The organism is Candidatus Amarobacter glycogenicus, assembly GCF_016704105.1.
GTDB classification, from domain to species: domain Bacteria; phylum Chloroflexota; class Dehalococcoidia; order Tepidiformales; family Tepidiformaceae; genus Amarobacter; species Amarobacter glycogenicus.
Genome location: NZ_JADJAT010000001.1, coordinates 577,501 through 633,485, shown reverse-complemented (window position 1 = coordinate 633,485; position 55,985 = coordinate 577,501). Strand labels below are relative to the sequence as shown.

Here is a 55,985-nt window from a genome sequence, read left to right as displayed (position 1 = left end):
CAGGACGGAGTCTTCCCCGAGTGTCGCGCTCACTTCCTCGGCCTGGATGATCTTGAGAGGCACCGGCAAGGCACCGGCGTTGAGTTGTTTCGAGAGGTTGTTCGCCTCGCTGAAGCTTGCCTGACCGGTTATCTGGCCCGAATCAGAGATGATCCCACTCACCGATGCCTGGGACAGGACCACGTCGTCCAGCATCACGATCAGGTAGTTCCGAGGGTCGGAACTCGGGTAGGAGAGTGCACGCCTGGTGATCTGGTCCATCAGCTTCGAGCCGCGCGATGTCGTTTCGAACACCACCGCGAAGGTCGTGCCGATGTTCTGGGCGTAGGTGTTGTTCTTGATGTCGGCGCCGGTCATGGCGATCGTTTGTCCGTCGATGACACCGGACGCCTCGACGAGCTGCTGGTTGTCGTCGTAGACCATGAATTTCAGGGCCGCCGTCTTGCCGATGAGGTCCTGGGCTTCCTGCAAGGAGAGTCCCGGCACCTGCACGCTGATGCGGTTGCCGCTCGTCTTGTTGATTTCGGCTTCGCTGACGCCGAATTCGTTCACCCGTCGTTCCACGACATTCTTTGCGCTGTCGAGGGCGGTGCCCAGGTCACCCTGGTAATCGGCGGGTGGGTCGGCCTGCAGGATCAGGTAGGCGCCGCCCTGGAGGTCCAGGCCGAGACGCATCGTTTCCCGTTCCCAGTCGCCCAGCTTGATGCCTCGCCCGTGCGGCCAGAAGTCGCCCGGCAGGTACCGGTACGGAGAACTCGGCCACACGACGATGACGCTGAACGCGGTAAGCGCGACGACGAAGAGGAAAACGAAGACGGTTGAAGTACTACGCACTGGTGTGGGAAACCTCGCCGGCTGTGGGCTCGGCCGTTGATGTTGTGGGTTCGGCGGGCTCAAGCGTACTCAATCGCCGCAGTACAGAATCGGTCAACGCCCGGACGCGGACGCCGGGAGCAATTTCGAGGATGAGTTCGGTCGGGCCGTCGACCGGGACGATCACGTCCTTCACTTCTCCGATGATGCCGCCGGTGGTGACGATTTCGTCGCCGACCTGGAGCTGGCGGACGGCTTTCCGGCGGGCCTTCTGATCCTGGAGCACGGGCCGGAGCAGGAAGAAGTAGAAGGCAACCACCGCGAACCCGGTGTAGAAAATCACCTGCCACATTGCGGTCATGGGCGGGAAACTCCTGCTCGGCGGCCCTGGCCGGGTTACTCTGCGGCCTTCAGGGTTTCGAGGACCGAGCGTGCCAGCGCAAGCGCCTCGGGCTTCGTTGAAACGGCCCGTTCGAGTTCGGCTCGGCGAACCGATGTTAGGACAGCCCCCAACAAGCGTCCACCGGCCAGGTCAAGCTCTGCGATGAGGTCATCTCCCGTCAGCAGGGGTGGCTCCCCATCTTCGTTCGCAGCCCACGCGCGCGCCGTTACGTAATTCACGAACGTCACGTGGCGCCGGAAGTTCTCCCGAGTGTACCCCGGCCCCCGGGTCGCCATGCCATCGCTCAGGTTCACCAGCATCAGCGGCAGGACGTGTCCATCGAGGTCACTCACGAACTTACGGACCGCCTTGTCCGAGGCAGGTCCGTTCTTGATCAATTCCCCCGGCCGAAGGTGGTAGCGGATCATTCGGGCGACGAAATCCGTGGCGGCCGGCCCAAACCCGAGTGCTGGCAACCGCTCTCGCATGAGTTCGGCACCGCGCGGTCCGTGCCGGGGGAACCGCAGGCGGCCTTCCTCGAAGATCGCCGTGGCCGGTTTCGCCACATCGTGCAGGAGGGCCGAGAGCCGGATCAGGGCCAGGAGCGGCACGTCCTCGATGCCTCGTTCGAGGGTCTCGTCCAGGTCGATCCATGCCAGCGCTTCGCGCAGTTCACGGTTGCCGTCGCCCGGCCCCAGGGCAGCATCCAACGCGGCCACCGCCGCCATGTTGTGGCCCAGGACGTCGTAATAGTGGAGTTCAGGCTGGACGAAGCCGCGGCCGGCTTCCAGTTCGGGCACGAGCGAAGTGAGCTCGCCCGTCGCATCGAGGGCGCGCAGCGCAGTTGAGGCCTCGGTCGCGAGCAGCGCATCGAGGAGTCGGGCGGGCAGGTTCATCGGAGAAAGCGTACAGGCACGCCTTCCGGCGTGCCTGTCGATCCTACCGCGGGGCCCGAGCCAGCCTACGAGGCGCGCGGGTGGGCTTTGTCGTACTCCCTGCGCTTCTGGTCGCCGGTGAGGTGTGTGTAGATCTGGGTGGTCGAGATGCTCGCGTGGCCAAGGGCGTCCTGTACATTGCGAAGTGGCATGCCACCTGAGAGCATGTGGGTCGCATAGGTGTGCCGGAGCGTGTGGGGCGTAATCGCCTTGTCGAGCTTCGCTTCTTTCGCGTAGTTCTTCAGGATCAGCCAGAAGCCCTGGCGGGTCAGGCGTTCACCGCGGCGGTTCACGAAGAGCGCCGTCTCCCGCCGGTTGCGGACCAGGCGAGGCCGCACGTGGAAGATGTACTGGCGCAACTCATCGACCGGGCGCTGATGGAGCGGGAGGACGCGTTCACGTTCGCCCTTTCCGACGCAGCGAACGGTGACGGGGTCGCTCTCGAGTGCGATGTCCGCGACGTCGAGGGAGACCAGTTCGGTGACGCGAAGGCCCGTGGCATAGAGCAGTTCGAGCATCGCCTTGTCGCGTCGCGATTCGGGGGTATTCCGCCGTGAGGGCTGTTCGAGAAGTTCATCGACTTCCTGCACAGAGAGAGCCCGGGGGAGGGTCTTCCCAACCTGGGGGGACTTCAGTTGCTCCGTCGGATCACCGTCGACCATGCCTTCTGCGGCAAGGAAGCCGTAGAACGACTTCACCGCCGCAACCTTGCGGGCGACGGTCGCGTCTTTGTAGTGGGCGCCGTTTCGCAGATGCTCGACGTACCCAACGATGAGTTCGTGCTTGATTGCCTCGATCGCGCGCCCCGGCGCCTGCTCCGCGACGAATCCCAGGAACTGGGACAAGTCGTTTCGGTAGGCTGCGATGGTGTTGTTAGAGGCGTTCTTCTCGACCGCGAGAAAATTCAAAAACTGACCTGTGCGCTCGTCCATAACGTCGCTTTAACCTCGATACGTAACGGTCGTGGGTTCTAGGGGCGGGCGCCATGATAGGCGGCGCTTTCGGCGCGTGTCCACGGAATTCTGGGGATTCTTTGTGAAGATCCAGTGCGCGAAACCCGGCTGCAACAATATGACAGTGGAGCATTCACAGCAGCGGCACGGTGCCCGATTGAAGGTGTCATAACGAGAGTTTACGCCCTACGCAGTTCCCTTGCCAGTCCGGTCTCGCCGCGCCCTCAGCGGCGAACGTGCGTCAAAGAAGAGGCCTGCGACGAGGCCCAGCGAGCAGACGAGGAGTCCCGCCAGCGCTGCATCAAGGTCGATGCCGCTCGCAAGGATGAACACGGAAAGGATGCCGCCGACCGGGAGGAGTGGCAGCTTGCCTGCCGCCCACGGCGTGCGAAACGGCCGCGAAGTCGCGGGTTGGCGGAAGCGCAGGACGATCACGGCGCCGTTCACCGCGAAGAAGACCAGGTAGACCGAGAAGTCGGTCACCTGGGCGAGTAGTCCCAACTCCCCCACCACCACCATCCCAGCGGCTACCGCGGACACCACTACTAGGCTTCGCAATGGGACGCGCGTTGCCCGCGAGACGCCGCCGAGCCAGCGCGGAAACGCCCCCTGGTTGGCCATGCCGTACGTCATCCGGGAAGCCGCCGTCAGCGCAAGGAGCGTGGTATTGGTCGTCGAGACGAGTGCCGCGACCGCGATGATGTCTCCGCTCCGCTCTCCGGCAGCGGTTGCGACCACCGCGGCGAGCGGCCGCTCGGAGTTCGCCAGGGCGTCGGCGCCAATCGTGCTCACGGCGGCGACCGCCGTGAAGACGTAGAGGACAGTCGAAATCCCCAGGGCAACGAGGAGCGCCCTCGGAACCGTCCGCACCGGGTCCGGGGTCTCTTCGCTCAGGGTAATCACCTCGTCGAAGCCGATGAACGCGAAGAAAACCAGTGCCGCACCACCGATTACGCCGCCCGCGCTGCCGGATACCGTCAGCGAGTGGTCGCCGAGGGACGGCAGTCCGAGAGCGATGACGGCGAGGAGTCCCGCCACCTGGATGGTGCTGAGAACGAGGATGAGCAGCCCCGCCTGGCGGATACCGGTCGCGCTGAGCACCAGGAGCCCTGCCAGCAGTAGCAGAGCGCCGGGCTTCAGACCGATGTCCACGAACTCGCGCGCGTACTGTGCGAATCCCAGCGACACGGTCGCCGCCGCGGCGATCAGGCCCGCGATCATCACCCAGCCGACCAGGAAAGCCACCCACTCGGGAAACGCGCGCCGCGAGTAGTCATACTCCGATGCAACGGACGGGAACGCCGCCGAGAGTTCGGCGTAACTCAGTCCGGTGAGCACGCACAATGCCGCAGCCAGCAGGAACGAAGCCCAGACGAGGCTGCCCGCTTCGGCCGTGGCCTCGCCGATGAGGACGTAAATGCCGGCCCCAATGATGATACCGACACCGCCGGCCGTGACCTGGAGGGGGCTGAGCGACGGCGAGAGAGCCGGTGTCTTGTCTGGCATCGCTGCACAGTCTGGGGCATGGGAACGAAGGCGGTCATCACAGGCGGTTTCTCCCGAGTTGCCTACCGAGTGGTAAACTCGAAGGGATCCAGGAGCCGGAGTTCGCCACATGGTGTCGTTCGCACTTACCGATGAGGAACGCCTCGTCCAACAAACAGCCCACGACTTCGCCAAACGAGAGATCCGGCCCGTGGCCGCCTATTACGACGAACGCGAAGAAGTGCCCTACGACATCATCAAGAAGGCTGCGGTCGTCGGCTTCGGAATCTCCCGCGAAGGTTCGCTCCTCGACGGTGGAGGTTCCTCGCTGGTCCCCGTCATCCTCGCGGAGGAGCTCTCCTGGGGTTGCGCGGGGATTGCCCTGGCCATCAACAGTTCGGGCCTTGCCGGGGCAGCCATCATGGCGACCGGCAGCCCCGAGCAGCGGGAAAAGTGGATGGCCGCCATCGCCTCCGACGCCAATGAGGTCCATCTCGGCGCGATGTGCCTGACGGAGCCCGATGCTGGCTCCGACGTTGCCAACATCCAGACCACTGCCAGGCGCGACGGCGACGACTACATCCTCAACGGCGAGAAACAGTTCATTACCAACGGCAACATCGCTGATGTCCACGTGGTTTTCGCGACCGAAGACCGCTCGAAGGGCTGGGGCGGCATCGGCGCGTACGTGATCCCTCGCGGCACCCCTGGCCTCGAAGAAGGCACCACCTGGAAGAAGATGGGCATTCGCGCCAGCCATACGGCGAACGTCGTACTCAATGAGTGCCGGATCCCCGCGGAGAACAAGCTCGGCGCAGCCCCGAAGGGCGGCGGCTCTGCCGGGCCGGGGGCACTGGGAGCCTTGATGACCCTGGAGCGCACGCGGCCGGTTGTCGGAGCATACGCCCTTGGTATCGGCCGGGCGGCATACGAATACGCGCTGGACTATGCCAGGGACCGGGTCCAGTTCGGCAAGTCGATTATGAAGAACCAGGGCATCAGCTTCATGCTCGCCGACATGGCGATGGCGGTTGATTCGGCGCGCCTGATGGTCTGGCGGGCGGCCTGGATGGCCGGCGCCAATGCCCCTTACCTCCAGGCCGAAGGCTCGATGGCCAAGGCGTTCGCCAGCGATATGGCAATGAAAGTCACTGTTGACGCCGTCCAGGTTCTCGGCGGGCAGGGCTTCATGCGGGACCACCCCGTCGAAAAGTGGGTCCGGGACGCCAAGATTTTCCAGATCTTCGAGGGCACCAACCAGATCCAGCGGATGGTCATCGGCCGCGCGATCGAGGCGCTCCCGAAAAAGAACTAGGGCGAACCGTCCCCTCGCGGTCTCGTCAGCGGCACCCGGATGCTGTTCTTCGAGTTGCTCGCCGCCATGCAGACCGTCTCGAAGGCCCTAGCGTTCCTGTTCTAGTTGATGGCTTCGAGTTTGGCTTTGAGCGCGGCCAGGAATTCCCCCGCTTCGAGGCCGTCCAGGGCGCGGTGGTCAAAGCTCAGGCACACATTGACCATCGATCGGATGGCGATGGCATCGCCATCGATCACCACCGGACGCTTCACCACCCGTTCCATCGTGACGATGGCCACCTGCGGCACGTTCACGATCGGCTTGGAGGCGACGGATCCGAATGAGCCGGTGTTGTTTACCGTGAACGTCCCCAGCTCGACGTCCTCGACCCGAAGCTTTCTCGCGTGGGCGCGTTGAACAAGATCTGCGATGCGATGGGCAAGTCCAGCCACGCTCAGTTCCGCGGCGTTTTTGAGGACAGGCGTGACGAGGCCGTGTTCAGTCGCTACCGCGATGGCGATGTTCAGCGCCCGGTATCGCCGCAGTTCGTTTCCCTCCCAGCGCGAGTTCAGCATAGGGAACGCTCCCAGCGCCTCACAGACCGCGGCGGCGAAGTAGGGAAGCAACGTCAGGTCGACCCCCTCCTGCCGCACGAACTCCTCCTTTTCCCGGTTCCGCCTCGCGACGAGGCCGGATACATCGCATTCGACCATCGTCCATGCCTGCGGCGCCTCCACGTTCGACCGTGTCAGGTGCTCCGCTATGGTCCGGCGCGTTGCTGACAGGGTCACCACTTCATACGGTGCGCCTGCCTGCGGTGGGGCTGCTGGCCGGGTCGCGGCCCCATACCGGTCCTTCGGGCCCGCGATGGCGGCTTCGACATCCTTACGCGTTATGCGCCCGCCGATGCCGCTCCCCGGGATGGTCGAGAGGTCGATGCCGTGCTCGCCTGCCAGCCGCATGACCGCGGGTGAGTAGTACCGCGAGCGGTCATCCGGGTTGGAGCGGACAGGGCGCTGCGAATCGCCGGGCTGTGGCCGCGGAGGGGGGCGCGTCCGGCGCCGTGGCGTGAATTGGAGCGGTGGCCGCGGGCGTCTCCTCCGGCGGAATGGCCATCGGTCCGCCGGACCAACTGCCGCTGCTGGCCGCGCCGACGGCGCCCGCCACGCCGCTGCCGCCCGCCGCGATGACTTCGCAGAGCGGAGTGCCGATGTCCACGGTTTCACCCTGCGGCACCAGGATGCGTCCCATCGTCCCTTCAAATTCGGAGGGTAGTTCGGCGGTGACTTTCTCGGTTTCTATCTCGCAAAGCGGTTCGTCCAGTTTCACCGGGTCGCCCGGCTGCTTAAACCACTGAATGACCGTCCCTTCGGTGACGCTCTCTCCGAGCTGCGGCATCTTCACGATCGTCATCGCTACGCCCTGCCCGAATTGAAACTCGAAGTCCAGGTTTCGAACGCCATTAGTAGGCCGCCAGCTCTCGCGCCGCTGACGCGATCTTGTCCCGGTTCGGCATGAAGAAATCCTCCATCGCATGGTGGAACGGGATGGGTGGGATATCAGGCCCGGCCACGCGCCGGATTGGTGCGTCCAGGTATTCGAAGGCGTGCTCGGCAATGATCGCGGCGATCTCGCCGCCAAGCCCGCCGGTCAGCGTGTCCTCATGCACGATGAGCACTTTCCCTGTCGCCCGAGCCGAATCGAGGATTGTCTCGCGGTCCAGCGGGTTCAGGGTCAGCAGGTCGACGACGGTGCATTCGGTGCCCTCATCCGAAAGCGTCTGCGCCGCCGCCAGCGATTCGTGCAGCATCAACCCGTAGGCGAAAATCGTGAGGTCTCCACCTTGCCTCGTCACCCGGGCCTTTCCGATCCGCGTCTCGGCGGGTGCGCCGTCCATCTCCTGGCGGAACAGCCGGTAGGTTCGCTTGTGTTCGAGGAACAGCACCGGGTTGGGATCGGCAATGGCGGCGTGCAAGAGGCTGCGGTAATCCGCCGGAAATGATGGAGCGACCACTTTGATGCCGGGCATGTGGGCGTAGTACGCCTCGATGCTCTGGGAATGATGTTGCCCGCCATGGACGCCGCCGCCCCACGCGGTCCGCACCACCATCGGCAGGTGGGCGTCACCAAGCGTCCGGTAGCTCCAGCGAGATGCCTCACTGCAGAGTTGGTCGAAGCCAGCGTGGATGAAGTCCGCGAACTGGATCTCCGCCACCGGCCGCAACCCGTAGTGTGCGGCCCCGATGCACACGCCGATGATCGACGACTCCGCCAGCGGCGAATCGATGATGCGTTCGCCGTACCGGGCGCGCAGGCCCTCGGTAGCCCGGAAGACTCCCCCGGCCTCCACGTCTTCACCGAGGATGAACACCCGGTCGTCAGCCGCCAGTGCTTCGTCGAGCGCGGTGCGGACGGCCTCGATGGCTGTCAGTGCCGTCACATCACAACTCCTTGTAGACGAAGCCGAGTGCGTCTTCCGGCGCCGGGTCGGGTTGCATCAGTGCCCACTGGGCCGCCTCCCGGATCTCCTCCTCGACTCGGGCTTCAATCTCGTCGAGGTCCCCGCGCGGGAAGATTCCGTCCGATTCGACGCGTTCCCTGAAGAGCTTGATCGGGTCCTTGAGAGACCACTCTTCGAGTTCGTTCTTCGTGCGGTAGCGGGAGTCGTCGTCGTCGCTCGAGTGCGGCCACAGCCGGTAGCACTTCGCTTCGATCAGATGCGGGCCGCCTCCCTTCCGCGCCTCGTCCACCGCAGGCCGAACCGTCTGGTAGACCGCGATAGCGTCCATGCCGTCCACAACGGCGCCCTGCATGTTGTATGCCCGCTTCCGGTCCGCCACGTGTTCGACGGCCATCTCCTTCTCGTTTTTCTCGGTGATGGCATAGCCATTGTTCTGAACGAAAAAGATGACCGGCAGCCTGTGGATGGAGGCGAAGTTCAGGGCTTCATGGAAGTCTCCACGGCTCGTGCTGCCTTCCCCGCAGCAGGCCATGACGACGATCGGGTCTTTCCGCAGTTTCGCCGCCAGCCCGATCCCTGCCGCATGGAGGAACTGGGTTGTCACCACACTCGACTGGGTCACGACCTTCCGGGCAGTGTTCCCCCAGTGCGAGGGCATCTGGCGGCCGTGGCTGTTCGGGTCGTCACGTTTCGCCAACAGGTTCAACATCGCCTCGCGGGCGGTCATGCCGAAGACGAGGTTCATGCCGAGGTCGCGGTAGTAGGGCGCGAGGTAGTCGGTCCCTTTTCGGAGTGCCATCGCCGCCCCCACCTGGGCCGCTTCCTGGCCCGCGCCGGCGATCACAAACGGAGCGCGGCCCTGCCGGTTGAGCGCGAGCATGCGCTCGTTCAGCTTCCGCGCGAGGAGCATGTGGTAGTACATGTCCTCGAGTTGCTGTTCGCTCAGGAGGTACTCGTCGATGGTCTTTTGCGAGCGCGGAGGACGGGTTGCGCGAGTTGCTGCCATCGCCCTTCCTCACCGGGTGCCCCGCAAACGAAAACGGCAGAACGCGGAGCGACTCTGCCGTTCATGCTAGCACAGGCCGGGAGGGCGATTACGACTCGGTTCGGAGGCCTTCGTCACCGCAGCCCGGTTCAACCGCCGGGACTGAAGCCCTCGCCAGTGGGAGGTCGTTCGCGGTCGCTACGTCGGCCGCCGCGAAGCCGTCGAGCACCTGGGCAGAATCCTCGCGGGTTACCAGTTCGTCGCTTCCGCCCGGCCCGAAGGCCGCGGCGATGAGGACGACGATCACGGGCAGTGCCGCGAACGGGATGGGGAGAAGCAAAGCCCCAAGCATCTTCCGTTGCATCTCAGCAGGCCCCCCTGAAAAGGTTCCTGCACAGTGTACACGACCCGCGCCAACCTGCGCATGGTGCACATTTCGAACCGATGTTGCATGGGTCCCGGCGAACCATTGTCGCTGTGGCGATAAAATGCCCTTCGCAGCCGGAGGTTTCTACTGGTGGAACGTGCGCGCACTTTGGCCGTCATCGATGTCGGCTCGAACTCGGTCCGGCTCCTTGTCGCCCGTGCGCTTTCGTCATCCGCCTTCGAAGTCGTCGACGAAGAGCGGTTCGACGCCCGTATGGGCGAAGGCATGGATGCCGGTGTCCTCACCGAAGCGGCGATGGCGCGTGGGCTGCGGGCGCTCTCGGTCATGGCCCAGGTGGCCCGTTCCCACCAGCCCGCGGCGATTACGGTCGTCGGCACCGAAGCCCTCCGCCGTGCGTCCAATGCGTCTGAATTCGTCGAGCGGGCACACGGACGCACCGGGCTCCAGGTCCGCATACTCACCGGCTACGAGGAGGCATACTGCGGCTTTCTTGGGGTCGTCAACAGCACTGTCCTCCGTGATGGGCACCTCCTGGACATCGGTGGTGGCTCCCTGGAACTCATGCGCGTGGCCGGGCGCGCTCTCGAGAGCGTCCACTCCGGCCCGTTCGGCGCCATCTATGCAAGAGAGCGTTACCTCCGCTCCGACCCGCCGACCGCGCGTGAGCTTCGCAGCCTGCGAAAGGCGATCCGCGCCGAATTCGCGGTCACCGCGCCTCATCCCCTGCTCTTCGGGACCGGTGGCGCAGTCCGCAACCTGGCTCGCCTCGTCCGGATCCAGCGCGCCTATCCGCTGCGCCGCATCCACGGACTTCAGATCACGCGCAGTGAGATGGCACGACTCGCGGGGCGGCTCGCTCGTGCCTCGCACGAAGAGCGCCGCCGGATCCCGGGCATCGGCACCAACCGCGCCGATATCCTGCACGCTTCCGCGGTAGTGATCGACGAAGTCATGGACATGGCGGGGGCGGAAACGCTCACCGTTGCCGGCCAGGGCCTTCGAGAGGGCCTGCTCTGGCAGATGATTCGCGACGACCCGGCTATCCTGCCCGATGTGCGCAGCGCTTCGGTGATGGGCCTTGCCCGCGCCAACGGCGTTGATGAACTCTCGGCCGAGCCCGTCGTCCTCGCCGCGGCGGCGCTCTTCGAGGCGACGCGCGACGTCCATCGCCTGGGCCAGCCCGAACTCGACCTCTTGCTGCACGCGGCGCGGATGGCCGGCATCGGCATGCACATCGACTACTACAACCGCGACCGCCACGCGGAATACCTGGTGCACAGCGGCGACCTCCACGGCTTCTCCCACCGGGAAGTCGTCATCCTCGCCAGCCTGGTCCGTTGGGCTGACTCCGGAACCCCGGACCTGGCCCCGTACAGGTCGATCACTCTCCCGGACGACGTTCGCACGGCGGCGGTCCTGGCGACGCTCCTCGGCCTCGCAAGGGCGGTCCGCCGCCGCGTGCCGTCACCAGTGCTCGACTTCCAGGCAAAGGTCACGAAGGGCACCCTGAGAATTCATCTGACGAGTCGGGGGGAACTGGATGCCGAACTCTACGAAATCGAACGGCAGCAACGGCGGATCGAAGCGGTCCTGAAGCTTTCGCTGGACGTCCGGCCGGCGCGTTAGGCTTTCGCGGCCAGTTTGCGGAGCGCTCCAGGCTGGATGAGCCACTCGAGCGTGCCATTTCCCGGTGCCGGTGGGCCGTAGGTCGAGACGAGTGCCGCTGCGCCCTTGCGGAAGACTGAGCTCATCAACGTCGCGTCGCCAGTCAGGAGCACGGAGAGGAGTTCACTCATCCACGGTTCGTGCCCCACGAGCGCGAGCGCGTCCAGGGACGTGGCTGCGCAGCTCGTGAGCACTTCGTGGTGGCTGCCGTTCCCGAGCGAGTCCCAGGTCTGGACCCGGACCTTGTAGAGGTCTTCGAGGATCTCCGCGGTCTGCCTGGCACGCAGCACCGGCGAAGTGGCGATGGCGTCGAGTGAGACCACCCCCTTCAGGCCGAGCGCTGCTTCTCGCATGCGCTTCCGTCCTTCCGGGGTGAGGGGCCGCACGCGGTCATCCACGTAGCCCGCCGTTCCGCGTTCGACGGCGATGGCGTGGCGGATGAGGCAGAGCTGCAACGGTCTATCCGGCTGCCGGCGGCGCGGGTTCGGCAGAAACGAGGTTCACAGCCACGATCTTCCATTGGCCCATCAGCTGTTTCCAGGTCGCCCCTAGCGTTGCCGTGCCGGCACTCGACCGGAAGGTGACGTGGAAGAGTTCGCCGCCATCTTCCTGGGGGCCGAAGTCCTTCAGGTCGTACCCCTCGATGTTGGGCATCTGCGCCGGCGAAAGCCCGCCCGCCTGTGCGCCCATCGCCATCACCTGCGCCAGAACTTCCGGCGTGATGTCGGCCATCAATTGGGACAGGTTGCCCGACATGATCGCCTGGGCATTGCGGTCGGCGGCCTCGCGCGCGGAGGTGGGCTGCGTCACTTGGCTTAGAGTTCCTTCACGTCAACGATCTGAAACTTGCCGCCGGTCTCGCTCCACTTGCTCCAAATCTTGCGGGTGCTCGCACCGATGTAGCTGATTTCGGCTTCGTTGTTGCCGAGTTCCTTCACTTCGAACGACGTCGCGGTGATCGGGTTGGCCGCCAATCCCATGATCTTGGCCATTGCCTCGGGTGCGAAGTCGCCCATCAGGCCGGCGACATTGCCGTTCACGACATCCTGGGCGTGGCGGTTGAGGGTGTCCTTCAGTTCTGCCATGTGCGTGGTCCGTCCCTTCGTGGTCGGTAGATTCGCGACGAAGGATAGCGGTGCGCGGTCGCGCCCCGCAATCATCCGGACTCCGGGCGCGCAACTTGGGCGGAACGGGTGCCAGCACGGGTTCCAGGCCGCGGGGGACTCCGGAAACGAGGCGAGCGCCGATCAGGCGGGCGGCGGCAGGAGGACCTCGTTCCAATTGTCCACTCGCCACTTCGCGACCGCGCCACTCGTGACGAAGGGGTCGCCTCTTGCGAACTCCTCAGCCGCCTGTCTCGTGTGGAAGACGCCATAGGCGAGGCCCGAAGGCCGGCCTTCGGCGTCCACGATGGGGCCCGACGCAACGATCTCGCCGCGCGCAGCGAATTCGTCGATGCGTGCGCGGTGGGCCGGGTAAGTGGCGCGAAGCAACTCCGGGCTGACATCGCCTGTCTCGTAGACCATGAGGTATTTCATCGGACGGTCCTGACTTGGGGGTCGTAGCCCCGTTACGGCGGGGCGGTAGCCAACCGCCCCGGGCAGAACTCGGTAATGCAGACGCTCAGAACTCGGTAATGGTGGGCGATACTGGATTCGAACCAGTGACCTCTGCGATGTCAACGCAGCGCTCTAACCATCTGAGCTAACCGCCCCAACGCGGAACGCTCAGGATAGCGCAGCCGCCGCGACTGTGCCAACGACGCGAACCATGGGACGTTGGACTTGCGGCAGATACGATACTCCTGTGCAGGATCAACCCAGGTCGCTCCATGAGGACTACCTCCGTGCGCTCCTCTTCGGCCTCCAGGATGGCATCGTTTCAACCACCGGCGTGGTCGTCGGTATTTCCACCGGGGTCAGCGACAAGGCGATCATCATCCTCGCCGCCCTGGTCGCAGTGAGTGTCGAAGCTTCGTCGATGGCGGCCGGGCAGTACACCTCGGAGAAGGCCGTCCACCAGATGGACCGGACGGGCAGGCACACCGACAGCCTCCTGCTCGGGTCGCTCATCATGTTCCTGGCGTATCTCGCCGGCGGTTCGTTCTCGATCGTCCCCACGGTGCTCATCGACCAGCCGCTTGCCCGCCTGGTGGCCGTCGCCTCGTCGTTTGTTGGGCTCTTCGCGATCGGTTATCTGAAGGGCGTACTCGTCGAAGGCAAACCGCTGCGCAGTGCCATCGAGTTATTCGTCATCGGCGGCCTGGCTACAGCGCTCGGTCTCGTCGTCGGCCGCGTCCTGAAGGTCTGACTGCCGGGCGAGCGGTGGCACATCCCTGGCGCCCTGTGCAATTCCCGAACTGCGTTCGGATGTGCGATAATCCACCGGACCACTTCAAGGAGAAGAAGAAGACTATGGCACTTGATGGCAACTGGAACCTGACGATGAACTCGCCGATGGGCGCCCGCCCCGTCACGGCGAATTTCAAGACCGATGGTGGCACGATCTCGGGTGAGTTCACCGGCCCGCAGGGTAACGCTCCTGTGTCCGGCACGGCCGATGGCAACAACGTTGCCTTCTCGGCGACCATCGCCGGCCCGATGGGCCAGATGGAACTCAAGTTCAGCGGCGCCGTTGATGGCGATACCGTTTCTGGCAACGTCCAGTTCGGCGCCTTCGGCAGCGGCACCTTCTCGGGCGCCAAGGCCTAAAGGCCGTTCCGTCCGGGCGAATTGTCCCAGCAGAGGCACGGAGGTTTCCTCCGTGCCTCCTTTGTTTTCAGGCTGCCCCTCGCCTCGCCGTCCGCGCGCTACGGCTCGCTACCACGCGCCCCCGCCACTTCGGGATTCGAGCACTCGCCGGGCGGTGCGCTGGACCTCGATCCCGGGTATCTCCATCTCGTGTGAGTCGTGGCGGAACCCGCATTTGAACTGGCCCCAGAGATACTTCGGATAGAAGCGCCAGCCCAGTTCCCGGACCTGGCCGATGTGCACCGCCTCATGTGCGAGCAGCGCTAGCCCACGGGCCGTTTCTGGGCGGTAGCGTCCCGCCCGCATGAAGACGAACGGCGAGAATGTGACCGCGCTCATGCCGAGAAGGACGGGCGCCCATCGCCATGGGATCCCCGTCAGAAGGCGCATTCGCCGCAAGTCTTCTTCGGGCACGAAGTCGCGCAGGGTGGTCACCGTTGCCTCGGAGAGCCGCATGTCGGCGAAGGTAGCAGGTTTCTCACTCCCCTGTGCCGTTCGTGATTCAGCGGACCCGATAGATGGCGTCGTTGCCGCTCCGGAACACCTCTTCGAGCCCTGGCATCTGCGCGAACTTCGCGATCCCCACGTCGCTGCCGTGGAACCGCTCCTCGGCGCCGACAACGACATACCGCACGTTGTACTTCTCGAGGTAGCTCATCGCATACGCCTGGTCGGGGACACGGTAGAACTGCTCCGTCTCGAAGCGCCGCTTCTGGATTTGCTCCGAGTAGTCAGTGCGCTGCTGCACCTGGTGCCAGTCCCACCCGATGACCGCCGGGAGCCCCGTGTACTCGGAGATCCGGCCCGTCCATCGATAAAGCGGTCCGACCGCCTCCACGATCACCGGTGAACCCTCGACGTTGTTCCGCAACCATTCGATGAGCGGCCGGTCCTCCTCGAGGACGATCGGCGTATCCGCCGCCGGATTGTTGTCGACCGATTCGACAAAGACCGCGCCCGGCAGGAACGCAAAGCCGTCGAGTGTGGGGCCGGTCTCGCGGAAGCGCGCATCCTGGCGCGCGGCGGTCCCGGAGATGAGGAAGAGGCTCGCGCCGAGCCAGAGGGCGCCGAGGATCGTAGCCGTGCCGAGCCCGGCGACTGCGCGGCCCGGTTTCGGCCGCAACCGCCATCCGCGTGCGTCCCACAGGGCAGCGCCGGTGTACCAGGCAGCGTAGCCGCTGGCGAGCGCGAAGAGTTGCCATGCCTGCATGCCGAACTTGAAGACAGTGTTCATCCGCTCGATATCGCCCTTCAGGGTGACGAGGTCCACTCCCACGGCGACGCCGAAACCCAGCGCGAACATGGCGGTCGCCAACGTCCTCGGCAAGTCGGGCACAGGGCGTCTCAACTCGATCCAGAGCAGGTTGAAGAGGAAGAGTTCGAAAACCGCCCCGAGGGCGATGGTCGTTAGTCCGAAGGGCCATGTCGCTGCTATCACTCCACTGAGGAAAATCGCAAGCGACCCGACCTCGAGCCAGCCGTTTACGGTAGCGAGGAACGGATTGCTCCCGTGGTTGAACTCTCGTGCTTCGAGTTCCTCCCGGTAGCGGACCGCCAGGAACGTGAGGGCGAACGCGATGTACACCCCGAAGTGGACGAAGAACTGGTGTGCCTTCGTCGTAGCCACCGCTCGCCGCACCCCGGGATCGAACGTCTCGAAGTGCGAGGTGTACGGCGAGAAAGCCACGGAGGCGACGACCCCGGCGATGGCCAGGTGGGCCACCCCGTTCCAGAAACGGTCCTGCCAGCGCCCCTCCGCGCGGAGAAGTTGCCCCAGCGGGATGCCGACGCCGGCGATGAGCACCGCCGTCGGGAAATCCCACGTATGGACTGTCCGGACGAGCCCGACGGCCAGTCCGAGGACCACGGCGAGCACCCATGTCTGAGCCCGAAGGCGGCCGCGGACGCTGGCGGCGTAGGCGACCACCAGCGCAACCACGGAGCCGAAGAATGGCAGCCCCATGAGATGCGGGTGCAGGTCCGCGAACAGCATCGACCAGTACGGGAACTCGGTGATGTCGATCGTCCCGAAGTGCACACGGGAGCTCCGCCACCAGTCGAACGGCCGGAGGGCCGTCCCGTCGATGAGCCACGCCCAGAGCCCTCCGAAGATGCCGACGGCTCCGCCGATAACCGGCACGCCTTCGCCGGCGCCCCATGTGTTCGCCGTCTGAAGCCGCTCTATCCACTGGTGCGCGCCATCCAGGTTGGCGATACCGATGAGGAGCACGGCCCCGGCGATGCCCGCCAGGATGGCCGGCCGCCGAGCGGCTGCCGGCGTGGCATCCCGCACCCGGGCGCTCATCCCCACCAGGGACTGGACGACCGTGAACGCGACAGTCGAGGCAAGCGCGGCGTAGGTCGGTACGCCGAGGTTGAAGGCCACCTCGGGGACGATCTTCAGCGCCCGGATCGGGACTGCGAGAAAGAACCACCCCATGTAGTAATAGTTCAGCGAGCCCCCGGCGAACCAGGGGTCGTACGGCGGCATGATCGTGGAACGGGTGACTGCCGTGAGGTAGGCGATCTCCATCGGCTTCTCGCCGCCCTGCGGATGGTGCCAGAGGTCCGGGTTGTAGGCCCTGATCAGCAGGAACGCGAAGAAGGCGACGACGAAGACGGCATCGGCTGCCAGCCAGGACCGCCAGTGAGCGCGCGCGTCTTCGCGCAGGGCAGCGAGTCGGAACACCCCGGTCGTCACCCCGAGCACGAGGACGCTTGCGAACACGGCCCAGACGAGGCTGCCTGAGAACTGGGCGGCACCCCAGGCGACCAGCATCCACGTCGGCAGCGCCACCGACGCGAGCCCGAGCAGTTTGCTGAGCCCGTAGCCGCGGGCCGGGAGCGCGCGGAAGAGCCAGGTGACCCATGGCACCGTCGCCACGGCCGCCACTTCCAGCCAGAGGAGCCACCAGAGCCAGGGCAACCCGCTGGCCCAGCCGTCCGCATCAAACACGTCTGTGAAGGTTCCACCGGCCTGCTGCGTCTCCGCCTCATCCGGCGTGAACTGCAGGCCGTTGGTCCTCCCTTGCCGCGGGAGGAGGTTGATGGCGCGTTCTGGGTGCGCCTCGCCAAGCAACGCCAGCGCTTCCTCTGCGTTGAAGTCCGCCGACTTCTTGTAGATCCGGACCTCCGGGTGGTCGTACACCGTGAACGACTCCTCGGAGCTGGAATCATCGACGGAGATGCCCAGGAACGTTGGGTGGACCTTGAACGTCGCGACCCGTTCGAAGCCGAGTTCCCCGGTCTCGAGCAGTTCGTAGTAGCGGTTCGTCGCCGGGTACTCCCGTTCCAACTTCTTTACAGAATCGCGCACGCGGTTCGAAGTAATGGCGACATAATCCGCGGCGACGAGTCCGCCGGCACTCCGGTTCGAGGCGTCGCCGAAGACGAGCTTCCGGACCTTCTCGGTTGAATCGGTGTCGTAAGGGAACGTCTCGACAATGGAGTAGGAGCGCTCTTCGCCCGGGATCGCGTATGGGATGGTGTCGTCCCAGATCTCACCCGTGATCTTGCTTCCCGGCGGGACGTTGTCGTAGATCCAACGGCTGGCAGCGATGCGGGGGTGCTCCTGGGAATAGACGGATTGGAAGGCCAGTGCCCACCAGCCGGTGGCGACGACGACTATGGCCACCGCAGCCGGGTACGCCCATCGGGTGGCGCGAGGCGGGAATGCTGGGAGCCTTACGTGCCCACCTGCAGCGTCCGGGTCGCTCATCGGCTGCCGGGATCTGCGCCAGAGCGCGGCCAGGCCCCATGCCGCCAGGACCGCCAGGATGGGGTACATCGGTTCGAAGTAGCGCATGAAAGCCACGAAGCGCGGCCCCTGGAAGACGAACACCGTCGCCGCCAGCGCCAGTGGGAGCGCGAGCGTGACTTCGCGCCTGCGAAAGAGCACGACGCCCGCCGCGGCCATCGAGACCCAGGCGGCGATACCAAAGGCCGGCCCCATACCCCACAGCACCATGTTCCTGAGTGGTGTCAGGAATGGAGTGGTGCCGGCGAATTGGACGAAAGGCGGGTAGTCTGCGTTGCCCTGCTGGAACTCGCGCTCGCGCTGGATGTCGTCCCACCAGCGCTGGTTGAAGGCCATGTCCCAGAAGTTCGGGCCCTGGAATGCGTAAGGCTGGGCAAGTCGAAAGACCACCAGCGCCACCGCCCCGGCCATGCACAGCATGGAAATGTCGTTCGCCCACTGCCAGACCGGCGCATTCTCCTTGCGTGGGGGGGATTCTCCCCCCCATCGCAGCCCGAGGCGCGGCAGGTCTCGTAGCGCGATGCGCAGGCCGATGGCGATCACCGGGGCGACCGCGAAAATGGCGCCGTTCACCTTGCAGGCCCAGGCCAGCCCCATCGCCAGGCCGATCCCCGTCGCGTATGCCCAGGCTGTGCGGTCACCTGCTCGGACCAATCGCGTGCTCAGGAGGAGCGTCAACGTCGCGAAGAACGTGAGGTACGGGTCCATCGTCCAGAAGTGGGCGAGCTGTGTAGGGAGCACTGCGAGCGCGTAGAGGAGGGCTGCGAGCAGGCCGACCCTCCGGTTGGATACCGTCGCCGCGAGAAGGAACACAAGCAGGACCGTCGCCGTATCGAAGCCGGCGGTGACACGGCGGCCCCAGGTGACCGTGCTGGCGTACGAGTTGCCTGGGCCTTCCGGATCGTCTCCAGCGATGGTCGCTACCGCCTTCACCAGGAAGAGAGGGAACGTCCCGTAGACATACGAGTTGGTCTGTCCGTCGTTGTAGGGGTTCAGCGGGCTGGTGGAGGTGTCGAAGTAGCCGCCCGCCGAATCGGGCCAGTCGAGCCGATCGGTGACGAGGGAGAGGAAGCGTTCGTCCGGGTGCATTTGCAGCGGGTCGTCCGCGCCTTCCGGCTGATCCCAGTCGAGACCGTGAAAGCGGAGCAGTCCACCGAGCAGGAGGATGGCGCCGAGGGCCAACGGCCACGACCGCGCCAGGGCAGGCCTTCCTCGCCTGTCGAGGAACGCCCGAACACGGTGCCGGGGCAAGAGTCCCCGCTCGAGCGGCGTTTCGGCCAAGCGCCCTCCCGTTCCGCCAATTGCCCCACAGGATACTGCCCCGCGCCGACCGGGGAACGGCGCCCCGAGAAAGCGGAAAGAAGCCGGACGCCCTTACGATGCACGCATGAGTACGGATCCGGTCTTTCATTGGGCGCGAATCGCCGCGCCTGGCAAGAACTTCGCGGCGTTGGGAAAGCTGATTGAAGAAACGACGCTTCCCGCGCTTGAACGCCAGGGCGGCCGGCGCTGGGCGCTTGCGAATGGGCTCTTTGGGCTCTGGAACCACGAGGTGATCCTCCTGACCACCTGGCCGGGCGGAGCGAAACCGGACGAGTACCTCTCGGGCGAACTGCCAGTAGGCGCCGCCGTCATGGAGTCCTACGAATTTGTGGCGACTGCCAGGCCCACGGACACGAGCCCGCTTTCGAAGCAAGGTGTTTACGTGCACCGCCTGTTCGGCGTCGATTCCGCGAACGTCGAGCGTTTCGTCGAGCTTTCCGAGGAGGCGTGGAGGACGTTCGAAACGGCAAGCGAGTATCAGTCGGAGCTGCAAGGGCTCTTCCGCCAGGTGGACCACCCCGAGACGGGCGGCCTGATGCTCCTCGTCACCTGGTACGACCGGCTGGAGTCCTGGGAGCGTTCGCGAACGCCTCCGCCGGAGGCCGCGGCGAACTTCCGCGAGCGCGCGCTGATCACGACGCGCTCGGTCGCCTACGCCACGCGGCTGTTGGGGACGAACCCCGCTGTACGGGGCATGGGCGCCGGGTAGCCCGCAACGCACAGGATTCGGTTGATTGGCGCCATTGACTTTCGCTGAAGTTCGGTTCAGGGTCTCCGCGCTGTGTACTGCGGTTCTTGCGGGAACGTAATCGGCGCCGGTTCAAAGTTCTGCGGCGCATGTGGCGCCCCCCGGCATCTGGAACAGGGGGCGCGCTCCGACCGTCACTGGCTGGTCCTTGGCGGCGCCGCCGGTTTGGCCCTGCTTGTCGCGGTCATCCTCGGCGGCCTGTTCCTCCTGCGGGGAGATGACGAAGCGGTTGACGCCGCGGTGGTGGCGGACATCCAGGGGATCCTTGATTCCCTGCCCGACCTCGAAGGCAAGACCGACATGGAACAGATGCGGTCGCTTCTCGGAGCTCCGGACGCCTTCACGATTTTTCGAGAGGAAGACGCCGACGGCATCGTTCGCCGGCGCGAGGACTGGTACTACTTCGAGTATTACTCGGTGTATTCGTTCCTCGATGGCGTGCTGGAAACGAATCTCCCTTTGGACGACCCTTCCGGCATCATGGTGCTTCCCCGGCACTGGGACCCCTCGGCGTTCGAACTTGATGCCACCTGGGAGTCGCTGGCGGCGACGCTGGGGGACCCGGCCGCCTTCGAGTCCTTCGAGTTCGAGGAAGAGTATGACTTGCCCGGCAGGTACTACGTCGGGAACCAGTTGATCCTGGTGTTCGATGAGGACGGCAAGCTCTACTACGTCGAAGCGGTGCCGCTCGAACCCGGCGCGGAAGAGGACTACACCTCGTGAACCGCCGTTGGCGCCTCGGTCTCGCCGCGATGGCGTTGAGTTTCGTCCTCGCGAGCGGTGCGGGAGTGGTGTACCGCGAAACGCAGGCGATCGGGTTTGCCGAAGCGCTGGTGGGGCGGCTTGTGGTCCAAACGATTGCGGCAAAGCGTGCTGAGCGTCACGACCGCCGAGACGTGAACGAGCGCCGCGACGAAGAGCTCGCCGCCGTCGACTTGCGGAAGAAGGCGGTCGACTACAGCGTGACGACGAAGCGAATGACAGCCGACGAAGCGGCGCGCCAGAAGGCGCAGCTGGACCTGCAAAAGATCGCGATCGAAGAGCGCGCGAAGGCCGAACGGCAAACTGTCTCGTTCCAAACCCGCCGGCGAATCGACGCGAACCTGCGGGCCACGTTCACCGATGCCGTGAAGGTCGCGACGGGCGCCGACCCGAAGGCGGTCGAGTTCCTGGCCGGGCTCATCCAGGGCAAGAAACCCCTCCAGGCCGCCGTCGATGCGGCCGTCGCCGGTCAGCCCCAGGATCCCCGGCAACCGTTCAAGGACCTCCAGAAACAGCTCAAAGAAGTGGACAAAGCCGCGCAGGCGCTTGGCGGAGCCAAGGGCATCGACATCCGTGCGCGGGTGAAGCAGGCGCTGGCGGAGACGACGGGAATCGCCGACGGCGAAGGGCCCCCGCCGAACGACAAGCTCCAGAAGCTGAAAGACCTCGACAAGGAGCTTTCCAAGGCACTTGGCCAGGCCAACGATATCCTGCGCGACCTCTTCCCCGGCAGCCCCGGGATCGACCGCTCGCGCTTTGTGGACAACCCGCGGTGGCGTGCCATCGACGCCGAGGTCCAACGGCTCGAAGGGCCGGTCGCTGGCCGGGAGGCGGTCTCGAGCATCTTCCGCCGGGCCCAGGAACACATCGCCGCGCTCTCCGAGGCGGAAGGCCTCGGGTTGGACCCGGATGAGATCGACCGGCTCGCCCGCGACGCTGCGAGCAAGTGGGCCGACCAGCGCAAGTCGGGCGATTCGACTGCCCGGGCCGACCAGGTGGACCTGGACGAACTGATCGCGGCCGCCGTGGCAGAAAGCGAAGGACTTCAGCCGGCCGACGCGGCGCCAGCGAGCGGGGATGTGGAGAAACCTGCCCCCGCCCCGGGCGGCGGCGGCATTCCGCCGATTGCACCGGTGGCCACGGCGGCGACGGTTCCAGACGCAGTTCCAACCGCTCCAAAGGTGGCGCCAGCTCTGCCCCCGACACCGAAGCCCACACCGATACCAACCACGCCGCCAACCGCGATCCCACCGGCTACGGTGGCGGCGACAGCCGTTCCCACGCCTGTCCCCACACCGCCGCCGTTCCTCATCGCCAACGTCGCCTACCCAGCATCCGTTACGTCCGGAGGTGCCAAGGGTTCGCTTGTGGTCACATGGTCGGGCCAACCGAAGTTCCCGGTGACGATGCACTACCAGGTCTCCAGCTGCCCCGCTGGCGCATCGTGCTCCAACCCCACGGCAACGTTTGCAACGGCGTCGAATCCCCTGGTCTTCGCGAATGCGATCTGGTGTTTCGGCGTGACTCAGACGCTCTTCTTCGGGTACAACGTCGTGCTCATCGACGCGAACGGTAAGTCCACTAATGCCTTCCCGGCTCCGTTCACATGTGTGCCACAGTAGCAGCGACATGCCGGGTGCCGCTACCTGTCATTCCAGCGATCGTCCGGCCACTCCCGCTTCCCGAAGGGAGGCCACCGCTTTTCCGCTGAACCCCAGCATCGCAAGCACCTCGTCCGTGTGCTGGTCCAACTGAGGCGGCGGCGCGGTGATCCGCGTCGGTGTGGCGTCCATCTTCAGTGCAGGCCCGAACGTCTTGTAGGGTCCAAACAGCGGGTGCTCGACCTCGACGATGTACTCGTTCTCTATCAGTTGCGGGTCGTTGAAGACGTCGGGTGGGAAATTGAGCGGTCCGCAAGGCACCTTTCCCGCGCGAAGGGTCTCGAGCCACTCTCCGGTCGTACGGCTGGCGAAGAGCGCTTCGACCTCCCGGACAAGTTCGCCGAGTTGGTCCATCGATTGCGGCGTCCCAAGCTCGAAACCCGGCTCCTGGCGCGGGTCGTTAACACCCGTCGCTGCCCGGAAGCGCGCGTTGAGCTGCGGGCTCAGGCAGCCGACCGAGATAAACCCGTCGGCTGTCCGGTAGTGCCGGAAGTAGATATTCGCGAACCCGCCTCGTGTGTAGTGGCGCTCCCAGATGCTTCGCTGCGTCTCGAAGTCGGCTCCACTGGCACGTGCCTCTGCGATGGCAGTCCGGTAGCTCGCCTCCACCGGCGGATCGGTCACGCCGAACCAGCTCAGGAGCTGGTTCCCTAGCGCCATCGCTGTGCCGAGCAGCGACGTCTCCACGCGCTGGCCTTCGCCGGTCAGGTCGCGGTGGCGCAATGCGGCGACGATACCGAGGGCCGAAAATGCCCCGGTGCCCATATCGTTGAACGCCGGGCGGATGTTGATCGGTACGCCGTCGCGTTCCCGTGCGGTGAGCACGCTGGTGCCCGAAATGCCCTGCACCACCACGTCATAGCCCGGCTCGCCGCCGAGGGGGCCCTTCTTCCCGAGGGGGACGTGCTCGAGGAAGACCAGTCCCGGGTTCATCTCGCGGAAGTCCTCGTATGTGAGCCCGTAGCGGGGCAGATCTGCGGGCTTCATCGAGACCATGACCACGTCCGCCCACTTGGCCAGGCGTTCCAGTACCGGCCGGGCGTCGGCCCGGGTGATGTCGAGGCAGATAGACCGCTTCCCGCGGTTGATGAGAGTGAACCCCTTGCTCTCGCCCGGGAGGATCGGCTCCATCGTGTGGCGGATGCCATCACCCGCCGGGGGTTCGACCTTGATGACGTCGGCGCCCATGTCGGCGAGCAGGATGCCGGCGAACGGGACTGCGAGCGCCTGGGCGATCTCGACGATTTTGACGCCGGCCAGGGCGCCCGGGGGGAAAGGGGTGGTCATTGGAGGGGGAGTCTACGGGGCGAGGGCGCTGGCGCAAAAGAGCACCTTCGGCGTGGGCCGGACTGCCTATGTCGGAGCGTCACCCTCAGTCACCAGGTCCGCGTACTCCGGATGCCGGGACACGTACCCGGCCACGAAGCTGCACTCCGCCACCACCCGCAGCCCGCGCGCCCTGGCGTCATCAAGCGCGTGTTTCGCGAGTTGGCCCGCGATCCCGCGTCCTTCGAGGGCCTTCGGGACGCGAGTTGTGTGGTAGACGGCGCGCTGACCGTCGCGGACATACTCGAGGACCGCCACCTCACCTTCGACACGGACTTCGAAGCGGGATGCGGCCGCGTTGTCGACGATGGCAGGGCCGGGAGCGGGATCTGGCAAGCGACACCCTCGATGGCGATGGATGGAGGGTACCAAGTTCAGTTCGCGGGCACCCGTCCGGCCGAGCCGGATTTCGCGGCCAACTGGCCGGACTTCGGTGCGGCACCACGACCTCGGGCGCTCGGCAATTGTCCGGATGACCAGTGCAATTCGAGCCGGAGCCACTCTCACAGGCCAGAGGAAGTGGGCGCGGGTGGTTGGCAAACGGAGTTGCCCGTGCTACACCGTTGGGCCATGAATCTGGGCGCGTGTGCCTTCTGTCAGATAGCCAACGGCGTATCGGCATGCCATGCGGTGTACGACGGTCCCCGGGTTCTCGCATTCCTCGACCGCGGCCCTATTCGGCCCGGCCACACACAGATCATCCCGCGGGCGCATTACCCGTACTTCGATGACTTGCCGCCGGCTCTGCTCGCCGAGATCTCAGCGATAGGCCAGGCGGTGGCGAAGGTGCTGAAGCAGGTCCATGGCGTGGAACGCGTCGCGTTCGCATTCACCGGCGGCGACGTGGCGCACGCCCATGCCCACGTGGTGCCGCTGTTCGAAAAGACGGACATCACGTCGCGGCGCTACATCCAGGAACCTTCGGTCACGTTTCGCGCCCTTCCCAGGGCGCCCGAAGCGGATCAACTTGAGATGGCTCGACGGCTCTGCGACGGCCTCAACTCCGTCTTCGAAGCCGAACCTTAGAGGCCCTTGTCGACCAGGAACGAGCAGAGGTCGCTGATGCGGCAGGCATAGCCCCACTCGTTGTCGTACCAGGCAGCCACCTTGACCAGGTTGCCGCCGACGACGTTGGTCGACTGGCCGTCCACGATGCTCGAGCGCTCGTCGCCCTTCATATCCATCGAAACGACCGGGTCCATCGTGAAGCCAAGGATGCCCTTCATCTGCCCGGCTGACGTTTCCCGCAGGAGCGTGTTGAGCTCATCCCGTGTCGTGTCCTTCTTCGTGAGGGCGACGATTTCGACGATAGAGACGGTTGGCGTGGGCACGCGGTAGGCGAGGCCGTCAAGAATGCCGTCGACTTCAGGGATGACGAGTCTCAAGGCCCGGGCCGCGCCCGTGGAGGTCGGGACGATATTGAGGGCGCCGGCACGCATCTCCCGCAGGTCGGTCCCGGCCGCCTTGTCCAGGATCTGCTGGCTATTGGTGTAGCTGTGGATGGTCGTCATCTGGCCTTTTTGCATCCCGAGGTTGTCGACGATGACCTTCACCACCGGGGCCAGTCCGTTCGTGGTGCAGCTCGCATTCGAGATGACGTTGTGCGTCGCCGGGTTGTACTTTTCGCCGTTCACGCCAAGGACGATGGTGAAGTCCTCGTTCTTGGCCGGGGCGCTGATCACGACTTTCTTCACACTGTCGCGCTTGTGGGCGACGGCTTTCGTGGCGTCGGTGAAAAGGCCCGTGCTTTCGATGACGATGTCGACTCCCACGCTTCCCCACGGGATCGCACCGGGGTCGCGTTCGGCAAACACCTTGATCACGCGGCCGTCGACCACGAGGCCGTCGCTCTCGGCACGGATCTCTTTGTTCCAACGGCCGTAGTTGCTGTCGTACTTCAGGAGGTTCGCGTTCACGTCGGTTGCGACGAGGTCGTTGATGGCCACGACTTCGAGCTTGCCCGGGTAACGTTCGGTGATCGCCTTGAGGACCTGGCGCCCGATGCGCCCAAAACCGTTGATGCCAACCTTAGTCGCCACGTGAAAACTCCTGGGGAAGTGCGCCAATTAGCCTAACGCGCCGGAATTAACAGGCTACACGTTGTCCCGGACTCCATTGGCCGGAGTGGGCGGGGACGCGCTGGCAACCTGTTTGTAACCCAACCGATATATCCATAGCGTGAACCTATGGATCTGCCGAAAGCAATCCGGAATTCATGCTACCTCGCCCGTATCTCCAGGGGTGATTCTGGTCTCACGGACCACACCGAGGAGCACGAACGAATGAACCGGCGAACTGTCGTATGCCCCAACTGCGAACTCCACTTCACGAGTGCGCGCGAGAAGACCTACTGTCCCGGCTGCCACCAGTTGGTCGAGCCGGCGCCCGCCCGGTAGCGCCCACGCCAGTTGGCGTAGCTGGGCGGCGGACTTCCGTCACAGCCCGCGGGTGGCCCAGTAACGCATGATGGTGTGACGCATCTCCGGCGGCGACGCGATGGCCGGGACGCCTGGGTTCTCGCTTGCGTGGTGGGCCCAACCGGCTGCGAACGGCCGGGCCCCGCGGCCGGCGACTGCATCGATGTCCCGTAAATCCCCGCTGATGAAGGCGGAATCCGGAGCGCCCGTCGCGAGGAAGGCGAGACATACATCGAACCGTTCCGCGGGGACCCACGGTTCGCCCGGCAGCGTTGCGGAAAGGACGGCGACGAACCGATCGAGTCCCGTGCTTTGAATCTGCTTCACCGCGACACCGTGCGGGAGCCGGGAGATCGCTCCGATTTCGATGCGCTCGCCACGGAGGGCGTGGAGGGCCATCCCGATTCCCTCGTGGACCAGCAACTTCTTCATCGCGCTGCGTTCGAACATGGCGTCGCAGAGAACGGCAAGGTTCCGCGCTTCCTCGGACGAACTCGCGAGTATTCCCAGGGCATCCCGCCAGGGCCGGGTGTGGTATTCATCGACGAGGCTGGATGCGTCGACTCTGCGGCCGGCCGTCGAGGCAACCGCCTCCTCGATGCAGAACCGCCAGGCAGTCCGGGAGTCGATGAGACACCGATCGAGGTCGAAGATGATGGCACGTGGGTGGGGCCGGTGGCCGCCCGCGAGGCCCACGCTAGCCGCCCAGGCCGTACCGCCGGAGCGCCGCCTGGTATTCCTCGGGCGTGTTGAAGTCGAGGTCCAACAGCTCTCCGGCGTCCACTTCACCGACCTCGGTGGCATGGGCCCGAAGGACGGCGTGGAGCCCTTCAGCCTCATCTGTGACGGCCATGAGTTCCTCGCGTAGGCGGCCCGCAACGACGATGGGGTGGCCCCTGCTTCCCCTGTGGATCGGCCGCGTTACGGCGATCTCGGGCCGGTGGGCATCGATTAAGGCCTTGAGGAATGCCGCGGGACGCGGGGTGTCGACATCGGTGATGAGGATGGCGTCGGTGTCGCGGTTCACGGCCTTCGCGCCGATTCGCAGGGAGCCTGCGCGGCCATGCTGGTAGCGGGGATTGAGCATCGTGCGGCACTTCATCGTCCTCATCTCCCGCGAGATGTTGTCGGCCTTGTGCCCGAGGACCACGATGACTTCGTCGCAACCGGCTTCCTGGAGTTGATGCACCTGGTAACAGACCAGCGGTTGGCCTCCCCAATCGAGGAGTGCCTTGGGTCTTCCCATGCGTGTCGACATGCCGGCGGCGAGGATTATCCCGGAAATCACGAAGGTCGAGTCTAGGGCAGGCGCGAGCTACCAGCTATCGAGACGGCGGCACTCATCGGGCCGCATATACGACTTCGCCATCGAGGATGACGAACCGAACGCGTTCGAGGGCGGAGAGGTCGTGGGTGGGATCCCCCTCCACGACGAGCAGGTCGGCCAGCCTGCCGGCTTCGATGACGCCCCGGTCCTCAAGCCCGAGTAGCTCCGCGGACCGGCTGGTGGCGAGTTTCAGGATCTCCAGCGGAGCGTAGCCGGTGAGCTCCTGCAGGACCTGCATGCCCCCTGCGAGCGATTCGTGGGGTACCCCGGGGATGCCGCAATCCGTGCTCATGAGCACCCGGCAGCCGGAGTCCAGCAGTGCTTTCAGGACCTGGCCGCGCTGCTGGCGGCGCCCGTCGTCCGGCCAATTCCGGAATCCGACTGAAACGGTCGGCGAAACCAGGATTCCCTTCGCTGCTATCCGGTCGACAAGGGGTTGATCGAACTCGTAGCCGCCCGGGGCGGTGAATGAGCAGTGTTCGATGCTATCGACGCCCGCTTCGGTTGCCACGCGAATTCCTTCGATGCCGTGCGCATGCGCGGCGACCCGACGGCGAAGGCGGTGTGCCTCCTCGACGCACGCGCGCAACTCGTCCACGGTGAACTGCGCCGCGAAGGTGTTCGTCCGGGGTGTCATGTTCCCGCCAGTGGCCATGACCTTTATCCAGTCCGTCCCGGCTTTGACGTGCTCGCGTACCTGCCTCCGGATTCCGAGCTCACCGTCACACTCGCCGCCCATGAACCAGCAGTGCCCGCCGGTCGTCGTTATCGGGGCTCCGGCGACAAGCAGTCTTGGCCCCTCGGTCAGGCCCTCGGCGATTCCTTCGCGCAATTCGATTCCCAGGTGAGTCGGCGAGCCCAGGTCGCGGACAGTGGTGATGCCGGCCCGCAGCATCCGCCGCCCGTACGAGGCCATCCGGAGGAGCATCTTCGCCGGGGTATCGTTCTCGTAGGTCGTGCGCCATGCAGGGGTCGTGTCGAAACAGAGGTGTGCGTGACCTTCGATGAGGCCGGGGACCACCGTGCAGCCCGAGATGTCCAGGGTCTTGCCGCCGCCATCGGCGCCCGCCAGAAAGCGGCCATCCACCACCACACTCGATGGCGAGGAGGTTCCTGCGCGGCCGTCCCAGACGTGCCCGCCGCGAAGCGTTAGGGTTGCCATGGCGCGGATTCTACGGGGCCGTGCCACGATACGCGCGTGGATCCCTGGTACGACACCCACGTCCACCTGGATCGCTTTCCGGCCACGGCCCGTGAGCGTCTGCTGGAGAGGGCGCGGGCTGCGGGCGTGCTGGTAGTCGCAGTGGCGACCGATCTCGAATCCTCGGCCGCCGTTGTTGAGCTCGCTGCCGGTTCGCCTCTGGTGGCTGGAGGCGCCGTCGGCGTGCATCCCCGGCAAGCCCGCGGGGCCGTTCGTGAGTTGACCGACCTCGCGGCGAACCCCGGCGTTGTGGCGATTGGCGAGTGCGGTTTCGATGGTTCTGGGCCCGGCTGGGAGCTCCAGGCGGAGACGTTTCTCGCCCAGGCGTCGATTGCCAGGAACCTTGGCCTCGCCCTCGTCCTCCACATCGACGGAGACGGTGCATGGGACCAACTGGCCACGCGGGGGGACGCACTCGAAGGCCTGCGTGTGGTGCGCCACTACTTCACTGGCGACAGCGTCCAGGCGGCGTGGCACGCGGAACGTGGCCACTTCGCCTCCTTCGGGAATCCACTGCGGCGGACGTCTCAGCTCCAGGAAATCACGGCCCGCTACCCCCCCGAGTTGCTTCTGATCGAGACTGACAGCTACCCGGCGCCGGGGAGAATCACCCAACCGGCGGATGTCGTGAAGGTCGCGGAAGCCCTCGCCGGGGTCAGGGGCTGGAGCGTGCCGGAAACTCGAGAGCGACTGGCCAACAACACTCGCATCGCATTCGGTCTTCCGGGGTGAGCGCTACTTCGCGAACGGGTTGGCGACGCCGTACTCTTCGGCGAGCAAGCGCAGGAAGTCCCTGATTGGCGGCGCCAGGATGCGCCCCCGGAGGACGTGGACGCCCACCTCCCGCTGTGTCGGCTGCTCCATCTCCTTGATCTCCACCTGCACCAGCGTCCCCGCCGCGAGTTCCCGCTTGATCGAGATCTCTGGAAGGATGCTGACGCCCAGGCCCGCCTCGACCAGGTACTTCGTTGCCTCCATCAGGTCGAGTTCCATCACCGACTCGGGCACGACCCCGGCCCGCAGGAACATGCTGTAGATCAGGCTGTGATAGCTCGAGCTGCGCTCGAAGAAGAGGAATGGTTCCTTGCCGACTTCGGCGATCGTGGCTCTTCCCCGCTTCGCGAACGGGTGGTCGGGCGCCACCACAAGCGCGAGGTCGTCGTTATACAGGTGGAGCGAATCGACTTCGGGGTGCTGCGTGAGCCGCGTAACGGCGACGTGGATCTCTCCGGCGAGGAGCTTCTCCATCTGGTCTTCCGTCTGCCCCGTCGTCATATGTACGTGGACGCGAGGCCGCGTCTCGCGGAAGTGCTTCAGGACGGTTGGAAGGACGTAGGTCGCGATCGAGGAGCTTGCCCCGATGCGGATGCTGCCGATATCGCCGTGGCGGACTGCCTCGATGGCGTCGGTGCCTTCCTGGACGGCAGTTAGCGCCCGCTGGGCATGGGGCATGAAAGCGTGCCCGGCGTCAGTGAGCGTGACGCTGCGCCCGGTCCTTTCGAAGAGGCGTTCGCCGATCTCTCGCTCCAGCGACTGGATGCGGGCGGTGACCGAAGGCTGAGTGAGAAACAGGGCTTCTGCCGCTCGGCTGAACGAGCGGTGGTGCGCTACCTGGATGAAGGCTTCGAGCTGGGCGAGTTCCAAATGGGCTCCTCCCGGGGTTCACCCGGTGGTGTGGTCTAGCGGAAGAAGTCCGCGTTGATCGCGATGTAGCGGCGCCGGTCCCCCTCCAGCGCGTTCTCATCGAAGATCGCGGTGACGGGGCAGGCCAGTTCGCACGCAGCACAGTCGATGCACGTGTCTGGGTTGATAAAGTACTGCCCCGAATCCTCCGTCGTGTGGATGCAGTCGACGGGGCAGACATCGACGCACGAGGCGTCTTTCACGCCGATGCAGGGCTCGGTGATGACGTACGGCAAGGCGTGGCTCCCTCTCGCTACAGCGTATCGCGACGCACGCCAACTTTATACACGACGATATCGCCTTCGACACGAGCCTGGCAGGCCAGCCGGAGACGCGGGTCCTGCACTGAAGCCTGACCGCGCTGGCGGACCAGGTTCGAACGCTCGAACCGGCCCATCTGGCTCAGCCGGCCCACGCCCGAGACCACCTCCATCGCGCAGTTCGTGCACTCACCGTTGCGGTTGCATCCCACCGGCCACCAGTAGCCGGCCGCGTTCGCCGCTTCCATCACGGTCTCGTTCAACGGAGCTTCGAATTCGGCATCGAGGGGCTCGACGCGCACGCGTGGCATGGACCGATTGTGGAGTCCCGGCCAGGGACTGTCGATCCTGCAGAAGGGGATCCCGCGGCGCTATCGATTGAACGTAGGAGGCCGCTTCTCCATGAATGCCGCGACGGCCTCCGAATGATCCGGCAGCCGCCGCGCGATCTGGTCGCGCAGGTTCTCTCGCTCCATCACGGCTTCGAGGTCTGGGTCGAGCGGGTTTTTGCGCAGCAGTTCCTTGATCATCATGACGGCGCCCGTCGGGTTGTCAGCGATTTCGGTCGCTTTCGTCAGCGCCGTGTCGAAGAGCTCCTCGGGTTCCGTAACCTGGGTGACGAGTCCCATTCGGAGTGCCTCCTCCGCACCCACCATGCGTCCCGTGAGGCACATGTCGGTGGCGTTTCCCAGCCCCACGAGCTGGGCGAGGAGCCGGGTCGAACCGAGCTCGGGCATGAGCCCCATTTTGATGAACCGGATGCTCATCTGGGCTCGTGTAGAAGCGATCCGGACATCGAACGGGAGGATCATCGTCAGGCCCACGCCGACTGCGTACCCGTTGATCGCTGCGACCGTCGGCTTGGATTCGCGGATGACGTGCGTGAAGCTGACGCCTCCGCGTTGAAGCTGTTGGCCGCTTCCTTCGGCGTTCTCGCGCACACGGTTGGCGAATCCGCCCATGTCGGCGCCGGCGCAGAAAGCCCGCCCCTCGGCCGTGACCAGGATCGCTCCAATCGCAGGGTCGGCGTTCCAGCGCGAGACCTGGTCCTGGATCTCGGCGCCCATCTGGCCAGTCCACGCGTTCAGTTTCTCGGGCCGGTTAAGCGTGATGATGCCCACCCGTCCCCTGGTGGTTGTGAGGACCTGTTCGTATGCCACTCCGCACCTCCGTTTTCGGCACCGGGATAGTGGAGGATGGCCGGTTGGAATGCAAAGCAGGCCGTTCGGCAGAAGCGGCGTGAGCCAGGTCTACCGCCGGATCCAAACCCGCCGGACGACGACCGTCTCACTCACCGCACCCGCATGCGGGAAGGGGTCGACCGCGGCTGCCTGCGCCGGCACGGTCACTTCGCGCGAAGCAGCGTTGCGCCTTCCAGAAGCCCTCGGCTTCCCGGTGACCGCGTTCAGGGCCTTCTTACCGGCCTGGCGAGCCAGGTACTTGCCGGTGAGGCTTACGCCGATCTGCAGGGCCGTCCCGACGGCCATCGCCGTGGCGGCCTTTTTCACAGGGGCCGGCAGGGCCGCGCGCTGGCGCTCCGGCCGCACAGGAAGCGCGGCCGCCGGCGCCGCCACGATGGCGGTATCGCGAATGGCGGCGAGGAACATTCCGCACTGGCGGCAGTAGTTGTCGTCGGGCTGGTAGTCCGCCTGGCAATCCGGGCAGTTCGGCAGTGTTTGGGCCATGCGCGCGATTATAGGGGGCGTGTCGAGTGGACGGCGCGCTCCACCGCTTCTGTGAGGTCCAGGGGTTCAGATGGAGGGATCGCGAGTTTACCTTCGGCTACCGCCCGGAGTGTTTCGACCAGGAACGGGCGCTCGCGCGCGACCCCCCTGGCCCGGATGTCTGAGTAGAGCGGCATGCCCATGATCTCGTCCAGGCTGGCCGCATCGATGCCGCTGCCGGAGAGGGAGTCCCAGGCAGTTTCGTTGGCCGAGTCCCGGATCGCGAAGCGGCAGAAGCTGACTGCAGGCCCGCGGTCTACGTCGCCGGTCACGAGGTTCATCATGCAACCCGAATCGAGTGACTGCGTCCGCATCAGCCCGGCGATGACCTCCTGGTACGTGCCAATCGGGCCATCGGGGAGCGCAGGATGGTCGTTAATGAACGTGTAGCGGCTGAAGAGTGGTTCCGTCGCGATGAGCATGTAGCCGAACATCACGCCCAGGGCGAAGTCGTACTTCGCCAGAGCACTCGCCACCTGCCGGTCGTAGTCGAAGCGCCAGGGCTGCAGTGGCTCGCCTGCCTTTCCGAGTCTTCCTCCCGCAGCCTTACGGAACCGGACCGAGGAGTGTGCCTCCACCGCGATGCCGTGACGCTCCGCCATGGCGATGAGCCGGTCCGTCGCCTCGGATTCGCCCCGGTCGCGGTTGACGTACACCACCGCAATCTCCACAGGCAGGCCAGCGTCGATGGCCTTCAGGGAGTACTCGAGCGCCCCATACGACCCGGGTCCGCGGCCGGTGGTGAGCCATGCAATCTTCATCGAGCGTTCACTCGTCCGCCTCGTAACCTGCCTCGACTTCCCTCAACTGGAATTCGTCTTCGTCCATGCGTCCCTGGAGGGTTCTTACCTGCAGTTCCGCTTTCTCGAGGATGACCCGCAGTTGGTCCACCAGCTTTGCACCCTCTTCGTACAGCTTGAGCGATGCCTCGAGGGGCAGGTTCCCCTGTTCGAGCTTGCGGGCCTTCTCTTCGAGGGCTGCGTAGAGGGCTTCGAATGTTGGTTCGGGCATGGGGTCAACTCACCTCAGCCCAGAATGCGCCATCCGCCACCGATACGGAAAGCCGGTCGCCGGGCTTCACCTTGCGCGCGCTGTTGACCACCGGCTTCTTCCCTGACAGTTCCTTCTGGACGATGGCGAAGCCCCGGGCGAGCGTGGCCATCGGGTTCAGCGAATCGATCCGGGCGGCCACGTTCTCGAAGCGCGCACGGTCTGCGGCACAGCGCCGCTCGAGGCCGGCCTGCATGTCCCGAACCAGCGAGCGCACGTTGATTGCCAGGCCCACTGGGTCCGGCGCCGCGTATTGGATGCGCCGGAGCTGGGATTCCACCCGGCCCGCCTGCTCCGCGAGCGCTCCGCGAGCAACAGAAGCCATCTGGCGGTCGATTGACCGCAGCGCCTGCTCCATCTGGGCTGCATCTGGTACCGCACGTTCGGCGGCCGCGCTGGGCGTCGGCGCGCGCAGATCGGCCACCAGGTCCGCGATCGTGACGTCGGTCTCGTGGCCAACGCCCAGGACGACCGGGACCGGGAACCCGTAGATCGCCCGCGCTACGCGCTCGTCGTTGAAAGCCGAGAGGTCTTCGGCGCTGCCGCCGCCACGCGCGACGATTGCCAGGTCGAGGGCTGGTTCCTTCGCCAGTCGTTTCAAGGCCGCGGTCACCTGCCCGGCGGCCTGTTCGCCCTGCACCAGCGCCGGCGACAGCAGGATCGTGGCGAGGGGCCACCGCCGGGCGAGCACATTGCGGATGTCCTGCAGCGCAGCGCCGGTCGGAGAGGTGACGAGGCCGATGGTGCGCGGAAAGCGCGGGAGGGGCCGTTTGCGCGCGGGGTCAAACAGTCCTTCGGCTTCCAGGCGTAGCCGCAGTTCTTCGAACTTCGCCGCGAGAATGCCCACACCCTCCGGCCGCACGAAGTCTGCGACGAACTGCAGTTCCCCCCGCTGCGGATAGATGGTGATGCGCCCATGGGCGATCACTCTCTCGCCGTCCTTCAACTGGAAACCGGACATGTTGTCGCGGAAGAGGACCGTGCGCAGCGCAGCGTTCGCGTCCTTCAGCGAAAAGTAGCGGTGCCCCACCTGCGAGCGCGAGTAGTTCGAGACCTCTCCCTGGATCCAGAGGTCGCTGAAGAACTCGTTGGCTTCGAGGACCTCTCGAAGGAACGAGACGACGGCGGAAACGGAGAGGGCGGAAGGAGGGTTCATACGCGATTGCTCGGTGTCCGGTGCTGGAATGCACAGGTTAAACGCAGAGGCGCGAAGAGCGCAGGGACGGGACACACTACTGATCGAACGCGAGCCTGAGTTCCCCGGCGACGGCAGCGAGCCGCCGGTCGAGCGTCCAGAGGCGCGTGTCGCCCGCAAGAGCGGTCGAAGCAAGAAGATGGACATCGATGTAGCCGACGCCCCTCCCCATCAACGCCCGGGCTTCGATGAATTGGAGCGCTTCCCGGCCAGTCGCCACCGGAACCGACGGGAGGTCCCCGAGAAGCGCCAACACCTCTGCGCGGTTCTTCAGGTTGCCGCATGCAAGTTCGCCGATGACGAACGGATGAACCGTGACGATGCCGTCCTCAAGCATCGATGCGAGCTGTTTGTGGCCGGCCCGCAAGTACTCGATCCAGACCGACGAATCGACGAGGATCACTCCGGGGCGCGGCGCCGCGGGATGTCTTCCAGTTGCGGCTCCGTTCCGCCCAGCCGGGCCAGCCGCCGGGCACTCTCCCGTTCCACGAGCGCGACCAGCGCGAGGCGCAAGAGGGAACTCCGCTCAGTCATGCCCGTCAGTTGCTGGGCTACCCTGAGCAGTTCTTCGTCCAAAGTGACTGTCGTCCGCACGGTTCACCTTCCCGCATCAAATGATGCGGTTTTCGATGCACGATTTCAAATGCTCGCCCCCGCGAGCCCCCAGCCGCTCCGCGCATTCACCGATCTTGGTCTCCCGCACGCCCCCCGAGACTGGCGGCTCCCGCCCCTATTGAACCCGCTCGATGTAGCTCCCGGAATCGGTGTTCACCTTGATCCGGGCGCCTTCCTCCAGGAAGAGGGGCACCTGCACGACGAGGCCGGTTTCCAGCGTCGCCGGCTTTGTACCGCCGGTGGCGGTGTCGCCCTTGAACCCCGGGTCCGTCCGCGTGATCGTCAGCTCAACCGAAATAGGGAGCTCGATGCCGATCACTTCATCGCCATAGAGGACGACTTCGCAGGTGTCGTTCTCTTTCAGGTACTTGTTGGCGTCGCCGACCTTTTCCGCTCCGACCGGGATCTGCTCGTAGTTCTCGGTGTTCATGAAGTAGTGGAACTGGTCGTCGGCGTACAGGTATTGCATCTCGCGCCGTTCGACGCGGGCACGATTGAACTTGGTCCCAGACTGGACGGTGTGCTCGATGATCGAGCCGCTGCGGACATCTCGCAGCTTGATCTTGACCTGGGCCGAGCCGCGGCCGGTCTTGATGTGGCTGTAGTCCATGATCGACCAGAGCTTGCCATCCATCTCAATGGTGGCGCCCTTCTTCAGTTCGGCGGTGGAAATCAAATTGAGACTCCTGTAGGGGAGAGTTTGTTGGCTTTGCTGAGCACCCGGGCCCGGCCATTCTCGAGGGCGACCACGTCCTCGATGCGCACGCCGCCCCAACCGGGGAGATAGATGCCCGGTTCAATGGTAAACACCATTCCTTCTTCCAAGGTATCCGCGCCGCTCTTGCCCAGGTAGGGGTCTTCGTGGACGGCGAGGCCGACACCGTGTCCCAGCCCGTGTCCGAAGCGATCGCCGTAGCCCGCCCTGTCGATGACGTCCTGCGCCAGCATGTGGGCGGCGGTGGTCTTCATTCCCACCTCAACGCCCTCGATCGCGGCCCTCTGAGCCTCGAACACGACCTCGTAGATCTCGCGAAACTTCGCGTCTCGCTTGCCGAGGACAATGGTGCGCGTGAGGTCACTGCAATAGCCGCCGGACTTCGCGCCCATATCGATGACGATCGGCCGGTCCGCGCCGACCGCCGCCGCGGTCGGGTGCGCATGGGGCATGGCGCCGTTCGGTCCGCCGGCCACGATCGTCTCGAAAGAGATGTCGTCCCCACCTTCGGCCTTTACGTTCGCCGCAAACATCTCAGCGGCCCGCACTTCGGTGGTCTCCGGTGTGAGGTCGCGTTCGAGCCGTTCGAAGGCGGCATCTGAGATGTCGATTGCCCGCTGGAGGAGGACGAGTTCCCCCGGGTCCTTCACCTTCCGGAGTCGCCCGATAATGTCCGGCGCCGGCAGCCACTTCGGCCGATCGGCCGCGGGAAGGGCGCGTGAGAGCGCCGTCAGGGAGAGCCGGCCGGCGTACGTCGTGTCATGCGTTGCCAATCCGACGCGCTTCCCCGCGATCCCCGCTTCACCGGCAAACTTCGCGAACCATTCCTTGCGCCCGCCGAGTGCCGGGAAGACCTCGAAGCCGCGCGGGACGCACTCGCGCTCCGCCTGCTCGGTGTAGCGAAAGTCGGCAGCGATGATCGCCCGTTCCCGCGTGACGAGGACAACGCCCGCCGATCCCGTGAAGCCACTGGTGTAGTACCGCGATGCCATCCCCAGGTTCTCTTCTCCCGGGGAGGAGATCATCAGGGCATCGAGCTTCGCCTCATCCAGTGCCTCCCGGATCCGATCGAGCCGAGCGTTTGGGCTTCTCTTTTTCGCCAACCCGTTCTCCTTGGGTCTTAAACCCGGCCTGCCAGGCCGCCACGCGAGAAGGTCGTCAGCCGAAGTCTCGTGCGTCCTGGCTCTTCCTGTCCGGAACCGTGCTACGCCCCCAGGTGGTCCAGCAGGAGGTTCGTCGCGAGAGTGTACCCATCGCGTCCGAGGCCGGTCACCTGACCGAGGCAGACCGGCGAGATGAGCGACCGATGCCGGAAGCCTTCTCGCGCGTGAGTATTCGAGATGTGGACCTCGACTACCGGGATCTGGATCGCTTCGATGGCGTCCCGCAGCGCGACCGACGTGTGGGTGTATGCGCCGGCGTTGATGACGACGCCCTGGGCGAGCTTGCGGTTCTCGTGGAGGAAATCGATAAGCGAACCTTCGTGATTGCTCTGGAAGCACAGGACCGCGGCTCCTCGCGATCCGGCGGCGGCCGCCACGTCGGCTTCGATGTCGAGGAGCGTCGTCCGGCCGTAGATCTCCGGCTTCCGCTCGCCGAGGAGGTTCAGGTTTGGGCCATGGACCAGGAGCAGGTTCACGATTCACGATCCACGATGTGCTGCGCAGGCGCCCTTGAATTGTCAGTTGGCGACCGGTGCTTGTCGATTGGATGGGGAAGACCCCTGCGCGAACGCGCCCGGACTCATCCGGCTCTGCGCTTGCGCCGCGGTCCTTCCAACGCCTGCTCCGCCACTTTTTCCCAGGCTTCCGCGCTGACCTTCGCCTGCCGCGCCTGCGAAACGTGGGTATAGATCTGCGTCGTGTTCGCCGAGCTGTGGCCGAGGAGGTCCTGGACGATGCGCAAGTCGGCGCCGCCGTCGAGCAAGTGGGTCGCGAACGAGTGCCGCAAGAGGTGGGGATGCACGTCAGCCGCGATCCCGGCCGCCACCGCATGCCGCTTGATGAGCGTTTGCACCGAACGCGCGGTGAGGCGGCCGCCGAAGCGGTTGAGAAACAGCGCTCCCCCGGCCCCGGTCCGCCCGGGAGAAGCAGGAGTCTGATCGGACAGTAAGTGGGGGCGTCCGGCTTCGAGGTAGCGTTCGAGAGCCTGCATTGCCGGTTCACCGAACAGTGCGACACGCTCCTTCGCGCCCTTGCCGTGGATGATGGCGCAGCCTTCGCCCAGGTCGACCTGTTTCACATCCAGGCCCACGAGCTCTGATATCCGGAGGCCGCCCCCATACAGGAGTTCGAGCATCGCCCGGTCGCGGAGGCCGGCGGGCTTCTCCGGGTCCGGCGCCGAAAGCAGCGCGTCGAGCACCGCCGGGTCGAGCACCTTCGGCAGGCGCTTGGGCCGCTTCGGGAGGGCGACGCCATAAAGGAGGTCGCGTTCAGTAGCACCCTCCTGGAGAAGGTACTTGTAGAAGCCGTGGACGGTGCTCGTTCGGCGCGTGATCGAAGCGGGGACCATCCCCCCGTCCTTGAGTTCGCCCAGGTACTCGCGGAACGTGCCGCGATTGGTCTCCAGCGGCTCGAGCTTTCGCTCCCGGCACCATGCCAGGAAGCTGCCGATGTCTGTCCGGTAGTTCCGGATCGTATAGGCGGAACGGTTGCCCACAGCCGAAAGCTCCCGCAGGTAGGCATCGAGGAAGGCTTCCGCCGTCTTGTGGGCAGGCGACCCGCTTGGCATAACGGGATTGTGGTGTGTTAAGGGTCTAGGGGCGACCTTGGCGCACGAACAATCGCTTTGGCCAGTCATTGACAACGCCGAGGAGTCGCCCCTCCACCCCCCCCCCCGGTTTGGGGCATCGTCTTTCAGTCTAGCGGCCTGATAAACACCGCCCGGGCGCGTGCCCGCCTGTTGGCCGGGCGTACCCCGCCCGCGGCCCCGCCCCCCCACCCAGGAAAAAGGTCATGCCCCCGACGAACGCCACGCCGCCCGTGACGCCAGGCCACCGTCAGATGGTTGAGGGTCTAACGGCGGGCGAACCGGTCGGTCGCCGCCACGATTGCCTCGGCCATCGCTGCATCCGAGGACAGGTGTCCTGAATCGACCACGAGGAGCTCCGAACCTGGCCATGCGTGATGCAATTCCTCGGCGGTTCCCAACGGGCTCGTCAGGTCGTGCCGTCCATGGATCAGCACCCCGGGGATGCCTGCCAGCGTGCCGGCGTCGCGGATGAGTTGGCCTTCCTCCAGCCAGGCTCTGTGGCGGAAGTAGTGCGTGACAATCCGCGCGAACGCCATCCGGAAGCGCTCGTCCGCGTAGCGGGGGTTAGGTGCATCCGAGGTGGAGCGCTTCACGATGGCGTCCTCCCATTCGCACCAGGCTTGCGCCCCCCGCTCCCGGATATTCGCGTCCAGGCTGGTCAATAGCCTGGCGTACGCCTCGACGAGGTCCCCGTCGCGCTCGCCCTCCGGCAGGGCGCCCCGGAACTGCTCCCACTCCCCGGGAAAGTACTCCCGGAGGCCGTGGTACAACCAGTCGATCTCCGAGGGACGCGTCGTGGTTACCGCTGCCAGCACCATCTCGGTGACACGGCGGGGGTGCCGTTCGGCATAGGCCAGCGCCAACGTCGAACCCCACGAGTTGCCGTAGACGAGCCATCGTTCGATGCGGAGGTGGGACCGGATCCGTTCGATATCCGCCACCAGGCGACTCGTCGTGTTCGTCTCAAGGTTGGTCCCAGGGTCACTCGCGTGGGGCATACTTCGGCCGCAGTTCCGCTGGTCGAACAGCACAACGCGGTACGCCGCGGGGTCGAAGAGGCGCCGGTGCCCGGGCGTACAACCGGAACCGGGGCCCCCGTGGAGCACCACTGCCGGCTTCCCGTGCGGGTTGCCGCATGCCTCCCAGTACAGCGCGTGGCCGTCGCCGGCAGGGAGTCTGTCGGCCTGGTAGGGCTCGATGTGTGGGTAGAGGCCAAACATGAGGAGTGCATGGTAGTCGCTTGGCGCCGGGGTGCGGCGTACGCTGCCGAGCGATGGGCGAACTGCGAGACGTTAGGCCAACCGAAGCCATCAGGGCCTGGCTCGCCGCCGGCGGCATCCGCAAGCCGGGGAAGGGCGACCACGTGAACATCAAGATGCCCAACGGTCAGATAGCCACCCTCTCCGGCGTTCGAGAACCCATCAAGATCGGGAAGTCGATGTTGCGGAAGGCTGGATTGGATGAGGCGGAATTCGTTCGGCTTCTTGGGAGGCGCCGACCGTGAAGTACTCAATTGTTGTTCACGAAGCCGAAGAGGGTGGCTTCTGGGCGGAGGTGCCCGCACTCGGCGCCTGCTACGCTCAAGGCGAGACGGTTGAGGAAACGCTCGCTGAGGCGAGAGGGGCGATTGAGAGTCACCTCATCGCCTTGATTGCGGACGGACAAGAGATCCCGAGGGACGCGGAGCTTCGGGTGGAGACAGTGACAGTCGAGGTCCCTTCGGCGGCCTGAGTTCCATCGCGATGGCAAGGCGACCGGTGTCCATCTGGACTCGCGGTCGCCACTGGGTGCTCATGGCCAGATTGGCGAGTCCGGCAACACCGTTCCCACGTGTCGCATCGGATTTGTCTTCCCTTAGCTCGCCTTCCGGGCGCGGATCGCGGTGCCTGCTTTGCGTTTCGCGAATGCCGCTTTCCCTCGCGCGCTCCGCTCGAGCAATTTCCGGTTCGCCTCTTCGCGCTCCGGCAGCGGTCGCGCCGGCGCGAGCTTCTCGAGGCTGTTGGTCGTGTAGCTGCAGTTCGGGTAGTTCCAGCAGCCCCAGAACTTCCCCCGCTTGGTCTGCTTCTCCACGAGTTGGCCGGAGTCTGGCTCCTCCGGGCAGGCGATGCCCACCGGGACGCCGCCGCGGAAATCGCAGGTGCCCTTCTCACGGTTCACGCAGTCGACGTACGCCCCGTAAGGGCCGTGCTTCTGCACAAGCGCGCCGCCGTCCTTTGGACATTTGAAATCCGTCTCCGTCGGCGGGGCGACGAGCATCGGATTCCCGTCCTTGCCCATGGGAAGCGAGTTGGTGCACTCCGGATAGCGCGGGCAGGCGAAGAACTTACCGTTGCGACCCCACTTGATCACGAGGTTCGCCTGGTCGCAGACGTTGCAGCGGATGTCGGTCGTTTCCTGCTGCTTCTCGGCCGAGGCTTCGCCTTCATCGAGTTCCTTCTTGAATCCCGGCCAGAACTCACGCAGCACGGTGTCATAGTCGCGCTCGCCGGCCGCGACCTCATCGAGTTCTTTCTCCATCTCACCGGTGAAGGGCACATCGACATACTTCTTCATGTGTTGTTCCAGAAGGTCGTGCACGATGAAGCCCAGTTCCTGGGGCACGAGCGCACGGCCCTGGCGTTCCACGTAGTCCCGCTTCATCACTGTCTGGACGATGCTGGCGTAGGTGCTCGGCCGGCCGATGCCTTCTTCTTCGAGTGCGCGCACGAGCGACGCCTCGGTGTAGCGAGGCGGCGGCTCGGTCTGGTGGCGACGGGAGTCGACGGCCTTGCGCGTCAGGATGTCGCCCTGTGCAAGCTCCGGGAGTGCCGTTACCACCCCTTCTTCGTCTTCTTCGGCCTGCCGGTCGTTCACGTCGGCGCCATAGGCCTTCAGATGGCCCTCGAAGACAAGTGCACTGGCGCTGGCGCGAAAGGTGCCGGCCAGGGCCCCGTTGTCGCGGGCCTCGATTTCGACAGCCATGGTGGCATACCGGGCATCGGTCATCTGGCTCGCGGTGAACCGCTGCCAGATGAGCGTGTATACCCGCAACTGGTCGGCACTCAAGACGCGCCGAAGGCTCTCCGGCATCGCCGAAGGGTCGGTCGGCCGGATGGCCTCGTGCGCTTCCTGGGCGCCTTTGCTCCGGGTCGCGTAGACGCGTTCTTTGTCCGGGATGAACTGGCTTCCCCATGCGCCGGAGATCCAATCGCGTGCCTGCCGTCGCGCGATTGGGGAAATGCTCACCGAGTCGGTGCGCATGTAGGTGATGAGTCCGGATTGACCGTTGACTCCCTCGTAGAGCTCCTGGGCGATGCCCATCGCCCGCGCGGCGCTCATGCCGAGGCGGTTCACCGCAGCCTGCTGGAAGGTGCTGGTCGTGAAGGGCGGCACCGGTCCGCGGCGCTTCTCGCCCTTCGTCACCGAAGCGACGCTGAACTCTGAACGGTTGAACGTCGTAGCGAGGCTGTTCGCCGCTGATTCGTCGGGGATGGCCGGGCCGGCGGCCCGGAACGGCGGCCGCATCGAGGCCCCCTTCGTCATCGCCGGGAAGTTCGCGAGTTCGGCTTCGAACCCACGCCCGGCCTTCTCCAGGCCGGCGTGGATCGACCAGTACTCGACCGCGCGGAAGCCCTGGATTTCCTTCTCTCGCTTCACAATGAGACCGAGGGCAACGCTCTGGACGCGGCCCGCGCTGGCGCCCCGGCTAACTTTCTTTTGGACGAACCATGTGAGCGGGAAACCGATCAGCCGGTCCAGGACGCGGCGCGCCTGCTGGGCGTCCACGAGGTCCATGTCGATTTTGCCGGGCGTCCTGCGGCCGTGATCCGCAGCGCCATCGACGTGCCCACCGGTAGCCTCGGCGAAGGCGGCTTCGATCGCTGGCTTGGTGATCTCGTGGAAGACCACGCGCGTCACCTTGTCGTCCGGGATCTCGGCCGCTTCTTTGATGTGCCAGGCGATGGCCTCGCCCTCGCGGTCGGGGTCCGTCGAGAGGAAGACGCGGGTGGCATGCTTCGCCGCCTTGGCGATGTCCGCGACGACATCCGACTTATCGACGCCGCGGCGCTTGTCCTTCACGACGACGTACTTGGGCGTGAAGTCGAGCTTCTCCACGCTCTCCACCCCATAGCCGTAGGGTGGCAGATCGCGGACGTGGCCAACCGAAGCGATGACCTCGTAGTCGTCGCCCAGGATGTTCTTCACCGTACGAGCCTTCGTGGGCGATTCCACGACGACGAGGTTGCGTGCACGATTGCCGCGCGGACGGGTCTCCGGCGTTGGGGTCACGGGTTCCCGGCGGGCACGGGGCGCCGCCGAACTGCGGGCTTTCGGGGCCGGCGTAGTCCGAGCCTTGCCCTTCCGGGTTGGGGTTTCTGTTGCCAAGACTTGTACCTTTCGCCGGTGTAGATCGACCGGCGCGTTTTCCGAGAGTAGAGAGCCGCTTCACGCTATGTCTAGAGGGAGCCGCCCCCGGACTTTCGGAATCCATACGCCGCATCAGGCGATGGCATACGTCATCGGGCCTGCCGGACGGACCCGGCCCTCGAGTTCGAGGATCTGCAGCGCGCCGCTTACCTCGGCGATCGGCATCCCCGCGTTCCGGGCGATCTCGTCAATGTGGAGCGGCCCTGCGGCGAGCCATTTCAGGAGCGGGTGGTCGTTCCTGGGGCCGGCGGAAGGGCGTTTCGGGGCGGCCGTCGGGGCCGATTCGAAGAACGCCGGCTGGGCATCCGATTGGACGGACGGCCCGAGACCTGCTCCGGTGGCGATGAGGTTCAGTTCCTCGCAAAGCTGTTCGGGCGTAGCGACGAGTTTCGCGGTGTTTTCCCGGATCAACTGGTTTGTGCCGTAACTCTGGCGCGAGAAGATGCTGCCCGGGATCGCAAAGACATCTCGCCCCTGTTCGAACGCCCAGTTCGCCGTGTGCAGCGCCCCGCTGCCCTCACCCGCCTCCACCAAGAGCGCGGCCTTCGCCAGCCCCGAAAGGATCCGGTTCCGCCGGGGGAAGTAGTCGCGCCGCGCCGGGATCCCCACCGGGTACTCGCTGACCAGACACCCCTGCTCGACGATTCGCTCCGCCAGTCCGGCATTCTCGCGTGGGTAGACCTGGTCGATCCCTCCGGCCAGGACTGCGACGGTGGGGGCGCCGTTCTCAAGCGCGACGCGGTGCGCAATCGCGTCCACGCCGCGTGCGAGGCCGCTGATGATGGCGACTCCGCTACGGGCGAGGACGGTGCAGAAGTGCTCTGCCGCCTGGCGACCATAAGGGGTGACATGGCGGGTCCCAACGACGGCGACCGCCTGTTCGAACTGCGGCCCCAACACCCCACGGACGAATATCACTGGCGGGCTCTGGGGGATGTCGCGGAGGCTCTGGGGGTAGCTTTCGTCCAGCCACGTCAGGGCGTGGGCGCCGTGCTTCATCATCAGCTCGATCTCGTGCTCGGCATCGAAAGCCTGCTTTGCTTTCGAGACCGCCCGGAGGTACTGCGCGTCGAGACCGGCCGAGGCGAGGCGTTCGTTGGATGCGGCCCACGCGGATTCGATGTTCCCGAAACGGGCCAGGAGCAAGGCGAAATTCGTGCTGCCGAGGCCCGCCCTGCGCAATGCCAGCCAATACGCCAGTTCCGGGTGTTGCTCCACGGGCGGCACTCTACAACTTAGTGAGCGCCTGCGCCTTCCGGTTCGCGTTCCCGCACCTTCGCCACGCGCAGCCGGCGAATTCGGCGGCCAGACATGCTCAGCACGCGCAGGTTTAGGCCATCAACCTCGACTTCGTCCCCAACTGAGGGCAGCCGCCCTAGCCGGTGAATCACAAAGCCGCCGACCGTATCGAAGTCTTCCGACTCGATTTCGTAGTCGAACAGGTCCTTCAGCACGTCGGTCGTCGTGCCGGCATCGAGGACGACCTCGTCTTCCGAGATGACTTCCATCGCGGGCCGGGCCACGTCGTATTCGTCTTCGATCTCGCCGACGATCTCCTCGAGGAGGTCTTCGATCGTGACGAGTCCGGCCGTCCCTCCATATTCGTCCACCACGATCGCCATGTGGATCCGCCGGGATTGCATCTCCTGGAGCAGTTCGTCGAGTCGTTTCGACTCCGGGATGAAGAACGGTTCGCGCAGGATTTCCGCAAGCAGGCGATCGCGCCCGCCGTTGGTCATCGCCCGGAGTAATTCCTTTGCGTAAAGGATCCCGACGATGTCATCGATGTTCTCACGAAACACGGGCACCCGGCTGAAACCGCGTTCGGTCACAATCGTCGCGACTTCCTCGATGCGGTCCTCAATATCCGCGACAGCCATATCGATGCGCGGGACCATGATTTCTCGTGCCGATTTGTCTTCGAGCGCAATGATGCCTCGGATCATCCGCCGTTCCTGTTCCTCCACGCCCCCGGCGGCCTCTTCTCGTTCTACCAGCGTGAGGATGTCGGTGTCCGGGTCGCGCGAAACGGTGATGATCGAACGCGCCACGACACGCGACGGCAGCCCGAGAACAAAGGCGGGCGCCGCGAACACATAGCTCGCCGCCCGGGCTACGCCGCTCAACTGCAGCGCCGCCAGCTCCGGGGACCGTGCCACCACAAGGCCGACGGTCATCTGTATGAACGCGACGTAAACGCCGCCAAGGAGACCGAATCCAACCACGCTGAGGAAGTCCGCATCGCCCCGGGCGCCGAGGTAGGCGAACATGCCGACGATCGCTGCGCTGGAGAGCACTCGTGCGGTCGTTAGGGCCCCGAGGAAGCGCCCCGGCTGGTCGAGATCGCCCGCGATTCGCCGGGCCTGGCGGTTCCCCCGGGCGGCGAGCGCCTGGATACGGACATCGTTGGCTCGTTCGAGGGCGGCCTCGGCGGCTGCCACCGCCCCCAGGACGAGCGAGCACCCGGCAATCGCGCCAACCGTAAGGATCGTGACGATGTCCATCAGGCCGAAGACTCCTCTGCTGGCGAACGGCGCTGGAAGGGGCGTGCCGGGACTCCGGCAACTGTTTCGCCGGGCGCGACGTCTCGGGTTACCACGGAACCGGTCGCGGTGTACGCCCTGGCGCCGATCGTCACCGGGGCAATGAGCATGGTGTCGCAACCGATGAAGGCGTCCTCGCCGATTGTCGTCCGGTGTTTGTGCTCGCCGTCGAAGTTGCAGGTGATCGAACCCGCGGCGATGTTCGCCCGTGCCCCGATATCCGCGTCGCCCATGTAGCTGAAGTGGTGCATCTTCACGCCCGGGCCGACCCGCGAGTTCTTCACTTCGGCGTAGTTGCCGATTTGGCAGTCATCACCGATCACTGCTCCACCGCGAATGTGGGAAAACGGCCCCACCGTGCACCGCGCGCCGATGGTCGAGTCCTCGACAACCGAATTCTGCACGGAGGTGTCGTCTCCGATGCTGGCATTCCGCAGCGTCGTCTCGGGGCCGATGACCGCTCCGGTTGAGATAGCCGACCTGCCGAGGATGTGCGTGTTCGGGAGAATCGTCACGTCTGTTTCGATCGAGGCGGCTGCGTCGATGTAGGTTGTCGCCGGGTCGCTGATCGTGACGCCGGCCAGCATGTGCCGATCGAGCACGCGGCGGCGCATCGCCGTCTCGGCCTCTGCGAGCTTCAGCCGGTCATCCACGCCGAGTGCTTCAATGGCGTCGGCAGGGGCCGTTGCTCCCGGGGTGCCGAGCTCGGCCGCCATCGCCACCAGGTGGGTCAGGTAGTACTCGCCCCTGGCGCTCACGGGTACCGCTGGAAGCGTGCGCCAGAGCCATGCGGCATCGAAGACGTACTGCCCGGCGTTGATTTCCGCGGGTCCGTCCGCGCCGTCGTAGTCGGCTGCTTCAATGATCGCCACGGGGTCGCCTGCGCCGTCGCGCAGGACGCGCCCAAGGCGGCCCGGGTCTGCGACAGCGCAGGACACAAAAGCCAGCGGGCGGATGATCCGCGCGTCGCGCAGGCGGCCCAGGAGTTCATCGGTGATGAGCGGGCAGTCCCCGTTCAGGACCATTACTTCGTCACAGCCCGCCATGGCCTCACGGCAGCGAAGCACCGCATCGCCCGTGCCGTTGAGTTCGGTCTGTTCGACGAACGACACGTCCAGCGCGCCAAGGGCGTCTCGTACGGCTTCGGACTGGTGGCCGACGACGACGGCGATGGTATGGGGCTGTAGCTCCCGTGCCGCGTTGATAACGTGGATGCCCATGGGCACGCCGCAAACCGGATGGAGGACTTTGTGCAGGCGGGACTTCATACGGGTCCCCATGCCTGCGGCTAAGACGATGACACCCAGATTGGCGCTCACAGCCCGGCCCCTCGCGGCGAGCGCCACACGAAACGAGCGTCAAACAAGCGGGTCGTACTGGGAGGCTCTGAGTCAGTGCACATAAGGGACGCCAGTTACCGCGTCCACGGTCATCGTGGGGCGGCCATGGGGGCATGTCAAGGGATTTCCGCCGCGTTTGGGCCCGCGATGTCGCCCTGCGCCGGTCTTCGGCCCGCGCTCGCTTCCCCGGCCGCGGCGCCGCCTATTGGGGATTGGGATTATCGACAATGGAACCGGGCGGCACATAGGATTCGAGCACTGTTATGACTGACCAGCCCCGTACCTCCGACGAAATCCGCGAGGCCTATATCGCATTCTTCCGCGAAAAGGGCCACCAGCTGCTTCCGCCCTGGCCCCTCGTGCCCATCGGCGACCCGACCTCCATGTTCACCAGCGCCGGCATGCAGCAGTTCAAGCCGATCTTTATGGGAGAACAGGAGGCGCCCGGCGCACGCGCCGTGACCGTCCAGCGCTGCTTCCGCACCACCGATATCGAAGTTGTCGGCGACCGCAGCCACTGCACGGCCTTCGAGATGATGGGCAACTTCAGCTTCGGGGACTACTTCAAGAAGGGCGCCATCGAGATGGCGTGGGAGTTGCTCACACAGGTCTACCAGCTCGACCCGGAGCGCCTCCATGCGACGGTCTACCTCGATGACGAGGATGCCTACGAAGCCTGGCTCGCGGTCGGGCTGCCGGCTGAACGCATCCACCGCCGCGACGAAGACCTGAACTACTGGTTCAGCTTTCCGAACGGCACGCCCGGCGCCAGTGGCCCGCTCGGCCCCGACAGCGAGATTTACTACGACCTCCACCCCGAGATGGGCGAGGTGGTGCGCGACCTCCCGCTCGAGGAGATGGAGGCGAAGGGCGTCGGCGTCGGCTACGACGAACGGTACCTCGAGATCTGGAACCTGGTCTTCATGCAGCTGTACCAGCACCCGGACGGGCGCCGCGAGCCACTGCCGGCCCAGAACATCGACACCGGCAGCGGTCTCGAACGCGTCGCCATGGTCATCCAGGGCGTGGATTCGGTCTTCGAGACCGACATCTTCTATCCAATCCTCGCCCAGGCGGCTTCCGAGTTCGACCTGCACTACGAATCGGCGAACGAAAACCTGAAGCACGTTATCCGTGCGATGTCGGAGCACTGCCGGGCGGCGACGCTGCTCATTGGCGACGGCGTTGTGCCGAGCAATGAAGGCCGCGGGTACGTCCTCCGGCGGGTCATCCGCAGGGCGGTGTACCTCGCCCGCAGGGCCGGCCTGAAGCAGCGCTTCACCGCCCGCGTCGGCGGTGTCGTCGTAGATAAGATGGGCGGCTATTACACCCACCTGGTCGAATCCCGGAAGTTCATCGAGCAGGCCCTTGACGCCGAAGAGGAGCGGTTCGTTCGGACCCTCGCGAGCGGACAGACCCGTCTCGAGGGGCTCCTCGAGCGTCTTGGCGAATCGGGCTCGACCGTCGTGCCGGGTGAGGAAGCCTTCGCGCTTTACGACACCTTCGGACTGCCGATCGAGCTCACGCGCGAGATAGCCGCGTCCGAAGGCTTCAGCGTCGACGATGCCGGCTTCGAAACGGCCATGGAAGCGCAGCGCAATCGCGCACGGCAACAGGGTAAGTTCCTCAAGGGCGAGGTTTCCCCGGCGCTCCAGTCGCTTGGCGAGGAGCACTCCGACTTCATCGGCTACTCCCACATCGAAGGCGATGGCGCCGTCATAGCCATCCTCAAGGGCGGCGTCCTCACGGGCATGGTCACCCAGGGAGAAGCCTGCGAAGTGATCCTCACGACCACCCCCTTCTACCCGGAAGGAGGCGGCCAGGTGGGCGACCACGGGAACATTCGCACCCGCTCCGGCGTCTTTGCCGTAGATGACACCCAGGCCGCCGGCGGAGCGATCATCCACCGGGGCCGCGTCCTCGAGGGGGCAATCCGCGTGGCCGAAACGGCTCAGGCGACGGTCGACATCGAATGGAGGCATGGATCGGCCCGGAACCACACGGGCACCCACCTGCTCCACGCTGCCCTTCGCCAGGTGCTCGGGACGCACGTCCGGCAACAAGGCTCACTCGTCACGCCGGACCGCCTGCGGTTCGACTTTACCCACCTCGAACAGACTCCGCGGTCCGCGCTCGCCGAAGCCCAGAAGATCGCGAACGAGAAGGTGCGCCACGACCTTGAGGTCGCCTGGCGCACGACCGGCTACCGCCAGGCGGTTGAAGGCGGCGCGCTGGCCTTCTTCGGCGACAAGTACGGCGCCGATGTCCGCGTCGTCGAGATCCGAGACGCCGACGCCACGTTCAGCGCCGAACTCTGTGGTGGGACGCACGTCCACCACACGGGCGAGATCGGTTTTGTCCACATCGTCCGGGAATCGGCCGTGGCCGCGGGCACCCGCCGCATCGAGGCGCTCACCGGCCGAGCCGCCGAAGCCCACCTCATCGAACAGCAGGAACGCCTCCTCAAGATCGCCGACAGGCTGGGGACAGGCCCGTCGGAGATCGAAGAACGGCTCGATGCGATGCAATCCGAGCTGGAGCGCCTGCGGAAACAGGGCGGCGAACTCCAGCGGCTCCAGGGTGCTTCGCTGAGCGACAGCCTCATCGAAGCGGCCCAGAAGGTCGGCGACGCATTCCTCGTTGTCGCCCGCGCCGACGCCTCGTCGCTGGATGTCCTGCGCGACATCGCCGATCGAATTCGCACCAGGCTGAAGCCGGCGCTCATCGTGCTCGCCGCCAACATCGATGGTCGTCCCGCCTTCCTCGTGGCGGCAACCCCGGACCTGGTCGACCGTGGTGTCCACGCCGGCAACCTCATCCGGGAGATTGCGAAGGTGGCCGGTGGCGGCGGCGGCGGCCGTCCCGACATCGCCCAGGCCGGCGCGAAGGACGCTTCGCTCATCGATGCGGCACTCGCCGAGGGCCGCAGACGCGCAATGGAGGCACTCTCCGGATAGCAACTCCGGTGAGAGCGAGGTGGTGGTTTGGCGATGGAGGAACCCGGCTCCCTCTCCGGTGATGACGGGGAAGCGGTCCGCGAAGACGTCGCCAGCGTCGTCCTCGTCGATCGCGCCGAGGATGTGGCGGCGGTTTGCGGCCGTGTCGATGCCGCGCCGACCTGGGCAGTGGTCATCCACGCGCCTGAAGGCAACCGCCCCCTCGGCACGGAACTCGGCATGCGGCGCCTCATTCACCACGCCCAGGATGCCGGCAAGGTCATCGCCATCGCGACGCGCTCGGGCGCGCTGGCTTCTCGCGCCCGCGAACTCGGTGTGCCTGTCGCCCGCAAGCCTCAGCACGTCCGCTGGGATGCAGGCGGCAAGCACGTCATCCGGGCGGGCAAGCTGAGCCTTGCTGCCCCGAGCGTCGGCCGTTACGTCCAGGTCGCCGTCATCGCCGCGGTCGCGTTCATCGCGCTCTTCCTGGTCCTCGCCATGGCCCCTTCCGCGACCGTCACGGCGTATCCCCCAACTGAGACGGTGAGCGAGGTCATCACCATCACGGCATCCGAATCGCGCACGGAAGTCGACCTCAAGACGCTCGAAGCCCCCGCCAGCCGTGTTTCGGCCGAACGGAAGTTCACGCTCGCCGCGAAGACCACCGGGTCGACGCAGGTTGGGACGGTTCCGGCGAAGGCCAGGGTCACCATCACCAACTCCACCCAGGCGGCGGTGGCCGTCGCGCAGGGCAGCGTCGTCCTCGCGGGCCCGGAGTTCTTCCCGTTCGTCGTCGATGAGACGGTGACGGTGCCGGCCGGCGGGGCCGTCGAGGCAAGCGTCACGGCCAGGCGCCCCGGCGTCGCGGGCAATGTGCCCGCCGGTACGATCAACGGATGGGAGGCCGAACGGCTGCGCTTCCTCGGCTTGACGAATGCCGCGGCGGCGGCGGGCGGCCTGAGCGAGCCTCGGCCGGCTGTCGATCCCAGGGACGTCGCCGGTCTGAACGAACTGGCAAAGTCCCTCGAAGGTTCCGAGGCGGTCAAGCAGTCACTCGTGGAAGCCCGGCCGCGCGATGCGGTCTTCATGGGCACTGCCACCAGCCTGCTCGAACTCGGATCCGCACATCCGGCCGTGGGCACGCCCGCCGATGTCGTCTTTCTCGAAGTGACTGTGACGCTCTCGGCGCTCGCGCTGCTGGAAGGCACTCTGGACCAGTTGGCCCGCCACGTCCTCTCCGGGCGGGCCGTTGAGGGGGAGTTCGTCCCCGGCACCGTGCGCGCCATCGAGACCGGCGCCCGCCAGCTCGATGTCGACACGGCGACGGTGAAGACCGAGCTCCGGGTCCAGGGAGAACTCGCCCGGGGCGTCACGAAGGACGCCATCCGCGATGCGGTGAAGTGGAAGGAGAAGGACGCCGCGCGGTCGACCCTCTCCGGGCGGTATGGTATTCAGGACGCAGATGTCCGGCTTTCCGGATGGGCGCCGCGGTTGCCGCTCTTTGGGTTCCGAATCGATGTAACCCTCGCGGTCCGCGAAGCCTCTACAACGGCCGGGTCTGTCCTTCCGCATGGCGCATCAACAATCCCAACCGCAACTGCAACCCCGGCTGCTGGCGCTGGACCCCGGTGAGGCGCGAATCGGCGTGGCCGTCAGCGATGACCTCGGCCTGTACGCTCACCCGCGACCGGCGATTCGCACTCGCTCCGTTGCCGAAGCGGTCCGGGCCGTTGTGCGGCTCGTCCAACAGGAAGTCGTTGCCGAGGTGATCGTCGGCCTGCCGCTCACGCTCGCTGGCGCACGTGGCCACCAGGCCGAGGCTACCCGGCCGCTGGTCGAAGCGCTTCGGGCGGCCCTGGCCGTTCCGGTGCGGGAAATTGACGAGCGGCTCTCTTCCGCGCAGGCCGCCGCCGCCAGCCCCGGGCTCGGCGGAAAACGCGATGGCTCACTCGATTCGGCCTCCGCCGCGGTCGTCCTCCAGGGCGTGCTCGATCGCAGGCGCCGGGAAGCCGCCCGATGACTCCACGGCTCATTACGCCGATAGGTGCGGTTGGGGTGGCAGTCACCGTCTTCGCGTTGCTTGCTGCGAGTTACTTCCTGGCCAAGACCCCCGGGGATGTGCTTGGAGAGGACCTCGTCCCGCTGGCACAGGCCGCGACAGACCGGGAGGAGGTTGGATACACCCTTCCGGCTGGGCGTTCCGCCGGAGACATCGGGTCGGACCTGGAGCGACTGGGGGTGATCGGCTCCGGCCAGCAGTTCGAGTTCCTCGTCAGCCTCGTGGGCGTCCAGCAACGGCTCAGCACCGGGGATTACCTCCTTCGGAAGAACTCATCCGCCCTGACCGTCGTCAGAGAGCTGACCGTTAAGGAGCAAGTCCCGGTCCTGAAAGTGACTTTCCCAGAAGGCATCCGGATCGAAGAGATGGCCATCATCGCGGAGAAGGCCGGCTTTGGCAGCCGCGAGTCTTTCATGGCGGCCACGAAGGCCGCCGAACTCCCGCCGGGGTTCGTGGAGGCCTTCCCCGCCGGCGAGTCGCTCCAGGGCTACCTCTTTCCCGATACCTACATCATGCCCGTCGGCTCGACCGCCGAGCAGCTCGTCGACTACATGCTGCGGACGCTCGATCGTCGGTTCTCGCCGGAACTCCGCCTGGCTGCGAAGTCGCAGGGGCTCAACACGCACCAGGCGCTGACGCTCGCCTCCATCGTCGAGCGCGAGGCAGTGCTCGAACCGGAACGAGCCAGGATAGCCGGTGTCTTCTACAACCGGCTGACGGCGCAAGACATGCTCGGCGCCGACCCCACCGTGCAATACGCTGTCTCGCTCATCGCCGGCTCCGTAGAGCAATTCGGTTACTGGAAGAAGGACCTCACACTCGTCGACCTGAAGCTGGCCTCGCCTTACAACACCCGGGAAGTGCCCGGCCTCCCGCCTGGCCCAATCGCCAACCCCGGCCTGGCCTCCATCGAAGCTGTCGCGAATCCCGAGAAGACCGACTTCTACTACTTCGTTGCCGATGCGAAGGCGAACGATGGTTCTCACGTGTTTGCAGTCACCCTGGCTGAACATGAGCGCAATATTCAGCAGTACGGCACGCCATGACCGGGCGTGTTGGGATCATCGGCCACCCGGTGGCGCATTCGCTCTCGCCAGTGTTCCAGGGAGCGGCCTTCGCGATCTGCGGACTGGATGTCCACTACGAGGCGTGGGACACACCGCCCGGGAGACTGCCAGAGCGGATCGCGTCGCTCCGCACTCCTGGTTGCCTTGGGGCGAATGTCACCATTCCCCACAAGGAGGCCGTCATCCCTTTGCTCGATGAGCTCGGTGGCCTGAGCGCGCGGGTGGGCGCGGTGAACACCATCGTCAATCGCGAAGGACGCCTCTTTGGCTTCAACACCGATGGGCCGGGTTTCGTTGCCGCCCTGAAGAACGAAGCAGCGTTTGACCCGGCCGGGAAGGACATCCTTCTTCTCGGCGCCGGCGGAGCGGCTCGTGGGATTTCTTTCGCTCTCGGTGAAGCGCTCTGTCGCTCAATCACCCTCTGGAACCGCTCTCCGGACCGGGCCTACCGTTTGCTCGCCGAATTGACGGCCGCCGGCGTCCACGCCGAATGGCAGGGCTCGCCCGATCCCTGGGGGTTTGACTGCATCGTCAATTGCACATCCGTCGGCATGGAGGGCACCGGCACAGAAACCGCTTCAGCTTGCGACTTCGGCCGGGCGCGCCCGGAGGCGCTTGCCGTCGACATCGTCTACAAACCAGAAGCGACGGCGTTCCTCAACGCAGCAAGGAACGCTGGATTGCGCACGCTTGGAGGTCTCCCGATGCTGATCTACCAGGGAGCGCTCGCTTTCGAACTGTGGACCGGCGTGCGCGCACCAGTCGATGTCATGTTCGAGGCCGCGCGCCAGCGACTCCGGGAGCAGAGCCGATGATTCTCGTTGGCCTGCTCCTCTTCGCGGTCGTCTTCCTCGGGGTTGGCTGGGCCGTTTCGACGGAGATGTTCCAGCACCGCGCATGGCGACGACGGGTCGAGTCCGGCGACACGGACATCGTCGCGGCGCTAGTCGAGGAAGCGCTCGCTTCCTGGCGTCGCGGCCGTCCCCCGCGCGGCACCCCCGCGAGCCTCTGGGCGGGAGTCCAGGCAGCTCAGCTCATGGCGGTCGAAGCGAGCGGCGTCACCCTCTCCACATCAGCCCAGGGCGAGTTCCGCGCGGAGGGGGCGGCCCGCGTCCAGGTGGCTTCGGCACTTGATGAGGCGATCGCCCTCGCCGCCAGGCTTCTCGACATGATCATGTACGATGTGCCCAACCTTCGGCTCGGTTACGTCCGCGTCGATGTGTACTCCACCTTCACCGGAGCCGATGGGACGCCCCAGCAGTTGCCGATCCTGACGGTGACTGGCGACCGGGCGACCGCCGATGAGATGACCTGGGAAGCCCTTACACCCGAAGAAATCCTCGGCCGCTTCGAGGCCAATTTCCAGCGCGCCCCGAACGGCCAGCCGTTGCCGATCGAACTGGCGCCCGTCCCCGGTGTTGCGCCTCGGCCAACCGAACAGGCCGCTGCCGAATTCGCCGCCTCGCTCGAACGAAGGGATGGCTAGCAATGGGACAGTTCCGTTTCCTCACCGCCGGCGAGAGCCACGGCAAGGGCCTCACGATGATCATCGAGGGATTGCCGTCGGGGCTCCCGCTTGCTGAAAGCGACATCTCTCCCGACCTCGGCCGGCGCCAGGGTGGCTACGGCCGCGGCGGGCGCATGAAGATCGAGAAGGATCATGCCGAAATCACCGCCGGCGTCCGCCACGGCTACACCCTCGGCTCGCCGGTTTCCATGTGGGTACAGAACCGGGACTGGGTGAACTGGACCGAGAAGATGGCCATCGAGCCAGTCGAAACCGAGATCGAACGCGTCACGCGGTTGAGGCCCGGCCATGCCGACATGCCCGGCATCGTGAAGTACGGGTTCGATGACGTTCGAAACATCCTCGAGCGTGCCAGTGCTCGGGAGACCACGGCCCGTGTCGCCGTTGGGGCGGTCGCGAAACGGCTGCTCGCGGAATTCGGCGTCGTCTTCCGCAGTCACACCATCTCCATCGCTGGCGTCCATGCCGACGTCCCTCCCGTCATCGACTGGGAGGCCGTCGAGGCGGACCCGGTCCGCTGTTCGGATTCCGCCTCCGGCCAGCGCATGGTCGACGCGATCAACGCCGCCAAGCCGGATGGCGACACGGTGGGCGGCGAAATCGAAGTCCGCGTCAGCGGAATCCCAATCGGCCTGGGGTCGCATGTCCACTGGGACCGCAAGCTCGACGGTCGCATCGCCCAGGCTATCTGCAGCATCAACGCGTTCAAGGCGGTGGGCTTCGGGCTTGGCTTCGCTGCGACCGGGATGCGCGGCTCACAGGTTCACGACGTGATCCTGCCGGTCTCGGAGTGGCGCGGGCAGGCCTGGCGTCACCAATCGAACAACCACGGCGGCATCGAAGGTGGGATGAGCACTGGCGAGGAGATCGTCGTGCGGGCGGCCGTCAAACCGATCCCGACGCTCGCCCATCCGCTTCCATCGGTCGACCTTGATTCCGGTGAGGAGGTCCTGGCTCATTACGAGCGAAGCGACGTCTGCGTCGTCCCCGCCGGCGGCGTGGTCGCCGAGGCCATGGTGGCGATTGTCCTGGCGGACGCCTGGATGGAGAAATTCGGCGGCGACACGCTCCCCGAATCTCGCGCCAACTACGAGCACTACCTCTCCACTATCGGGCCGCGCGCCCGCGCTGACTGATGGTCGCCCAACGAATCTTCCTTGTTGGTCTCTCGGGCGGCGGTAAGTCCACCGCCGGACGCCTGCTGGCCCAGCGGCTCGGCTGGCAGTTCGCAGATTCGGATGACGAAATTGAGCACGCCACTGGCCGGAAAGTGCCCGAAATCTTCGCCGAGGAAGGCGAGGCGGCATTCCGCAAACGCGAATGCGATGCCATCCGAAAGCTTGCTCAGCGAGAGCCCATCGTAATCGCCACCGGCGGCGGAGCAGTCACCGTCCCCGAGACACGCGCCCTCCTGGGCGACGGCTTCGTCGTCTGGCTGTCGGTGAGCCCGGAGGAGGCGGCGCGGCGCCTCGGACAGGA

Annotated in this window: 60 protein-coding genes and 1 tRNA gene (2 of these 61 only partly in view); 19 read left to right on the top strand and 42 right to left on the bottom strand. The window is 65.7% G+C overall.

Annotated features, from left to right (window positions below; translation table 11 throughout):
• The 5 genes from secD to IPG14_RS03250 all read right to left on the bottom strand — a co-directional run.
• A protein-coding gene (gene secD / locus IPG14_RS03270) for a protein translocase subunit SecD (protein WP_343385080.1) crosses the window boundary here: on the bottom strand, positions 1-834 show its 5' portion. 582 nt of this gene lie to the left of the window's left edge; the window shows 834 of its 1,416 coding nt (coding positions 1-834); it begins with the start codon at positions 832-834; its stop codon lies off the left edge, out of view.
• A complete protein-coding gene (gene yajC, locus IPG14_RS03265; RefSeq protein WP_343390874.1) occupies positions 827-1,174 on the bottom strand; it encodes a preprotein translocase subunit YajC in 348 nt (115 codons plus the stop codon). Before yajC ends, secD begins: the two co-directional genes overlap by 8 nt.
• A 35-nt stretch (positions 1,175-1,209) precedes the next feature.
• On the bottom strand, positions 1,210-2,091 hold the full coding sequence (locus IPG14_RS03260; RefSeq protein ID WP_343385078.1) for an HD domain-containing protein: 882 nt from the start codon (positions 2,089-2,091) through the stop codon (positions 1,210-1,212).
• Positions 2,092-2,156: 65 nt separating this feature from the next.
• Positions 2,157-3,062 (bottom strand): site-specific tyrosine recombinase/integron integrase, encoded by a 906-nt coding sequence (gene xerA, locus IPG14_RS03255; RefSeq protein ID WP_343385077.1) that lies wholly within the window; start codon positions 3,060-3,062, stop codon positions 2,157-2,159.
• Positions 3,063-3,269: 207 nt separating this feature from the next.
• Positions 3,270-4,589, bottom strand: coding sequence for an APC family permease (locus IPG14_RS03250; protein WP_343390873.1), 1,320 nt, complete (start codon positions 4,587-4,589; stop codon positions 3,270-3,272).
• 109 nt (positions 4,590-4,698) lie between these two features.
• On the opposite strand from IPG14_RS03250, the gene IPG14_RS03245 reads away from it, so the two are divergent.
• Complete coding sequence (locus IPG14_RS03245) at positions 4,699-5,883, top strand: acyl-CoA dehydrogenase family protein (protein ID WP_343385075.1); 1,185 nt, start codon at positions 4,699-4,701, stop codon at positions 5,881-5,883.
• Between the two features lie 101 nt (positions 5,884-5,984).
• On the opposite strand, the gene IPG14_RS03240 is transcribed toward IPG14_RS03245, so the two are convergent.
• From IPG14_RS03240 to IPG14_RS03220, 5 genes are all read right to left on the bottom strand, one after another.
• Positions 5,985-6,824: a dihydrolipoamide acetyltransferase family protein gene (locus IPG14_RS03240; protein ID WP_343390872.1), complete on the bottom strand. Its 840-nt coding sequence runs from the start codon at positions 6,822-6,824 to the stop codon at positions 5,985-5,987.
• Positions 6,825-6,852: 28 nt separating this feature from the next.
• Positions 6,853-7,275: a biotin/lipoyl-containing protein gene (locus tag IPG14_RS03235; RefSeq protein ID WP_343390871.1), complete on the bottom strand. Its 423-nt coding sequence runs from the start codon at positions 7,273-7,275 to the stop codon at positions 6,853-6,855.
• Between the two features lie 49 nt (positions 7,276-7,324).
• Positions 7,325-8,302 (bottom strand): alpha-ketoacid dehydrogenase subunit beta, encoded by a 978-nt coding sequence (locus IPG14_RS03230; RefSeq protein ID WP_343390870.1) that lies wholly within the window; start codon positions 8,300-8,302, stop codon positions 7,325-7,327.
• A gap of 1 nt (position 8,303) precedes the next feature.
• On the bottom strand, positions 8,304-9,329 hold the full coding sequence (locus IPG14_RS03225) for a thiamine pyrophosphate-dependent dehydrogenase E1 component subunit alpha (protein WP_343385072.1): 1,026 nt from the start codon (positions 9,327-9,329) through the stop codon (positions 8,304-8,306).
• 88 nt (positions 9,330-9,417) lie between these two features.
• The gene (locus tag IPG14_RS03220; protein ID WP_343390869.1) at positions 9,418-9,672 is read right to left on the bottom strand and encodes a hypothetical protein; all 255 of its coding nucleotides are present in this window, start codon (positions 9,670-9,672) and stop codon (positions 9,418-9,420) included.
• A 153-nt stretch (positions 9,673-9,825) separates the two neighbouring features.
• Between IPG14_RS03220 and IPG14_RS03215 the strand changes: the two genes are divergently transcribed.
• Positions 9,826-11,322 carry a Ppx/GppA phosphatase family protein gene (locus IPG14_RS03215; protein WP_343390868.1) on the top strand — a complete coding sequence of 499 codons (1,497 nt, stop codon included), beginning with the start codon at positions 9,826-9,828 and terminating at the stop codon, positions 11,320-11,322.
• On the opposite strand, the gene IPG14_RS03210 is transcribed toward IPG14_RS03215, so the two are convergent.
• The 5 genes from IPG14_RS03210 to IPG14_RS03190 form a co-directional block, all read right to left on the bottom strand.
• A complete protein-coding gene (locus IPG14_RS03210; protein WP_343390867.1) occupies positions 11,319-11,816 on the bottom strand; it encodes a histidine phosphatase family protein in 498 nt (165 codons plus the stop codon). The two genes, IPG14_RS03215 and IPG14_RS03210, sit on opposite strands and share 4 nt — an antisense overlap.
• A gap of 4 nt (positions 11,817-11,820) precedes the next feature.
• The gene (locus IPG14_RS03205) at positions 11,821-12,171 is read right to left on the bottom strand and encodes a hypothetical protein (protein ID WP_343390866.1); all 351 of its coding nucleotides are present in this window, start codon (positions 12,169-12,171) and stop codon (positions 11,821-11,823) included.
• A gap of 5 nt (positions 12,172-12,176) precedes the next feature.
• On the bottom strand, positions 12,177-12,446 hold the full coding sequence (locus IPG14_RS03200; RefSeq protein WP_343390865.1) for a hypothetical protein: 270 nt from the start codon (positions 12,444-12,446) through the stop codon (positions 12,177-12,179).
• Positions 12,447-12,608: 162 nt separating this feature from the next.
• On the bottom strand, positions 12,609-12,899 hold the full coding sequence (locus tag IPG14_RS03195) for a YciI family protein (protein ID WP_343390864.1): 291 nt from the start codon (positions 12,897-12,899) through the stop codon (positions 12,609-12,611).
• A gap of 99 nt (positions 12,900-12,998) precedes the next feature.
• Positions 12,999-13,075 (bottom strand) — tRNA-Val (locus IPG14_RS03190).
• Positions 13,076-13,167: 92 nt separating this feature from the next.
• On the opposite strand from IPG14_RS03190, the gene IPG14_RS03185 reads away from it, so the two are divergent.
• Positions 13,168-13,671 carry a VIT1/CCC1 transporter family protein gene (locus tag IPG14_RS03185; RefSeq protein WP_343385065.1) on the top strand — a complete coding sequence of 168 codons (504 nt, stop codon included), beginning with the start codon at positions 13,168-13,170 and terminating at the stop codon, positions 13,669-13,671.
• 104 nt (positions 13,672-13,775) lie between these two features.
• Positions 13,776-14,072: a hypothetical protein gene (locus IPG14_RS03180; RefSeq protein WP_343385064.1), complete on the top strand. Its 297-nt coding sequence runs from the start codon at positions 13,776-13,778 to the stop codon at positions 14,070-14,072.
• A 108-nt stretch (positions 14,073-14,180) separates the two neighbouring features.
• On the opposite strand, the gene IPG14_RS03175 is transcribed toward IPG14_RS03180, so the two are convergent.
• A complete protein-coding gene (locus tag IPG14_RS03175; RefSeq protein WP_343390863.1) occupies positions 14,181-14,567 on the bottom strand; it encodes a DUF4157 domain-containing protein in 387 nt (128 codons plus the stop codon).
• Positions 14,568-14,613: 46 nt separating this feature from the next.
• A complete protein-coding gene (locus tag IPG14_RS03170; RefSeq protein WP_343390862.1) occupies positions 14,614-19,149 on the bottom strand; it encodes a DUF2298 domain-containing protein in 4,536 nt (1,511 codons plus the stop codon).
• A gap of 106 nt (positions 19,150-19,255) precedes the next feature.
• On the opposite strand from IPG14_RS03170, the gene IPG14_RS03165 reads away from it, so the two are divergent.
• The 3 genes from IPG14_RS03165 to IPG14_RS03155 all read left to right on the top strand — a co-directional run bounded on the left by IPG14_RS03165 (position 19,256) and on the right by IPG14_RS03155 (position 22,323).
• On the top strand, positions 19,256-19,900 hold the full coding sequence (locus tag IPG14_RS03165) for a hypothetical protein (protein WP_343390861.1): 645 nt from the start codon (positions 19,256-19,258) through the stop codon (positions 19,898-19,900).
• 204 nt (positions 19,901-20,104) lie between these two features.
• Complete coding sequence (locus IPG14_RS03160; protein ID WP_343390860.1) at positions 20,105-20,662, top strand: hypothetical protein; 558 nt, start codon at positions 20,105-20,107, stop codon at positions 20,660-20,662.
• Positions 20,659-22,323 (top strand): hypothetical protein, encoded by a 1,665-nt coding sequence (locus IPG14_RS03155; protein ID WP_343390859.1) that lies wholly within the window; start codon positions 20,659-20,661, stop codon positions 22,321-22,323. The genes IPG14_RS03160 and IPG14_RS03155 overlap by 4 nt, the downstream gene beginning before the upstream one ends.
• Positions 22,324-22,350: 27 nt before the next feature.
• Here IPG14_RS03155 and IPG14_RS03150 read toward each other — a convergent pair whose 3' ends face one another.
• Entirely contained in the window at positions 22,351-23,649 is a 1,299-nt protein-coding gene (locus IPG14_RS03150) for a CoA transferase (protein WP_343390858.1), read from the bottom strand.
• Positions 23,650-23,715: 66 nt separating this feature from the next.
• Entirely contained in the window at positions 23,716-24,024 is a 309-nt protein-coding gene (locus IPG14_RS03145; protein WP_343390857.1) for a GNAT family N-acetyltransferase, read from the bottom strand.
• 234 nt (positions 24,025-24,258) lie between these two features.
• Between IPG14_RS03145 and IPG14_RS03140 the strand changes: the two genes are divergently transcribed.
• Positions 24,259-24,714 (top strand): HIT family protein, encoded by a 456-nt coding sequence (locus tag IPG14_RS03140; protein ID WP_343390856.1) that lies wholly within the window; start codon positions 24,259-24,261, stop codon positions 24,712-24,714.
• Here the strand turns inward: IPG14_RS03140 and gap are convergent.
• The 4 genes from gap to IPG14_RS03120 all read right to left on the bottom strand — a co-directional run bounded on the left by gap (position 24,711) and on the right by IPG14_RS03120 (position 28,594).
• On the bottom strand, positions 24,711-25,727 hold the full coding sequence (gene gap, locus IPG14_RS03135; RefSeq protein WP_343385055.1) for a type I glyceraldehyde-3-phosphate dehydrogenase: 1,017 nt from the start codon (positions 25,725-25,727) through the stop codon (positions 24,711-24,713). The genes IPG14_RS03140 and gap overlap by 4 nt on opposite strands.
• A gap of 396 nt (positions 25,728-26,123) precedes the next feature.
• Positions 26,124-26,801, bottom strand: coding sequence for an HAD hydrolase-like protein (locus tag IPG14_RS03130; protein WP_343390855.1), 678 nt, complete (start codon positions 26,799-26,801; stop codon positions 26,124-26,126).
• A gap of 1 nt (position 26,802) precedes the next feature.
• The gene (locus tag IPG14_RS03125) at positions 26,803-27,393 is read right to left on the bottom strand and encodes a nucleotidyltransferase family protein (protein ID WP_343390854.1); all 591 of its coding nucleotides are present in this window, start codon (positions 27,391-27,393) and stop codon (positions 26,803-26,805) included.
• A gap of 52 nt (positions 27,394-27,445) precedes the next feature.
• On the bottom strand, positions 27,446-28,594 hold the full coding sequence (locus IPG14_RS03120) for an amidohydrolase family protein (protein ID WP_343390853.1): 1,149 nt from the start codon (positions 28,592-28,594) through the stop codon (positions 27,446-27,448).
• Between the two features lie 36 nt (positions 28,595-28,630).
• Here IPG14_RS03120 and IPG14_RS03115 point away from each other — a divergent pair, with 36 nt between their 5' ends.
• Complete coding sequence (locus tag IPG14_RS03115) at positions 28,631-29,365, top strand: TatD family hydrolase (protein WP_343390852.1); 735 nt, start codon at positions 28,631-28,633, stop codon at positions 29,363-29,365.
• Positions 29,366-29,368: 3 nt separating this feature from the next.
• On the opposite strand, the gene IPG14_RS03110 is transcribed toward IPG14_RS03115, so the two are convergent.
• From IPG14_RS03110 to pip, 15 genes are all read right to left on the bottom strand, one after another.
• Positions 29,369-30,277, bottom strand: coding sequence for a LysR family transcriptional regulator (locus IPG14_RS03110; protein ID WP_343385050.1), 909 nt, complete (start codon positions 30,275-30,277; stop codon positions 29,369-29,371).
• A gap of 35 nt (positions 30,278-30,312) precedes the next feature.
• Positions 30,313-30,552 (bottom strand): 4Fe-4S binding protein, encoded by a 240-nt coding sequence (locus tag IPG14_RS03105; RefSeq protein WP_343385049.1) that lies wholly within the window; start codon positions 30,550-30,552, stop codon positions 30,313-30,315.
• Between the two features lie 17 nt (positions 30,553-30,569).
• The gene (locus IPG14_RS03100; protein WP_343385048.1) at positions 30,570-30,887 is read right to left on the bottom strand and encodes a 2Fe-2S iron-sulfur cluster-binding protein; all 318 of its coding nucleotides are present in this window, start codon (positions 30,885-30,887) and stop codon (positions 30,570-30,572) included.
• A 60-nt stretch (positions 30,888-30,947) separates the two neighbouring features.
• Positions 30,948-31,736: an enoyl-CoA hydratase/isomerase family protein gene (locus IPG14_RS03095; protein ID WP_343388055.1), complete on the bottom strand. Its 789-nt coding sequence runs from the start codon at positions 31,734-31,736 to the stop codon at positions 30,948-30,950.
• Between the two features lie 90 nt (positions 31,737-31,826).
• Positions 31,827-32,261: a hypothetical protein gene (locus tag IPG14_RS03090; protein ID WP_343385046.1), complete on the bottom strand. Its 435-nt coding sequence runs from the start codon at positions 32,259-32,261 to the stop codon at positions 31,827-31,829.
• An 8-nt stretch (positions 32,262-32,269) separates the two neighbouring features.
• Entirely contained in the window at positions 32,270-33,061 is a 792-nt protein-coding gene (locus tag IPG14_RS03085; protein WP_343390851.1) for a hypothetical protein, read from the bottom strand.
• A gap of 7 nt (positions 33,062-33,068) precedes the next feature.
• Complete coding sequence (gene xseB / locus IPG14_RS03080; protein ID WP_343385044.1) at positions 33,069-33,311, bottom strand: exodeoxyribonuclease VII small subunit; 243 nt, start codon at positions 33,309-33,311, stop codon at positions 33,069-33,071.
• A 4-nt stretch (positions 33,312-33,315) separates the two neighbouring features.
• Positions 33,316-34,506 (bottom strand): exodeoxyribonuclease VII large subunit, encoded by a 1,191-nt coding sequence (gene xseA / locus IPG14_RS03075; RefSeq protein WP_343388052.1) that lies wholly within the window; start codon positions 34,504-34,506, stop codon positions 33,316-33,318.
• A 76-nt stretch (positions 34,507-34,582) separates the two neighbouring features.
• On the bottom strand, positions 34,583-34,948 hold the full coding sequence (locus IPG14_RS03070; RefSeq protein WP_343390850.1) for a PIN domain-containing protein: 366 nt from the start codon (positions 34,946-34,948) through the stop codon (positions 34,583-34,585).
• Positions 34,945-35,139: a type II toxin-antitoxin system VapB family antitoxin gene (locus tag IPG14_RS03065; RefSeq protein ID WP_343388050.1), complete on the bottom strand. Its 195-nt coding sequence runs from the start codon at positions 35,137-35,139 to the stop codon at positions 34,945-34,947. Before IPG14_RS03065 ends, IPG14_RS03070 begins: the two co-directional genes overlap by 4 nt.
• A 136-nt stretch (positions 35,140-35,275) precedes the next feature.
• Complete coding sequence (gene efp, locus IPG14_RS03060; protein WP_343385042.1) at positions 35,276-35,836, bottom strand: elongation factor P; 561 nt, start codon at positions 35,834-35,836, stop codon at positions 35,276-35,278.
• The gene (locus IPG14_RS03055; protein ID WP_343390849.1) at positions 35,833-36,978 is read right to left on the bottom strand and encodes an aminopeptidase P family protein; all 1,146 of its coding nucleotides are present in this window, start codon (positions 36,976-36,978) and stop codon (positions 35,833-35,835) included. Before IPG14_RS03055 ends, efp begins: the two co-directional genes overlap by 4 nt.
• 101 nt (positions 36,979-37,079) lie before the next feature.
• Positions 37,080-37,517 carry a type II 3-dehydroquinate dehydratase gene (gene aroQ / locus IPG14_RS03050; RefSeq protein WP_343385242.1) on the bottom strand — a complete coding sequence of 146 codons (438 nt, stop codon included), beginning with the start codon at positions 37,515-37,517 and terminating at the stop codon, positions 37,080-37,082.
• Between the two features lie 101 nt (positions 37,518-37,618).
• Positions 37,619-38,605: a tyrosine recombinase gene (locus IPG14_RS03045; RefSeq protein ID WP_343390848.1), complete on the bottom strand. Its 987-nt coding sequence runs from the start codon at positions 38,603-38,605 to the stop codon at positions 37,619-37,621.
• Positions 38,606-38,889: 284 nt separating this feature from the next.
• Positions 38,890-39,846 carry a prolyl aminopeptidase gene (gene pip, locus IPG14_RS03040; protein WP_343390847.1) on the bottom strand — a complete coding sequence of 319 codons (957 nt, stop codon included), beginning with the start codon at positions 39,844-39,846 and terminating at the stop codon, positions 38,890-38,892.
• A gap of 53 nt (positions 39,847-39,899) precedes the next feature.
• Between pip and IPG14_RS03035 the strand changes: the two genes are divergently transcribed.
• Together IPG14_RS03035 and IPG14_RS03030 are read left to right on the top strand one after the other, a co-directional pair.
• Positions 39,900-40,130 (top strand): hypothetical protein, encoded by a 231-nt coding sequence (locus IPG14_RS03035; RefSeq protein WP_343390846.1) that lies wholly within the window; start codon positions 39,900-39,902, stop codon positions 40,128-40,130.
• Positions 40,127-40,357 carry a type II toxin-antitoxin system HicB family antitoxin gene (locus tag IPG14_RS03030; RefSeq protein WP_343388045.1) on the top strand — a complete coding sequence of 77 codons (231 nt, stop codon included), beginning with the start codon at positions 40,127-40,129 and terminating at the stop codon, positions 40,355-40,357. Before IPG14_RS03035 ends, IPG14_RS03030 begins: the two co-directional genes overlap by 4 nt.
• A gap of 123 nt (positions 40,358-40,480) precedes the next feature.
• Here IPG14_RS03030 and topA read toward each other — a convergent pair whose 3' ends face one another.
• The 4 genes from topA to glmU form a co-directional block, all read right to left on the bottom strand.
• Positions 40,481-42,838 carry a type I DNA topoisomerase gene (gene topA, locus IPG14_RS03025; protein WP_343390845.1) on the bottom strand — a complete coding sequence of 786 codons (2,358 nt, stop codon included), beginning with the start codon at positions 42,836-42,838 and terminating at the stop codon, positions 40,481-40,483.
• A gap of 267 nt (positions 42,839-43,105) precedes the next feature.
• Positions 43,106-44,251, bottom strand: a complete 1,146-nt coding sequence (dprA, locus tag IPG14_RS03020; protein WP_343390844.1) for a DNA-processing protein DprA — start codon at positions 44,249-44,251, stop codon at positions 43,106-43,108.
• A gap of 17 nt (positions 44,252-44,268) precedes the next feature.
• Positions 44,269-45,537: a hemolysin family protein gene (locus IPG14_RS03015; protein ID WP_343385032.1), complete on the bottom strand. Its 1,269-nt coding sequence runs from the start codon at positions 45,535-45,537 to the stop codon at positions 44,269-44,271.
• Positions 45,537-46,895 carry a bifunctional UDP-N-acetylglucosamine diphosphorylase/glucosamine-1-phosphate N-acetyltransferase GlmU gene (gene glmU, locus IPG14_RS03010; protein ID WP_343390843.1) on the bottom strand — a complete coding sequence of 453 codons (1,359 nt, stop codon included), beginning with the start codon at positions 46,893-46,895 and terminating at the stop codon, positions 45,537-45,539. The genes IPG14_RS03015 and glmU overlap by 1 nt, the downstream gene beginning before the upstream one ends.
• 284 nt (positions 46,896-47,179) lie before the next feature.
• Here glmU and alaS point away from each other — a divergent pair, with 284 nt between their 5' ends.
• The 8 genes in view from alaS to aroB are tightly spaced (at most 33 nt apart) and all read left to right on the top strand, a layout consistent with a single transcriptional unit that may run on beyond the window.
• Positions 47,180-49,873: an alanine--tRNA ligase gene (gene alaS / locus IPG14_RS03005; protein WP_343390842.1), complete on the top strand. Its 2,694-nt coding sequence runs from the start codon at positions 47,180-47,182 to the stop codon at positions 49,871-49,873.
• Between the two features lie 33 nt (positions 49,874-49,906).
• Entirely contained in the window at positions 49,907-51,484 is a 1,578-nt protein-coding gene (locus IPG14_RS03000) for a baseplate J/gp47 family protein (RefSeq protein WP_343385030.1), read from the top strand.
• A gap of 13 nt (positions 51,485-51,497) precedes the next feature.
• Positions 51,498-51,872, top strand: coding sequence for a Holliday junction resolvase RuvX (gene ruvX, locus IPG14_RS02995; RefSeq protein WP_343390841.1), 375 nt, complete (start codon positions 51,498-51,500; stop codon positions 51,870-51,872).
• On the top strand, positions 51,869-52,957 hold the full coding sequence (gene mltG / locus IPG14_RS02990) for an endolytic transglycosylase MltG (RefSeq protein WP_343390840.1): 1,089 nt from the start codon (positions 51,869-51,871) through the stop codon (positions 52,955-52,957). The genes ruvX and mltG overlap by 4 nt, the downstream gene beginning before the upstream one ends.
• Positions 52,954-53,793 carry a shikimate dehydrogenase gene (gene aroE, locus IPG14_RS02985; protein ID WP_343385027.1) on the top strand — a complete coding sequence of 280 codons (840 nt, stop codon included), beginning with the start codon at positions 52,954-52,956 and terminating at the stop codon, positions 53,791-53,793. Before mltG ends, aroE begins: the two co-directional genes overlap by 4 nt.
• Complete coding sequence (locus IPG14_RS02980) at positions 53,790-54,464, top strand: hypothetical protein (RefSeq protein ID WP_343385026.1); 675 nt, start codon at positions 53,790-53,792, stop codon at positions 54,462-54,464. The genes aroE and IPG14_RS02980 overlap by 4 nt, the downstream gene beginning before the upstream one ends.
• Positions 54,465-54,466: 2 nt before the next feature.
• The gene (gene aroC / locus IPG14_RS02975; RefSeq protein ID WP_343388033.1) at positions 54,467-55,642 is read left to right on the top strand and encodes a chorismate synthase; all 1,176 of its coding nucleotides are present in this window, start codon (positions 54,467-54,469) and stop codon (positions 55,640-55,642) included.
• Positions 55,642-55,985, top strand: partial view of a 3-dehydroquinate synthase gene (gene aroB / locus IPG14_RS02970; RefSeq protein WP_343390839.1) — the beginning only. Its footprint extends 1,327 nt past the window's final position; the window shows 344 of its 1,671 coding nt (coding positions 1-344); it begins with the start codon at positions 55,642-55,644; its stop codon lies off the right edge, out of view. Before aroC ends, aroB begins: the two co-directional genes overlap by 1 nt.

Bases quoted from the DNA above. Each gene is read 5' to 3' on its own strand.
- IPG14_RS03200 (WP_343390865.1), bottom strand. From the start codon at position 12,446: ATGGCAGAACTGAAGGACACCCTCAACCGCCACGCCCAGGATGTCGTG.
- aroE (WP_343385027.1), top strand. From the start codon at position 52,954: ATGACCGGGCGTGTTGGGATCATCGGCCACCCGGTGGCGCATTCGCTC.
- IPG14_RS03090 (WP_343385046.1), bottom strand. From the start codon at position 32,261: ATGGCCCAAACACTGCCGAACTGCCCGGATTGCCAGGCGGACTACCAG.
- IPG14_RS03240 (WP_343390872.1), bottom strand. From the start codon at position 6,824: ATGCGGCTGGCAGGCGAGCACGGCATCGACCTCTCGACCATCCCGGGG.
- IPG14_RS03150 (WP_343390858.1), bottom strand. From the start codon at position 23,649: ATGACCACCCCTTTCCCCCCGGGCGCCCTGGCCGGCGTCAAAATCGTC.
- IPG14_RS03235 (WP_343390871.1), bottom strand. From the start codon at position 7,275: ATGACGATCGTGAAGATGCCGCAGCTCGGAGAGAGCGTCACCGAAGGG.
- IPG14_RS03250 (WP_343390873.1), bottom strand. From the start codon at position 4,589: ATGCCAGACAAGACACCGGCTCTCTCGCCGTCGCTCAGCCCCCTCCAG.
- IPG14_RS03225 (WP_343385072.1), bottom strand. From the start codon at position 9,329: ATGGCAGCAACTCGCGCAACCCGTCCTCCGCGCTCGCAAAAGACCATC.
- IPG14_RS03120 (WP_343390853.1), bottom strand. From the start codon at position 28,594: ATGGCAACCCTAACGCTTCGCGGCGGGCACGTCTGGGACGGCCGCGCA.
- IPG14_RS02980 (WP_343385026.1), top strand. From the start codon at position 53,790: ATGATTCTCGTTGGCCTGCTCCTCTTCGCGGTCGTCTTCCTCGGGGTT.
- IPG14_RS03220 (WP_343390869.1), bottom strand. From the start codon at position 9,672: ATGCAACGGAAGATGCTTGGGGCTTTGCTTCTCCCCATCCCGTTCGCG.
- xseB (WP_343385044.1), bottom strand. From the start codon at position 33,311: ATGCCCGAACCAACATTCGAAGCCCTCTACGCAGCCCTCGAAGAGAAG.
- IPG14_RS03100 (WP_343385048.1), bottom strand. From the start codon at position 30,887: ATGCCACGCGTGCGCGTCGAGCCCCTCGATGCCGAATTCGAAGCTCCG.
- xseA (WP_343388052.1), bottom strand. From the start codon at position 34,506: ATGAACCCTCCTTCCGCCCTCTCCGTTTCCGCCGTCGTCTCGTTCCTT.
- IPG14_RS03045 (WP_343390848.1), bottom strand. From the start codon at position 38,605: ATGCCAAGCGGGTCGCCTGCCCACAAGACGGCGGAAGCCTTCCTCGAT.
- IPG14_RS03085 (WP_343390851.1), bottom strand. From the start codon at position 33,061: ATGAAGATTGCATGGCTCACCACCGGCCGCGGACCCGGGTCGTATGGG.
- pip (WP_343390847.1), bottom strand. From the start codon at position 39,846: ATGTTTGGCCTCTACCCACACATCGAGCCCTACCAGGCCGACAGACTC.
- IPG14_RS03015 (WP_343385032.1), bottom strand. From the start codon at position 45,537: ATGGACATCGTCACGATCCTTACGGTTGGCGCGATTGCCGGGTGCTCG.
- IPG14_RS03195 (WP_343390864.1), bottom strand. From the start codon at position 12,899: ATGAAATACCTCATGGTCTACGAGACAGGCGATGTCAGCCCGGAGTTG.
- aroC (WP_343388033.1), top strand. From the start codon at position 54,467: ATGGGACAGTTCCGTTTCCTCACCGCCGGCGAGAGCCACGGCAAGGGC.
- IPG14_RS03260 (WP_343385078.1), bottom strand. From the start codon at position 2,091: ATGAACCTGCCCGCCCGACTCCTCGATGCGCTGCTCGCGACCGAGGCC.
- IPG14_RS03175 (WP_343390863.1), bottom strand. From the start codon at position 14,567: ATGCGGCTCTCCGAGGCAACGGTGACCACCCTGCGCGACTTCGTGCCC.
- IPG14_RS03035 (WP_343390846.1), top strand. From the start codon at position 39,900: ATGGGCGAACTGCGAGACGTTAGGCCAACCGAAGCCATCAGGGCCTGG.
- IPG14_RS03140 (WP_343390856.1), top strand. From the start codon at position 24,259: ATGAATCTGGGCGCGTGTGCCTTCTGTCAGATAGCCAACGGCGTATCG.
- IPG14_RS03180 (WP_343385064.1), top strand. From the start codon at position 13,776: ATGGCACTTGATGGCAACTGGAACCTGACGATGAACTCGCCGATGGGC.
- xerA (WP_343385077.1), bottom strand. From the start codon at position 3,062: ATGGACGAGCGCACAGGTCAGTTTTTGAATTTTCTCGCGGTCGAGAAG.
- IPG14_RS03245 (WP_343385075.1), top strand. From the start codon at position 4,699: ATGGTGTCGTTCGCACTTACCGATGAGGAACGCCTCGTCCAACAAACA.
- yajC (WP_343390874.1), bottom strand. From the start codon at position 1,174: ATGACCGCAATGTGGCAGGTGATTTTCTACACCGGGTTCGCGGTGGTT.
- mltG (WP_343390840.1), top strand. From the start codon at position 51,869: ATGACTCCACGGCTCATTACGCCGATAGGTGCGGTTGGGGTGGCAGTC.
- alaS (WP_343390842.1), top strand. From the start codon at position 47,180: ATGACTGACCAGCCCCGTACCTCCGACGAAATCCGCGAGGCCTATATC.
- IPG14_RS03000 (WP_343385030.1), top strand. From the start codon at position 49,907: ATGGAGGAACCCGGCTCCCTCTCCGGTGATGACGGGGAAGCGGTCCGC.
- IPG14_RS03165 (WP_343390861.1), top strand. From the start codon at position 19,256: ATGAGTACGGATCCGGTCTTTCATTGGGCGCGAATCGCCGCGCCTGGC.